At 48.5% G+C, this 55,284-nt stretch carries 34 protein-coding genes (1 of these 34 running past the window's edge); 4 read left to right on the top strand and 30 right to left on the bottom strand.

Annotated features, from left to right (window positions below; genetic code table 11):
* The 14 genes from QP339_RS07325 to pdhA all read right to left on the bottom strand — a co-directional run.
* The coding region (locus QP339_RS07325) for a Rib/alpha-like domain-containing protein (protein WP_284910989.1) at positions 1-3,734 on the bottom strand (3,734 nt) is incomplete at its 3' end.
* Complete coding sequence (locus tag QP339_RS07320; protein WP_284910988.1) at positions 3,676-5,148, bottom strand: Rib/alpha-like domain-containing protein; 1,473 nt, start codon at positions 5,146-5,148, stop codon at positions 3,676-3,678. The genes QP339_RS07320 and QP339_RS07325, both read right to left, overlap by 59 nt.
* 901 nt (positions 5,149-6,049) lie before the next feature.
* Complete coding sequence (locus QP339_RS07315) at positions 6,050-12,598, bottom strand: Ig-like domain-containing protein (RefSeq protein WP_284910987.1); 6,549 nt, start codon at positions 12,596-12,598, stop codon at positions 6,050-6,052.
* Positions 12,599-14,541: 1,943 nt separating this feature from the next.
* A complete protein-coding gene (locus QP339_RS07310) occupies positions 14,542-14,853 on the bottom strand; it encodes a YlbG family protein (RefSeq protein WP_070619257.1) in 312 nt (103 codons plus the stop codon).
* Positions 14,854-14,878: 25 nt separating this feature from the next.
* Positions 14,879-18,313 carry a pyruvate carboxylase gene (locus QP339_RS07305; RefSeq protein WP_284910992.1) on the bottom strand — a complete coding sequence of 1,145 codons (3,435 nt, stop codon included), beginning with the start codon at positions 18,311-18,313 and terminating at the stop codon, positions 14,879-14,881.
* Positions 18,314-18,347: 34 nt separating this feature from the next.
* Positions 18,348-19,589, bottom strand: a complete 1,242-nt coding sequence (locus QP339_RS07300) for an FtsW/RodA/SpoVE family cell cycle protein (protein WP_284910986.1) — start codon at positions 19,587-19,589, stop codon at positions 18,348-18,350.
* Positions 19,567-19,884 carry a DUF1507 family protein gene (locus QP339_RS07295; protein ID WP_284910985.1) on the bottom strand — a complete coding sequence of 106 codons (318 nt, stop codon included), beginning with the start codon at positions 19,882-19,884 and terminating at the stop codon, positions 19,567-19,569. Before QP339_RS07295 ends, QP339_RS07300 begins: the two co-directional genes overlap by 23 nt.
* An 854-nt stretch (positions 19,885-20,738) precedes the next feature.
* Positions 20,739-22,580: a translational GTPase TypA gene (gene typA, locus QP339_RS07290; protein ID WP_284910984.1), complete on the bottom strand. Its 1,842-nt coding sequence runs from the start codon at positions 22,578-22,580 to the stop codon at positions 20,739-20,741.
* A gap of 379 nt (positions 22,581-22,959) precedes the next feature.
* Positions 22,960-23,757 carry an inositol monophosphatase family protein gene (locus tag QP339_RS07285; RefSeq protein WP_284910983.1) on the bottom strand — a complete coding sequence of 266 codons (798 nt, stop codon included), beginning with the start codon at positions 23,755-23,757 and terminating at the stop codon, positions 22,960-22,962.
* 12 nt (positions 23,758-23,769) lie between these two features.
* On the bottom strand, positions 23,770-24,039 hold the full coding sequence (locus QP339_RS07280; RefSeq protein ID WP_284910982.1) for a UPF0223 family protein: 270 nt from the start codon (positions 24,037-24,039) through the stop codon (positions 23,770-23,772).
* A gap of 440 nt (positions 24,040-24,479) precedes the next feature.
* The gene (lpdA, locus tag QP339_RS07275) at positions 24,480-25,892 is read right to left on the bottom strand and encodes a dihydrolipoyl dehydrogenase (protein ID WP_284910981.1); all 1,413 of its coding nucleotides are present in this window, start codon (positions 25,890-25,892) and stop codon (positions 24,480-24,482) included.
* A gap of 11 nt (positions 25,893-25,903) precedes the next feature.
* Complete coding sequence (locus QP339_RS07270) at positions 25,904-27,556, bottom strand: dihydrolipoyllysine-residue acetyltransferase (protein WP_070619240.1); 1,653 nt, start codon at positions 27,554-27,556, stop codon at positions 25,904-25,906.
* Positions 27,557-27,664: 108 nt separating this feature from the next.
* Positions 27,665-28,657 carry an alpha-ketoacid dehydrogenase subunit beta gene (locus QP339_RS07265; protein WP_070619237.1) on the bottom strand — a complete coding sequence of 331 codons (993 nt, stop codon included), beginning with the start codon at positions 28,655-28,657 and terminating at the stop codon, positions 27,665-27,667.
* A gap of 2 nt (positions 28,658-28,659) precedes the next feature.
* Entirely contained in the window at positions 28,660-29,763 is a 1,104-nt protein-coding gene (pdhA, locus tag QP339_RS07260) for a pyruvate dehydrogenase (acetyl-transferring) E1 component subunit alpha (protein ID WP_070619234.1), read from the bottom strand.
* A gap of 507 nt (positions 29,764-30,270) precedes the next feature.
* Here pdhA and def point away from each other — a divergent pair.
* The gene (gene def, locus QP339_RS07255; RefSeq protein ID WP_284910980.1) at positions 30,271-30,843 is read left to right on the top strand and encodes a peptide deformylase; all 573 of its coding nucleotides are present in this window, start codon (positions 30,271-30,273) and stop codon (positions 30,841-30,843) included.
* Positions 30,844-31,385: 542 nt separating this feature from the next.
* Here the strand turns inward: def and QP339_RS07250 are convergent.
* From QP339_RS07250 to ilvB, 6 genes are all read right to left on the bottom strand, one after another.
* The gene (locus tag QP339_RS07250; RefSeq protein ID WP_284910979.1) at positions 31,386-31,817 is read right to left on the bottom strand and encodes a hypothetical protein; all 432 of its coding nucleotides are present in this window, start codon (positions 31,815-31,817) and stop codon (positions 31,386-31,388) included.
* A 27-nt stretch (positions 31,818-31,844) separates the two neighbouring features.
* Positions 31,845-33,050: a bifunctional phosphopantothenoylcysteine decarboxylase/phosphopantothenate--cysteine ligase CoaBC gene (gene coaBC / locus QP339_RS07245; protein WP_284910978.1), complete on the bottom strand. Its 1,206-nt coding sequence runs from the start codon at positions 33,048-33,050 to the stop codon at positions 31,845-31,847.
* An 872-nt stretch (positions 33,051-33,922) separates the two neighbouring features.
* On the bottom strand, positions 33,923-35,182 hold the full coding sequence (gene ilvA / locus QP339_RS07240; RefSeq protein ID WP_284910977.1) for a threonine ammonia-lyase IlvA: 1,260 nt from the start codon (positions 35,180-35,182) through the stop codon (positions 33,923-33,925).
* A gap of 210 nt (positions 35,183-35,392) precedes the next feature.
* On the bottom strand, positions 35,393-36,403 hold the full coding sequence (ilvC, locus tag QP339_RS07235; protein ID WP_502869658.1) for a ketol-acid reductoisomerase: 1,011 nt from the start codon (positions 36,401-36,403) through the stop codon (positions 35,393-35,395).
* 80 nt (positions 36,404-36,483) lie between these two features.
* The gene (locus QP339_RS07230; RefSeq protein WP_284910976.1) at positions 36,484-36,783 is read right to left on the bottom strand and encodes an ACT domain-containing protein; all 300 of its coding nucleotides are present in this window, start codon (positions 36,781-36,783) and stop codon (positions 36,484-36,486) included.
* Positions 36,783-38,492: a biosynthetic-type acetolactate synthase large subunit gene (ilvB, locus tag QP339_RS07225; protein WP_284910975.1), complete on the bottom strand. Its 1,710-nt coding sequence runs from the start codon at positions 38,490-38,492 to the stop codon at positions 36,783-36,785. The genes QP339_RS07230 and ilvB overlap by 1 nt, the downstream gene beginning before the upstream one ends.
* A gap of 344 nt (positions 38,493-38,836) precedes the next feature.
* On the opposite strand from ilvB, the gene QP339_RS07220 reads away from it, so the two are divergent.
* Positions 38,837-39,628 carry an ABC transporter ATP-binding protein gene (locus QP339_RS07220; protein WP_284910974.1) on the top strand — a complete coding sequence of 264 codons (792 nt, stop codon included), beginning with the start codon at positions 38,837-38,839 and terminating at the stop codon, positions 39,626-39,628.
* Between the two features lie 1,023 nt (positions 39,629-40,651).
* Here QP339_RS07220 and QP339_RS07215 read toward each other — a convergent pair.
* Entirely contained in the window at positions 40,652-41,290 is a 639-nt protein-coding gene (locus QP339_RS07215) for a 50S ribosomal protein L25 (protein WP_284910973.1), read from the bottom strand.
* A gap of 212 nt (positions 41,291-41,502) precedes the next feature.
* Here QP339_RS07215 and thrC point away from each other — a divergent pair, with 212 nt between their 5' ends.
* Both thrC and QP339_RS07205 read left to right on the top strand, forming a co-directional pair.
* Complete coding sequence (gene thrC, locus QP339_RS07210; protein ID WP_284910972.1) at positions 41,503-42,984, top strand: threonine synthase; 1,482 nt, start codon at positions 41,503-41,505, stop codon at positions 42,982-42,984.
* Positions 42,985-43,408: 424 nt separating this feature from the next.
* Positions 43,409-44,743 (top strand): hydroxymethylglutaryl-CoA reductase, degradative, encoded by a 1,335-nt coding sequence (locus tag QP339_RS07205; RefSeq protein WP_284910971.1) that lies wholly within the window; start codon positions 43,409-43,411, stop codon positions 44,741-44,743.
* A gap of 58 nt (positions 44,744-44,801) precedes the next feature.
* On the opposite strand, the gene QP339_RS07200 is transcribed toward QP339_RS07205, so the two are convergent.
* The 9 genes from QP339_RS07200 to QP339_RS07160 form a co-directional block, all read right to left on the bottom strand.
* On the bottom strand, positions 44,802-45,974 hold the full coding sequence (locus QP339_RS07200; RefSeq protein WP_284910970.1) for a hydroxymethylglutaryl-CoA synthase: 1,173 nt from the start codon (positions 45,972-45,974) through the stop codon (positions 44,802-44,804).
* A 714-nt stretch (positions 45,975-46,688) separates the two neighbouring features.
* On the bottom strand, positions 46,689-47,423 hold the full coding sequence (locus tag QP339_RS07195; RefSeq protein WP_210382804.1) for an amino acid ABC transporter ATP-binding protein: 735 nt from the start codon (positions 47,421-47,423) through the stop codon (positions 46,689-46,691).
* 501 nt (positions 47,424-47,924) lie between these two features.
* A complete protein-coding gene (gene uxaC, locus QP339_RS07190; RefSeq protein WP_284910969.1) occupies positions 47,925-49,358 on the bottom strand; it encodes a glucuronate isomerase in 1,434 nt (477 codons plus the stop codon).
* A 25-nt stretch (positions 49,359-49,383) separates the two neighbouring features.
* Entirely contained in the window at positions 49,384-50,421 is a 1,038-nt protein-coding gene (locus QP339_RS07185; RefSeq protein ID WP_070619186.1) for a sugar kinase, read from the bottom strand.
* On the bottom strand, positions 50,421-51,071 hold the full coding sequence (locus QP339_RS07180) for a bifunctional 2-keto-4-hydroxyglutarate aldolase/2-keto-3-deoxy-6-phosphogluconate aldolase (RefSeq protein WP_070619183.1): 651 nt from the start codon (positions 51,069-51,071) through the stop codon (positions 50,421-50,423). The genes QP339_RS07185 and QP339_RS07180 overlap by 1 nt, the downstream gene beginning before the upstream one ends.
* Before the next feature lie 18 nt (positions 51,072-51,089).
* Positions 51,090-51,941 carry an HAD family hydrolase gene (locus QP339_RS07175; protein ID WP_070619182.1) on the bottom strand — a complete coding sequence of 284 codons (852 nt, stop codon included), beginning with the start codon at positions 51,939-51,941 and terminating at the stop codon, positions 51,090-51,092.
* Between the two features lie 156 nt (positions 51,942-52,097).
* A complete protein-coding gene (locus QP339_RS07170; protein WP_070619282.1) occupies positions 52,098-52,952 on the bottom strand; it encodes an SDR family oxidoreductase in 855 nt (284 codons plus the stop codon).
* A gap of 29 nt (positions 52,953-52,981) precedes the next feature.
* On the bottom strand, positions 52,982-54,091 hold the full coding sequence (gene uxuA, locus QP339_RS07165) for a mannonate dehydratase (protein WP_070619179.1): 1,110 nt from the start codon (positions 54,089-54,091) through the stop codon (positions 52,982-52,984).
* A gap of 1,002 nt (positions 54,092-55,093) precedes the next feature.
* Positions 55,094-55,284, bottom strand: the 3' end of a protein-coding gene (locus tag QP339_RS07160) for a Sapep family Mn(2+)-dependent dipeptidase (RefSeq protein WP_284910968.1). 1,183 nt of this gene lie beyond the right edge of the window; the window shows 191 of its 1,374 coding nt (coding positions 1,184-1,374); its start codon lies off the right edge, out of view — the gene reads right to left on this strand; it ends in the stop codon at positions 55,094-55,096.

The following is a 55,284-nucleotide window of genomic DNA, read 5'->3' as shown; positions in this document are numbered from 1 at the left end:
TCTTTGACCTTAACATTTACTGGAACTTCATCCGTAGAACCGTCTGGGTAGGTTACAACAACAGTAGCTGGCTTGTCGCCTGGTGTCTTGGTATCGACTGGTTCCTTGTAGGCTACCTTGGTACCTTGTGGAAGGTCTTTCAAGTTCGCGATAGAATCTTCGGCCTTTGGTGTTTCCCCTACTTTGACTGTTTGGTCCTTAGCTTGTGGATTGTTCTTTTCTGCGTCGGTTAAGTCTTTGACCTTAACATTTACTGGAACTTCATCCGTAGAACCGTCTGGGTAGGTTACAACAACAGTAGCTGGCTTGTCACCTGGTGTCTTGGTGTCAACTGGTTCCTTGTAGGCTACCTTAGTCCCTTGTGGAAGGTCTTTCAAGTTCGCGATGGAATCTTCGGCCTTAGGTGTTTCGCCAACTTTGACGGTTTGATCCTTAGCTTGTGGATTATTCTTTTCTGCGTCAGTTAAGTCTTTGACTTGTACCTTAGCAGGAACTTCATCCGTAGAACCATCTGGGTAGGTTACAACAACAGTAGCTGGCTTGTCGCCTGGTGTCTTGGTGTCAACTGGTTCCTTGTAAGCTACCTTGGTACCTTGTGGAAGGTCTTTCAAGTTCGCGATGGAATCTTCGGCCTTTGGTGTTTCGCCAACTTTGACGGTTTGATCCTTAGCTTGTGGATTGTTCTTTTCTGCATCAGTTAAGTCTTTGACTTGTACTTTAGCAGGAACTTCTTCACTTGAACCGTCTGGGTAGGTTACAACAACTGTGGCTGGTTTTTCACCTGGTGTCTTAGTATCGACTGGCTCTTTATAAGCTACCTTAGTCCCTTGTGGAAGGTCTTTCAGGTTCGCAATTGATTCTTCTGCCTTAGGTGTTTCACCGACTTTGACGGTTTGGTCCTTAGCTTGAGGCGTATTCTTCTCTGCATCGGTCTTCTTAGTAGCGTTAGCTACAATAACCTCATCTTTGGTGATTGGGGTATTAGCTGCAACAGACCAGGTGATTGGTTCTTTGTAGTCGTTAGCCTTGGCTGGGTCGATGGTGGCAGCTGGGTACTTGTCGGCTGGAATGCCCTTGCCATCTCTGACATGGAGAACTTTTTCTGGAACTTGGGTGCCTTCGCCAGCCTTGAGGGTTACCTTGTGATAGCCTTGTGGCACTTCTGCGTTTGGATCGGTTGGTTCAATCACATCAGCGCGTTGGCCTACGTTGAAGGTAGCTTCTGCTTGGTCAGTGGTCTTGTCGCCGTAAGTGACAACAACAGGAACTTTAACCGCCTTGCCTTCGTCAGCAGCTGCAGGCGTGTAAGTCACAACCCCTGTCTTAGGATCGATCTTAGCGCCCTTAGGAGCACCCTTGCCTAAAGCGAAAGTTACGCCGGCTGGTGTGTCTACTGCTTTATTGGCGCTATCTTTAAATGTTGGTGCTTTCGAAGCAGCTTCTTGACCAACATTGGCTTCAGTTGGCGCATAGCTTGGTTCTAAGGCATCCTTATCTTGTTGTTTAACCGTGATTGGGGCCTTGGATTCCGCCTTGAGTTCGCCATTCTTACCTGGAACAGTGACTTCAACCTTCTTACCGTCATGGTCTTTCTTGGTTAAAGGTGTTTCTGGGGTGTAGTTTGGTACGTCTTTGAGGCCAAGTTTAATGCCGTACTTGCCGAATTCTTCTGGGCCAACAACTTTTTCCACGCCATTAGCATCGGTTAATTTCACTTGGGTGCCGGCTGGGTCGAGCTTGTTGTCGCCTTCCTTGCCTTCAGTGTAGGCCTTCTTGGTTGGGTCTTGGACGATTTCAACCTTGGCGATTCCAACATTGGCTTCGTTGAAGGCTTTATCTTCGTAAACCGAGTGGTATTCGCGGGTGTCGCCTTTAAGCCCTTGTTCGATTGGGGTATCCTTGGCTAATTCATTGTCAAAGATTGGTTCCCATGATGACCATTTCTTAGCTGGGTTGTCTGCAACTGGGTTAGTCGGTACAACTTGATCGAATTTCTCTTGGATAGCTGGGTCATTGAACTTGGTGCCCTTGAGAACGTCGAAGGCTTTCACCTTAGCGTTGTCCGCAAATTTACCAGTCACTGAACCGTCCTTAGTATCCGCATTGAATTTCAGACGCACATAGCCTTCTGGAACTGGGGCGTTTGGATCAGTCACGTCCTTGATCTTGTCTTGGGCAGCTACATGGATTGGTGCAGTAGTATTATCCTTTGAGCCATCCTTGTAGGTAACAACGACTGGAACATCAACTGTCTTATCAGCGTCGCCGGCCTTAGGTGTGTATTTCACAACCCCTGTGTCAGGATCAATTGTTGCACCTGCTGGAGCGTTTTCGCCTAGAGCAAATTTAGCCCCGGCTGGTTTGGCGGTGTCCTTACCCGCCTTGTCGGTGAATTTAGGTGTTGAAGATGCTTCTTCGCCGACTTTGCCTGGGACTTCGGTGTAGACTGGGTCAACTAAGTCTTTTTCTTCAACTTTGTCGTACTCAGCTACGAAAGTCACAGGTTTACCAGCTTCAAGCGGTGTAGTGTAGTCTGCTAAATCTTTAGCGTAAACTTTAGTATTTTCGTTGTTTGAATTTTCCTTCCAACCCTTGAATGGTTTAGCTGGATCATTTGGCGTCACATTTGGAACGACTAATGGCGCAGCAGAACCCTTAGAGTCTGCAATAGCTTCTTGGATGGTCTTGCCTTCCAAGATGTCATAGTAAACTTCTTGGTTATTGCCATCGAATTTACCACCATTACCTGGCAAGAAGCTGACACGAACGTAGCCTCTCTTCACTTCGTCATCTTTGTTTACTTTCTTAACTGGTGGACGAGCCATGAAGGAATCCGCATAAAGGGCTTCGGTCAACTTATTGGCCTGGTTGTTAGAAGCGAAAATAGCTGATGTATAGATCACATCATCTTCTAAATCATTTGGCACGGTAATTGGAATTGAACCGTATTCACCCTTCTCATCAGTAGTGAATTCTGTTGCAGTTCCGACTGGCTTACCGTTTCTAAACCATCTTTGCTTGTAAGGTTGGCTTGGGTGAAGTCCCTTAGTGGATGATTGAGCAGTGTCACCAGGACGAGCAAATTTCGCATTAGTATCGTAATTTGTTACATCATGAACTGGTTGAGCAGCCAACAGGGCAAATTGAATCCCGCTAATATCAGTCCCCGCATTTAATTGACCCCCGATAGAGTATGATGTTTGGAACATATTGTCTTCATACATCTTCATCCAGGTGTCGCGGTTACCGGATAATGGGTAAACATAAGAGTAGTCGTAGTTGATATGGCGTGCCTTCAAGTTCACGATACCATCCCATGGCCGTGAATCTTTATGGGTCACTTCTTCATCTTTGACAACTGTTCCATATTCCTCATCGCTTACTCTATTGGCAACAGCAGCGATAGGATTTTGACGGTCTCTTGAAACGCCGTAAAGACCCTTGAATGGAATACGGAAGTTCCCGTCTTTATCAACCTTACCAACAACCGTTTCAGCAATGGCTGACCCCTTGCCATATTGTTGTTCGTATTCAGCAATGATTTGTTGTTGGGCTGCCTTGAATTGGTCATGGGTATAACCCTTGTTGGCTGTCTTCCAAGCATCGAATTGGCGGGCAACATGGTCGTTGACATAAGAGCCAACCACTTCCATACCAGTAGCCCAGATGTCTCCGTTACCAGGTTGGCCGAGGTATTCGTTGGTTACCCCCACCGTTTGTTTCGTTAACTTCATACCAAACCTTACCGCGCATTACCCCATAGTTACCGTCTTCTGGCCAGTAACCTTCAGGGGTATTGGCTCTTACCCATTGGGCTTCAGGTTTAGCTAACCAACCTTCAACGTTTGGTTTTCTTTGGTATTGGATAACCCCGTTAACAATCCGGTTGATACCAGCAGTGAAGTCCCAGTTTTCTTGGGTCCGGTCCAAACGAGTTTGGAAACGTGCCCCGTACATATCCCCGGACTTAACTACAGAATAACCTTCCATAGGTGACGCCCAAGTTCTTACCCCGAAGTTCGCATCGCCAGCTAATTTATACTGGGTCACCGAACCATCGGCTAAGATAACTGGACGGGATAAGTCAAAGATAAAGGATCCATCTGGTTTAACTACTGTATAGAAGATAGGGGAAACAACGCCCTTACCATCTTTCCATTGAAGATAAACTGTTTGGCCAGCAGCAGGTACATCGCCCTTATCTTTATCACCAAATGCCGGTTCATTTTCGATCCAGGCTTGACCACGGTAAATTTGGGTAGCTTCTGGATTTTGACCAGTGGCATCAATGGCGTCCGCTTCACTGGTTCCACCACCTGTAATGAGTTCAGTCCCGTTTGCAGCTTCGGCAGGGACATTGTCTGGAGTGTTGATTGGCAAGGTTAAAATATCATAACTCTTATCAGGATAAGTTACTTTCACATGAGCTTCCTTATCCCCTTTTTGAGGTTTTTTAACCCATTCATAAGTGGTTCCTTTAGGCAAGCTTGCCTTGTTAGAAACAGCTTCTTCAGGCTTCTTCTCTTCAATAGCACCAGCTTTTAGGCTAAAAGTTAAATCAGCTGTTGGAGCCGGTTCATTGGTATCTTTGGCTTTTTTATCTTCAGCAGCGAAGAATTTCAATTCGCCAGCTTTTTCGTTTTCGTCTGCGGCATAGTGACCAGCACGAGCTTCAACTTTCTTATCAGCCTTAGTTTCTTTCTCAGCTTTCTTCTCTTCAGCTTTTTCAGCTTTTGGCGCTTCTTCAGCCTTCTTATCAGCTTCTGCTGGTTTTTCAGCTGGGGCTTCTTCGGCCTTCTTCTCAGCTTCAGCAACAGGAGCTGCTGGCTCTGCTGGCGTTTCGGCTACAGGAGCGGCAGTTGTTTCAGCTGGTGCTTCAACTGCTGCTGCTTTTTCAGCTTCGAGGGCTGCGGCTGCAGCGGCAGCTCGGCGCGCTTTTTCCTCTTCTGTTTCTTCCGGTTGTGTGAGGGCACTTGTATTGCCAGTTTCTGCTGCGGCTACTTCAACCACGGCAGCATCACTGGTAAACAGCAAACCAGCTGCGACCGCAACCGAGGCCACCCCGACACTGAGTCGTTTGATGGAATAGCGGTAGAACTTGTCTGCCTGCTTTTCCTTTTTGACCTGATAGTTATTCTTACCTACCATATGTCTCCTCCTTATAAAATAAACACAATGCAATAATGAAATATTTGTTTAAATGGATTATATAGTTCTTAATAAATGAATAAAAATAGCACAAACTTATTTCATGAAATCTATTTCTTGATACATGGACCAAAGGTTGATTATACAGGCTTTCATATCGGTTACAGAAATTGGCTTTTATAATGAATTAATATAAGACCAGTTTTTGTCCTTAATCAGAACACTATTGTACTTTTGTTTGTCATTTATTGCCTTCCTGATTCAATCTTTGAATCACCATTGATCAATAAGCCTTGTCTATCAAGGTTTTCGCTTTCCATCACTGGGGTTCTCTATTAAACAATCGAACATTATTGTGTTTCATTATCACCGGAAGCTATAATAGGCAATATCCGATTAAACCTTCCTCTTCTTCCTAAGCCCAACTAGCACTAGCCCCGATTCGGAATTATCGCTTGCCTTAATGCCGGTGGTCCAAGGGAAACTGCATCTTCTTCCGCGTTAATGCAGTTTCTCTAGCCATTACTCCCTTTTTTTCTAACTTTTAGAATTTTTCATGATTCAAAAACTAAATCCTCACTATTTCACCTGAGAAAGCGACAGATTTTCGTGCTTATGTCGTTATCTTTCTTCCCACTTACCGACAGAGCCCCTACCCTTATGTCAGTTTCTCCTTAAGATACGGACAAAACACTATTTCGCTTGTCCGCACCACTACTCCTCTAGCTATCAGAGTCTCAACAATTGACCAATAAGCTACAAGACGGCCCCAGCCGTCTTGCTCCTCTTAATACACAAGGAAGGGAGGCACGCGCCTCCCCTCAACCCTATCAAAACAAAAAAGCACCCCGCTCCGTGCGAGGTGCTCAATCTGAAGGCTAGTCAGCAATCCCCATTGCGATTAGTCTTCTTTTTTCTTTTTGCCGAGGGCGAGTAAGCTGCCGACTCCGACGAGGGCGAGGGATAGGCCGCTCGTTAAACCTGCGATAGCGCCGGTTTGTGGGAGTTTGCTTTGGGCTTTGGCTGGAGCTTGTTGAGCTTTGCCTTGTTCCTTAGCGGCTGGCTTGAGTGCGACTTGACCTGGTTTAGCTGGGGTCTTGTCTTCTGTCTTACCAGGTTTTTCGACAGGGTCTTGAGCAGGAACTTGCTCGTCCTCGGTTTCATCTTTGCCTTCTGGTTGAGGTTCAGGCGTTGGTCTTGGCGTAGGTGTCACGCCGCCGCCCTTGCCTTCAACCGTCACAGTGACGGTGACGCTTTCGCTTGAACCATCTGGGTAGGTCACGATGATTGATTTCTCAACCTTATCCCCTGGCTTAGCGTCAGCTGGAACTTCGACGATAACAGCGCCAGTTTCAGGGTCAACAGTGATGCCGGTTTCGTCTTGGCCTGGCTTGAACTTGGTGCCGGCTGGTGGGTTCACGACTTTGCCTTCTTCATCCTTGAAAATTGGTTCGCCGACTTCTACCTTGGTGCCTGGTTGACCGGTACCTGGTTTGTATTCAGGCTCGTAGATGTCCTTGTCTTGCTTGGTCGCTGGGGTGTGTCCAGTAACCGTGGTTTCGACAGGGTCGCCGGTCCGAGTTTCTGTTGAGCCATCTGGATTGGTGTAGTCCTTAGATGGGATCACAGAAATCTTGTCGCCGCTGCCTTGGCGAGGAACTTCAATCGTGAAGTCGCCGTTCTCGTCAGAAGTGCCGGTGCCGATGGTCTTGCCGTCCTTGTCTTTGACTTCAACAGTTGAATTAGGAACGGTGGTCTTACCAGTCACAGTGGTCTTGTCTGAACCAGGCTCGTTCTTGGCCCCTGGGTTAGTGATTTGTGGGGTTTCCTTAACGATGGTTTCAGCGCCACCACGCGGATTGCCTTGGTCATCCTTGACAGGTGTGAAGTTGCCCTGGTCATCCTTCTTGCCAGGTATGACAGTCACCTTGTCGCCAGAATTTTGCTTAGGTACGTCGATCTTAACATTACCCTTGTCATCGGAAGTGCCGGTGCCGATGGTATTTCCATCTTTATCCTTAACTTCGACTTCGGTGTTTGGCGTGGTCTTGCCAGTGACGGTAGTGGTGTCTTGGCCTGGGGTATTTTCCGCACCAGGTTCGGTCACACGTGGGAAGCTGTTTTCATCTTTACCGTCCGTCCCACGGTCTTTTTCTTCCTGGTCGGTCCAGCCGTCGTTGTCATCGTCCTTGTCACCTTGGTCGATGCCTGGGACAGTTGGGTTGTTTGGATCTTCAGGCATGCCGGTATCCTTGTCAGGTTGGCCGTCCTTGTCGGTGTCGCGGTAAACAGTGATGGTCGATTCAGCCTTGACTGGGTTACCATCTGCATCGTTGACAGGCTTGCCGTCTTTATCTAGGACAGCAACTTCAACCGTAATGGTCCGGGTTTCTTCCTCTGGAGCCCAGTCGGTGATTTCAGGACGACCGGTCACTTGGCCGGATTCTGGGTCAACGGTCAGACCTGGATAAGTGTCTTGGCCATCGATGGTCACTTTGACGCTGCCGCCTTCTGGAACATTGTCCGCTTGAGGGGTCACTGGGGTAATGTCCTTACCTTCCAGGGCGTTTTGTGATTTTGGTGTGACTTCCACGCCGACAACGACTGGAGCATCTTCACTAACAGTGGTTTCGACAGGGTCACCGGTCCGAGTTTCCACGCTACCATCTGGATTGGTGTAGTCCTTAGATGGGATGATCGAAATCTTGTCGCCGCTGCCTTGGCGAGGAACTTCAATCGTGAAGTCGCCGTTTTCATCAGAAGTGCCGGTGCCGATGGTCTTGCCGTCCTTGTCTTTGACTTCAACAGTTGAATTAGGAACGGTGGTCTTACCAGTCACAGTGGTCTTGTCTGAACCAGGCTCGTTCTTGGCCCCTGGGTTAGTGATTTGTGGGGTTTCCTTAACGATGGTTTCAGCGCCACCACGCGGATTACCTTGGTCGTCCTTGGCAGGTGTAAAGTTGCCTTGGTCATCCTTCTTGCCAGGTATGACAGTCACCTTGTCGCCAGGATTTTGCTTAGGCACATCGATCTTAACATCTCCGTTTTCGTCCGAAGTGCCGGTGCCGATAGTTTTGCCGTCTTTATCTTTGACTTCCACATCGGTGTTTGGCGTGGTCTTGCCAGTGACGGTAGTGGTGTCTTGGCCTGGGGTATTTTCCGCACCAGGTTCGGTCACACGTGGGAAGCTGTTTTCATCTTTACCGTCCGTCCCACGGTCTTTTTCTTCCTGGTCGGTCCAGCCGTCGTTGTCATCGTCCTTGTCACCTTGGTCGATGCCTGGGACGCTTGGATTGTTTGGATCTTGAGGCATGCCCGTATCCTTGTCAGGTTGGCCGTCCTTGTCGGTGTCGCGGTAAACAGTAATAGTTGATTCAGCTTTCACTGGGTTGCCATCTGCGTCACGTACTGGTTGACCATCCTTGTCTTGGACTTCGGCGGTTACCGTAATGGTCCGGGTTTCTTCCTCAGGCGTCCAGTCAGTAATTTCCGGTTGGCCGGTCACTTGGCCGGTTTCTGGATCAACCGTCAGACCTGGATAGTTGTCTTGGCCATCGATGGTCACTTTGACGCTGCCGCCTTCTGGCAAGTTCTTAGCATCTGGCGTCACTGGGGTAATGTCCTTACCTTCCAGGGCGTTTTGTGATTTAGGGGTCACTTCTACGCTGGATTCCGCTGGTGTTTCAGCCGGATTTGGATTCGTTACGGTCACTTTGACGGTTCGTTGGATAGCCTCGTCAGTTGGTTGACCCTGATCATCTTTTTGTCCAGTACCAGTCGAAGTAATTTCAACAGGGATTTCCACAACTTTTTCGGTCTCACCTGGTTGGAAGTCCACGCTCGGTGTGCCGACCAAGTTGCCGTTTTCGTCGACGGATAGGCCGTCCACTGGAGCTGGTGTGGTCACCTTGGCACCTGGTTTGTTTGGTGTGACAACCTTGGTGTCAGCTGGGACTTCTTGGCCGTTAGTGGCTGTGACGTCAGTCGTTTGCGCATCGAGGCCGTCCCATACTTTAGACGCGTCATCGTCGGTGTCTGGGATGCCGTCATTGTCGTCATCTTCGTCGGTCTTATCGGCTTGGCCGTCGCCGTCAGTGTCGCGAAGCACCGTTACATTGATTGGCTCAGTCGCTTCATTGCCTGATGGATCGACTGCCTTGACGGTCGCTGGGAAGTCGCGCGACTCATCTTGGTCGTCTGCCCATTGAACCGTACCCGCTGGAACCGTTCCTTCGATCTGTTTGGTCTCAGGGTTGTAAGTCAAGCCCTCAGGTAGGCCGTCAACTGTCACAGTCGCTTCCGGATCATCGGTCTCTACAGAAACCGGGTCGATTGGCTGACCTTCTGTCGCTTGGATGTCCTTGGCAGAGACGGTGATGGATGGAGCGGTGGTGTCGGCTGGTGTCACAGGCGTCGCAGTCGCCACAAAGTCCTTAGGCGCTGAGATCACTTGACTTGGGTCTTCATTCCATTGAGGATTTTCATAATTTTCCTTAGCTGTTAAGCTTGGAATTTCTTCAGCAGAAAGGCTGGCTTGGTCTTTGACATCATAAGCTTTCTTGCCAAAGTCAGTGACGCCCTCACCTGGTGTTAGGGTGACACGGTGGTAACCTTCCGGAGTTGCTTCATCTTCCTTGCCAGTCCGGTCGATCACATCTGGTGCTGACACCTTAACTGGAGCTGTCACTTGGTCTTGGGACCCATCTTCATAAGTGACAGTAACTGGCACTTCAATCGTTTCCCCAGGTTGCTTAGAAGTTTCTGAAGCTGGAATGGTGATAGCACCGGTATTTGGATCGATGGATGCACCACGGGTTGGTGTAGTGATGGTGAAAGCTGGTTTGGCAGGGTCTTTGGAAAGTGGGACATTGTTGAAGTCAACGTCTGTTTCCTTACCTTCCAGATCAACTTGTTTAAAGTTTGGTTGTTGACCAGTGAAATCCTTACCAAATTCTGCTTCTTCTGATGCGTAGTTTGGTTGATACTTCTCTTGATCTTGACGATCATCTTTAATGGTAATTTCTGCATCTGCTGGTAGGCGTAAACCATTGTCAAAGGCAACTGATACTGGAACAACAATCTTTTGGCCAGGTTTAAGCTTAGCTGTTTCTGATGCTGGAACAGTAACTACACCTGTGTTTGGATCAACTGAAACTTGAATATCTTGTCCATCAACATTAACTGTTTCAAGAGGTTTATATTCTACTTGCACTTGGTCATTTTCATCAGTTGTAACAACACGCTCTACGTATTCATACTTAGGCGCATTTTGCCCTTGATATTTTGGTTCGTATTCTTTACCATCTTTATCCACAAATTTTGGCGTATCAGTTTTTGCTTCTTCGCCAGCTTTTGTTTCAATTGGATGATATTTGACGCCTGGTGTTGCAATAAAGGAGTCAGCAGCCAGTGCTTCACCTAGGTCATCAGCGTTACTATTGCCATAGAATACAGCAGATGAATAGTTGGCAGGAACTGCTAAGTCAGCAGGAACCGTCATAGGTACTGAACCAATGCGTCCAACTTCATTACTATTTACTTCAACTGCTTCACCAATTGCTTTACCATCTTTAAACCATCTTACCTTGTATTGTTGGTTTGGAAGTAAACCTGCAGTTTCATTTTGAACTTCTTGGCCTGGTCGAGCAAAATTGCTTTGGCTATCAAACTCTTTAATATCATGGAGAGGTTGTGCAGCTAGTGCCGCAAAATTTACATTAGAAATATTATCTGCTGCAAGGTTATTTACCCCAACAGGTAAAGTACTATTATTGGTTAGGGCTTCAAACATATTATTCTGTGATGTATTACCCCAAATAGCATAATTATCAATCAATGGAGCAACATACATATAATCTGTGTTAATGTGACGATGTTTTTGCCCAACAGTACCATTCCACTGCATTAAGCTGCTATGGTTAACATCTTCATCACGCACAAGTTGACCATACTCTTCATCCGTAATCGTATGCGACACACTGGCACCAGAGTTTTGTCTGTAAGGACTAATCCCATATAGACCTCTGAATGGTAAGTAGTAGTCGCCATTGCTGTCTACTTTACCAACAACTGTTTCTGCAATATGAGAACCCTTACCATTTTCCGCTTCATATTCACGAATAATAGTTTCCTGAGCTTTTCTCAAGTCTTTAACGCCATGGTTAGGATTCGCTTCTTTCCATGCATCAAAACGACGTGCAATCTCATCGTTCACATAAGAAGCCACAACTTGTGTCCCGGTTGCATTAACGTCCCAGGAGTCCTTCTTCCAACCTTCAGCGATTGACCCCATAGGATCCCCGTTTTCATACCAGACTTTACCTCTTACGGTACCATAATTACCAACATCTGGCCAGATACCGTCTTCATTTGGTGATGTTGTCCATTGATCTTTTGGTTTAACCAACCAATCGTTCATTAAGATTTTTTCTTGAAGGGCAACTTGACCATCGACAATACGGTTAATCCCCGCTGTAAAGTCCCAGGATTCATTCACACGGTTCAAACGTTTATGGAACCCATATTTGTGGTCACCAGGTTTAATAACATTATATTTTTCGGGATCAGGGTTCTGTGCCCAAGTTCGAATAGCGAAATCACCATTACCAGCTAATTGGAAGTGGTGAATGTTACCAAATTGATCAACTTCTGGTTTTTCAAAGTTAAAAGTAAAAGTACCATCTGGCCGTGAAGTTGTCTTATAGACATTAGAAACATAACCATCGGAGTCTACCCATTGTAGGAAGACATTGACGCCACCAATTGTTTCCTTACTTGGATTATTTAATTTATTGTAACGGTAAACATAGGCAGTCCCGGAGTAGGATCGTTTATCCCCTTTTTGACCAGGTGAGTAAATAGCGTTCGCTTCTACTTCTTGTAGGTCAACTGAACGGGTTGAAACATCTGCTTTCTTATTTCCGTTAGATTCTTTAGATGGCTTAGCGTCAGCTGTTTCAACTTCAGGCTGATCTTCAGTAGGAGCCGCGTAAGCTGTCACTTTGCCAGCATGATCTGATTTAGAGTCTTTCTCCACAGTATTTTCTGAAACAGGATTTACTGTTTCGGCTTCTTTATCTGCTGGTGCTTCTGTTAAAGCTTTTTCTTCTACAGGCGCTTCTTCTGTTACTGGAGCTGCTTCAGGAGCAGGTGTTTCTTCGATGGCAGATGTTTCTTCAGACGCAGGGGCTTCATCCGCCACTGGAGTTTCTTCACTCACTGGAACTTCTTCCTCTGCAGGTGCATCTTCTCCAGCAACCGGAGTAACTTCTTCACTTGCATTAGTATCTTCTGCGGCCGCTGCTTCAACAACAACAGCATCCCCTGCAAATAATAGTCCGGCTGCTACCGCTACAGAAGCTACGCCAACACTTAAGCGCTTAATTGAGTAGCGATAAAATTTATTACTTTGCTTCTCCTTTTTCACTTGGTAGTTATTTTTTCCAACCATAGCTTTCCTCCTATTTTTAGTCAAAGCATATAATATCTTGCAATAAAGTTTTTGCTAGAAATAAATAATTGCCACTAGCGAGAGATTGCGTCACTTTAGTTATGAACTCTTAAGGAATATCTATAAAAAACCTTAAATACAAATAGGCTAGAAATAGCATCAGACCCATTCTTCTACATGAATATTAGCTCAATCGTCAGATCTTTCGGCAAACAGACTAATTATTATTTCTAACGCCACTTCACCAAATGTAATCCTTTTGACAAAACTATCGTACAAAAAAAAAAAAAAAAAGGCAATAAAAAACAAGTTTTTTATTGCCAATAGCTAATCATCAAATGCTCAAAAAGGCATAAAATGATGTAAAAAGAGTTAAAAATAGGCTTTTATGCCTATTTTCTCGGTTTTCTCATTATATTTTAACTAAATAATAATACATATTTTGTACATAAAATTCCCTTTAAACTAGTCTGGATCCATCTAGTCGAATACATTATTATCCTAAAAATATATTTTTTCTCCATAGGCATTCATATATTTATAAGTAGGATCAAATCAATTTATTTATGATAATAATAGTTTAAATCTAATCAAATAAAAAACGGTAAAGCAAAATAACTTTACCGCTAGATCTACCGACGCAATGTTAGGAATTAAACAAAACTATTCGTGAGTTTTTGGAGAGTCGGTAGAAGATGTGGCATACGAAAGACCACTGTTAAATTAAATCATACATTTCCCTCTTTGTAAAGCTTTTACCTATCTTTAATATACAAAATTACATGATATTCATTTAACATTCAAAGCACAATTCCAAAAGCTCAATGTCTTAATAAGGCGAAAAAAATACCCCCAGGAGCCACAACTCCCGGGGGTATTGTGTTAGTTATGAACGCCATCATCGCGTTCCACACATTTATTATAACACATAAACTCAAAAGAGGAAGCCATCAAGCTCCTCTTTTTTAATATTAATGTCATTCAGCTTGATGAACAGGAGTTGAGCCTTGGAATTGGGTATCAGCATGGTGTGAGAAAATTTAGGACTTGTTCGCTAGCAATTTGCTTTTGACGGCTCTCTCTGCAAATAGAACATAACAATTTGCATACAGGAGCTCTGAACGCAAATAAGGAGTGGCTATTTGCATGCAGGAAGCTCAAAAGCTAATAGAAGGCAGCAAATTGCACATAGGAACTTTGAACGCAAATTGAAGCCGGCAATTTACTGAAAGTAGTCCACAGCCTACGAATCCAACCCTAATTGAACCTCTAAATATTCAAGGCCCAAACTCAAAACGAAACGGATGCTCATCAGCATCACTCTAATCAAAAGCACAATAAAAACCAGGCACAAATACCTGGTCTTTATCTGAGCAGCAAGCCCATCCATTAGCATTGAGATAGCTAACTCAAATTCAATTGTCATGTGATTTAAATTCATGAGCGAAACGGATGCTCCCTAGCACCATTTACTCATCTTATCTCAGTCAGGCTGAGGCTAGCAAGCCACACTCAGAGGATCCGTTTGTGTGTTGGTTGCTGACAATCCACACTCGGAGTTTCCGCTTGTGGATTAGCTACTAACAAGCCACACTTGGGCTTTCTGTTTGTGTGTCGGCTGCTATCAACCCACACTTGAAGGGTCTGTTTGAGGGTTAGGGAACTGTTCGAACTTAACCGCGCACCCTCACACCCTGTCTAGTCGGGTTCGCAAAGGCAGAAAGGGAGTGACTTCAGCAAAAGGAAACGATCGGCTGAGAGCCGCTCTTATTCCTTTTGCCTCCAGTCATCCCTTTCTAAGCGCCAGCCTTCACACCCTGTCTAGTCGGGTTCGACTTGGCAGGCTTGGCGTGATTTCACAAGTCAGAAACGAGCGAATGCTTCGCTCTTATTCTGACTTGCTCCAATCATCCAAGCCTAAACGCCAAGTCTCACACCCTTTCTTAAAACCGATATTTCAATTCCGGTAGCCCATCATCCTCCGGCATCCGCTCTTTCAATTCATCCAGCACCTGGTCAAATTCGGTGTTGATCTCCTGGCGCGGTGACTCTTCCACCTCGCGGACAAATTTCAGCTTGCGGATCTTTTGGATGGTGTCGTCAATCGATTCGATTGGGCTGTAGACGACAGCGTACTTGAGCTTATAGGAAATATAATAGACATAGCCATATTTCTGTAAGGGGCGGGTGTGCTTGGTGGAATGGAGCCAGACAATGAGTCCCGCCCGGTCTTGCCGTTGTTCATATTCTGCCATTGGCGTCACCTCCCTGCTGACTCGTCTAGGCTTTTTCAATTTCGATCAATAGGTCGTTGGAGTCTACCTGGTCGCCTGCTTGGACGTGGATGGCTTTGATTACCCCGTCGATTGGTGCCTTAACGGTGGTTTCCATCTTCATGGCTTCGGTGACTAGGATGGTTTGACCGACCTTGACGCTGTCCCCTTTTTCGCAGGAAACCTTGACAATGGTCCCTGGCATGGTCGCACCGATGTGGCCGCGGTTGGATGGGTCGGCTTTTGGACGGAGGGCTACGGTGGACTTGATGGTGGTGTCCTTGACCGTGATTTCCCGGCGTTGGCCGTTGAGGTCGAAGTAGACGATGCGCTCACCTAGGTGGTTAGGAGCGCCGACTTGGATGAGCTTAATCCGTAAGACCTTACCCTTTTGGATCTCAACCGAGACGGTTTCACCGGGCTGCATGCCGCGGAAGAAGGTTGGGGTATCAATGTTAGATAGGTCGGAGTAGTTGTCTAGCTTCTTGCAGTAGTCGACGAAGACTTTTGGATACATGAGATAGGCCAGTAAATCTTGGTTCGTGATCTCAATGTCCACTTGTTCGGCTAATTCTTCCCGCACAGCGTCGAAGTTCACAGGGTCTAAGAGGGCACCGGGCCGTTCAGTCGTTGCTGGGGCGCCCTTGAGGATGATGTCTTGGACATCTTTAGGGAAGCCGCCCACGGGTTGGCCCAGGTCACCTTGGAAGAACTTGATGACGGAGTCTGGGAAGTCCAGGCTCTTGCCGCGTTCGAAGAAGTCGTCGATGGAGAGCTTGTTTTGGACCATGAAGAGGGCCATGTCGCCCACCACCTTGGAAGATGGGGTCACTTTGACAATGTCGCCGAAGAGCATGTTGACATCGTGGTACATGACCTTGATTTCTTCCCAGCGGTCTTCCAGGCCGACCCCGATGGCTTGTTGCTGGAGGTTGGTGTATTGGCCACCTGGCATCTCGGTCTTGTAGATCTCGGTTTCTGGCACCTTGAGCCCGGAAGCAAAATTATTGTAGTAGGCCCGGACGCCTGACCAGTAGTGGTTCATCTTCTGGGCATTGCCCACGTTGAGTTCTGGACGGCGGTCGTCGTGTTCTAGGGCATAGTAGAGGGTGGTCATACTTGGCTGGCTGGTGGTGGAGGAGAAGGCGGAAGTGGCCACGTCCACAATGTCGACACCCGCACGTGCCGCTTCAGCATAGGTGATAATCCCATTGCCTGCGGTGTCGTGGGTGTGGAGGTGGATAGGCACGTCCACTGCTGCCTTGAGTTCAGAGATCAGAGCATAAGCGGCTTGGGGTTTCAGGAGCCCAGCCATGTCCTTGATGGCGATGATATCGGCCCCCGCGCTCACCAAGTCCTTAGCGAAGTTGACATAGTAGTCGGTCGAGTACTTCTGCCGGTCGGGGTTGAGGACGTCGCCGGTGTAGCACATGGCCGCTTCGGCGATCTTACCCGTGTCCTTGACGAACTGGAGGGGTTTTTCGATCTGTTTGATCCAGTTCAAGCTGTCGAAGATCCGGAAAACGTCGATGCCAGATTCCGCCGACTGCTTGATAAAGGCTTCCAGCACATTGTCCGGATAGGCCGTGTAACCCACCGCATTGGACCCTCTAAAGAGCATCTGCAGGAGGGTATTTGGCATGGCGGCCCGGAATTTCTCCAAGCGTTCCCAAGGGTCTTCGGTTAAGAAGCGGTAGGCCGTATCGAAGGTGGCTCCGCCCCAGACTTCCATGGAGAAGAAGTTTGGATTGGCTGCTTCCATGGCTTGGGCTGCCTTGACCATGTCGCGGGTCCGCATCCGGGTCGCAATCAGCGACTGGTGGGCATCCCGCATGGTGGTGTCGGTTAAGAGGAGTTCTTTCTTCTCCGTCACGAAATCTTGGACGGCCTTGACCCCGTCCTTATCTAAGATCTGCTTGGCAGTTAGGCCATGGCTGTCGACTGCTTCCAAGCTATTTGGCACCTGGGCCTTGGTGTAGTGGGGTTTTTCCCCACGTTTGAGGCCGGGGAAGCCGTTGATAGTTGTTTCTGCGATATAGCGGAGGATCTTGTTCCCTCTATCCCGGTTCTTTTCTTTAGGGAATTCGAAGAGGGATGGGGTGTTGTCGATGAAGAGGGTCGTCGCTTGGCCAGTCTGGAATTCCTCGTGGCGGACCACGTTCAAGAGGAAGGGAATGTTGTTCTTGACACCGCGGATCCGGTACTCACGCAGGGCCCGGGTCATTTTAGCCACGGTTTCTTCGAAGGTCATAGCATGGGCGATCAGCTTGGTCACCATGGAATCATAGTAAGGTGAGACTTCCGCATTCTGGTAGCCGTTCCCCGCATCCAGACGCAGGCCGAAACCACCTGGTGAACGATAGGTATTAATCTTACCCGTATCTGGGAAGAAGTTGTTGGCTGGGTCTTCGGTCGTGATCCGGCACTGGATGGCATAACCCATCAGCGGCAGGTCTTCTTGCTTAGGCAGGCCAATCGCTTCAAAAGATTCCCCGTCCGCAATCCGGATCTGGGCCTTGACAATATCGACCCCAGTGATCTCTTCGGAAATGGTGTGTTCCACTTGGACCCGAGGATTGACTTCGATGAAGTAGAAGTCGTGGCCATCTAATAGGAATTCTACCGTCCCAGCATTCTGATAGCCGACATGGGACATGAGGCGGACCGCTTCATCGCAGACCTCGTGGCGGACTTCCATGGGCAGACCCACTGTTGGCGCCACTTCAACCACTTTTTGGTGGCGGCGTTGGACGGAGCAGTCACGTTCCCAGAGGTGCATAACATGGCCGTGCTGGTCGCCTAGGATTTGTACTTCGATGTGTTTAGGATTGGCAATGTATTTCTCGGCATACATGACGCCCGAGCCAAACGCCTTGAGCGCTTCGTTGGAGGCTGTTTCGAATTGTTCTTCCAGTTCATCTTCTGAGCGAACCACCCGCATGCCGCGGCCCCCGCCCCCATTGGCTGCCTTGACCATGATCGGATAGCCCGCTTCCTTGGCGAAAGCACGGACTTCTTCGACAGATTCCACTGGACCTGGTGTCCCTGGAATTTCGCGGATACCGGCATCACGGGCGGCAATTTTTGCCTTAACCTTGTCCCCAAACATATCCAGGGTTTCGACTTTCGGTCCGATGAAGATAATGCCTTCTTCCTGGCAGCGGCGGGCAAAGTCCACATTCTCAGACAGGAAGCCGTAGCCAGGGTGGATGGCGTCGGCGCCGGTGTCTTTGGCGATGCGGATAATGTCTTCGATGTCGAGATAGGCTTCAACTGGTTTCTTGCCTTCCCCAACCAGGTAGGATTCGTCCGCCTTGAAGCGGTGGACCGAATTCTCATCTTCCTTGGCAAAGATAGCGACCGTCTCGATGCCTAATTCAAAACAGGCCCGGAAGACACGGATAGCGATTTCGCCACGGTTGGCGACTAGGACTTTTTTAATCATAATTACACTCCCCTTTGATGACATGCAGTGGCTACTTGGATGGTTGACGTTTTTTGAGCTGGCCGAACTGATCGGCTCTTACGGCTGAGAGGGCCAGGCCCACCATGATGGCCGAGGTGAGGATGGAGGACCCGCCGTATGAGATGAAGGGGAAGGTAATCCCCGTGATCGGCAGGAGCCCCGTCACCCCGCCCAGGTTGATCACAGCCTGGATCAGGAAATAAGAGGCCAGCCCAATTAAGAGCATTTGGATATAGACGCTTCGGGCTTTCTGGGCCCGGAAGTAGAGGTAGAGGGTGAGGTAGAAGTAGAGGCCCAGGATAAAGATTAGGCCAACTAGCCCCAACTCCTCGCCCACGATGGCCATGATGAAGTCGTTGTGGGCTTCAGGCAGGTAGCCCAACTTCTGGACCGAATTCCCCAGGCCTCGGCCGAAGAGACCGCCCCCCTTGAGGGCATAGTAGGAATTGACCAATTGGTGGCCGATTCCCTGAGCCTCGGGGAAGGGATTCACGAAGCTGAGCAGGCGCTGGACTTGGTAGTTATCCGAGGACCAGCCCAGATGGTTGGCCAGGCGAGCGCCTAAAACCAAGACGGCATAGCCTGCGACCGCCAGACCGCTCAGCACTTTGACGACCTTAGACGATATCCCCGATCCCAGCACCATGAGACTGGCAATAACAAGCAGCAGGCCGAAGCCCCCGATATCAGGCAGGAGGACGGCAATGCCCAGCCAGAGCAGGATGGCGCCAGGTACTAAGGGATGGCGGCCGAGGACTCGGAAGAAACCCTTCCAGCCCGGGTTCTGGCCGAAGTCTTTTTGGTAGCGGCTGAAATAGTCCGCTAAGAGTAGGATCAAGACCGGCTTGGCGAATTCAATCGGTTGGATGGAGATCACATAGAGGTCGATCCAACCCTTGGCCCCGTTGATCTCTTCTCCAAAGAAGAGCACGAAGACCAAGGCCAGGCTGATGACCGCAATGGCCAGCTTCTTGAAAGCTTGGCTGCGAAAAACCGTCACCCGGAGCCGGTAGATCAGCATGGCGACGACGAAACCGACGCCCATGAAGACCAGCTGGCGGACCACATAGTAGGAGACATCATTGCCCTCCGAGATGGCCCGGTAGGATGAAGCCGTAAAGACCATGATCAAGCCGATAATCGAGAGCACCATATAGGGCAGGAAGATCGATAGATTCATCTCCCGGTAGGCCCTCCTCAGCGCCGAAGCGAGCTTTTGCGTCTTAGACTTAGGAGTCTTTTCTGTTGGCACGGTGGTCCCCCTCTACATGGTAGAACTGCCCCTCTTCGAAGATCTCCGTATAAACCTGGTTCAGGGTATTCTCCAATTCTTGAATAATTTGATGGCCCTTATCTTTCGAAAGTGCACCACTCGCAATCGCATAGGCGACTTGCTTGGAGAAGCCATACATCTGAGTATCCACAATCTCCTCAAAGGCCGGACACTGGGCAAAACATAAGTGTTCCTTTTGACTGAGGATTAAGTGGGAGATGCGTTGGGCTTCATGAAGCAAGATCTCTTCCGCTTGCTTCCGATCGATATCCATTCGCTATCCCCTCCTTCTTTATATTAAGCATATACACATGAAATTATACCATAACTTGATGAGAAGCTTGTTAGTTTTCAGGATTTTATTCGCTTGAGAATAAATGTGACTATCTATTAAGCCAGGATTTGGCTGCTGTGAGCGAGATAAGAACATATCCGGATCGTTTTGGCGCTTGCGAAAGGAGTTACCGACATATCTCAAACGTTTTGGCGCTTGCGAAACGACTTACCGACATATCTCGGACGTTTTGGCGCTTGCGAACTGACTTACCGACATATCTCGGACGTTTTGGCGCTTACGAAACGACTTACTGACATATCTCGGACGTTTTGGCGCTTGCGAAACGACTTACCGACATATCTCGGACGTTTTGGCGCTTGCGAAACGACTTACCGACATATCTCGAGGGTTTTGGCGCTTGCGAACTGAGTTACCGACATATCTCGGACGTTTTGGCGCTTACGGAACGAGATACCGACATATCTCGGACGTATTGGCGCTTACGGAACGACTTACCGACATATCTCAAACGTTTTGGCGCTTACGAAAGGAGATACCGACAAAAGAGCCAGTGATTGTCCGTTATGGGCACCAGGATTGCCGTATCTTGGAGAAATTGCATCTTCTCGCACGACAATGCAGTTTCTCGGCGACTTACTGCATCTTCCTTCGAGACAATGCAGTTTCTAATCCCAGAATTCAGTCCCCCTCTAGTCCCAGAAGCACTAGCCGTCTTGATCCTTCTAAAATTCAAAGATCGAATTCAACAGCGCAGCGCATGCTCACCAGCACAATTCCCAAATAAAAAGCAGGAAGTAGAGCTCATCCCTCCACTTCCTACCGGTTCTTGCTTAATTTTCTGCTTTTTTCTTACGTTTGTTGTAGCGGGCGCGTTCGCTCTTGTTAAGGATGCGTTTGCGGACGCGGACAGTTTCTGGGGTCACTTCACAGAGTTCGTCATCATCCATGAATTCCAGGGATTGTTCCAGGTTCAGGACGCGCGGTTCCTTGATGGTCGCGGTTTGGTCCTTGGTGGCTGAACGCACGTTGGTCAGGTTCTTGGCCCGGACGATGTTGACGTCGATGTCTTCTTCCCGGGCATTTTCCCCGACAACCATGCCTTCATAAACTTCAGTCCCTGGGTGGACAAAAATGGTCCCGCGGTCTTCCACGTTCATGATGCCGTAAGTGGTGGCTTTGCCGGTTTCCGTAGAGACCAGAGAGCCATTGCGGCGGCCGCCGATTTCGGTATTAATCAGGGGTTGGTAGGAATCGAAGCTATGGTTCATGATCCCGTAACCGTGTGTCATGGTCACGAATTGGGTACCGTAGCCGATCATCCCCCGGGCAGGCACCAAGTAGTTCAAGCGCACCGTCCCGCGACCTTCATTCACCATATCTAACATTTGCCCCTTACGTTGGTTCAAGGAATCAATCACGCTCCCTTGGTATTCTTCAGGGGTGTCGATTTGTACCGATTCAAAAGGCTCTTGCTTGATGCCGTCGATCTCACGGATAATGACTTCTGGCCGTGACACTTGGAGTTCGAAACCTTCCCGGCGCATGTTTTCAATCAAGATGGACAGGTGGAGTTCCCCCCGGCCAGAAACGATCCATTGGTCAGGCTCAGGCGTATCTTCCACGCGCAGAGACACGTCGGTATGGAGCTCATACTTCAAGCGTTCTTCGATCTGACGGGCGGTCACAAATTTCCCTTCCCGACCCGCAAAAGGCGAGTTGTTGGTCATGAAGGTCATTTGTAGAGTAGGCTCATCGATCCGTAGTGGCGGGAAGGCTTCCTGTACCTCAGTATCCGTCACGGTTTCACCCACATAGATATCTTCCATCCCGGATACCGCAATCAAGTCGCCCGCTTCGGCATGGTCAATCTCTACCCGGTCTAAACCAAGGAAGCCTAACAATTTCGTGACCCGGAAGTTCTTCTTGGTCCCGTCCAACTTGTTCAAGGTCACTTGGTCGCCCACACTGATGGAGCCGCGGAAGATCCGGCCAATCCCGATACGGCCTACATAGTCGTTATAGTCCAGCATGCAGACTTGGAATTGCAGGGGTTCATCCTTGTTATCTTCAGGGGCTGGCACGTTTTCGATGATGGCGTCAAAGATTGGTGCCATGGTCTTTTCTTGCTTGGCAGGGTCTGCCGAATAGCTGGACGTTCCGTTCATAGCTGAAGCGTAAACCACTGGGAATTCGATTTGGTCTTCATCCGCACCGAGCTCGATGAAGAGGTCAAGAACTTCATCCACCACTTCCATTGGCCGAGCAGCTGGCTTGTCGATCTTGTTCACCACCACAATTGGGGTCTTGCCCGCTTCGAAGGCTTTTTGGAGGACAAAACGAGTCTGTGGCATGGTCCCTTCATAGGCATCCACAACCAGAACAACCCCGTCAACCATGGTCATGATCCGTTCCACTTCACCCCCAAAGTCCGCGTGCCCTGGGGTGTCCATGATATTCACTCGGGTGCCCTTGTAGTTAACCGCAGTGTTCTTAGAGAGGATGGTAATCCCACGTTCCCGTTCCAGGTCATTGGAATCCATGGCCCGTTCATCTAAGTGGGCCCGCTCATCTAAGGTATCTGAATTTTCAAGTAGCTGGTTAACCAAGGTTGTTTTCCCGTGGTCAACGTGGGCTATAATGGCGACATTCCGAATATCTTCGCGTTTTGTCATTGATGTCTTAACTCCTTTTTCTTTTGCTTCTATTATTTAACTGGTCAAAAAATGTTTTATACTTTAATATTAGTGATTTAGGAAACTTTCTATGTAATCTACTCTTGAGCAGTAGTGGAGCGTTGAAATTGGTCGTTAGCCATGAAAAAGCAAGCGATGTGAATTAGGGATAGTAGGCGTTAGCCGTACTAGCCCTTTGAAGCTCGCTAGGTGAGGGACCCTGGCCTGAACCGGTGCCATGGCTTTTTAACGACCAAATTCAGAAGCGTAACGAATGCTCACTTGCACAATCATAATCACAAGTTCATAAAGCTCCAAAAAATCTGCTTTTTCATTTTATCACTATTACTAGGCCTTGCCTAGCGCTTATTGGGGATTTTTACATTTTATCCCAGGCGGCTTCAACAGCTAGGTACTTGATAAATTGTTGGTAGGCGCTGGGGTAACCGATCACACCGGAGCCCTTGTGGAGGAGGTCTAACTTGCTGCCATCGAACTGACTGAAACTAAGCCCTGCCTCGCGGGCAATAACAGACCCGGCGGCCACATCCCAGGGGGCTAGCTTAGGTGAGAAGTAGAGTAAAAGGTCCCCACGCAGAACATAGAGAACCTGCAAGCCGGCCGAGCCGTAGATCCTAAAGCCTAGCGCCTGGTCAATGAAGTCCTGGATGCGGTGGGTATTGTGGAGGGCGTAGCTGCCGTTGCCTGCAATCAGACCCTCGCGCAGGGGCTTGTCGTCAAAAGGCTTGTCAAAAGGCTGGCCATTCCAAGTCACCCCCTGCCCCTTCCAGGCAGACACATAGTCATCCGCCATCACATCGTAGATCACGCCAAACTGGCCTTCCCCATCCACATAACGCCCCAGCATAATGGCGAAGTGGCGGCCCTGGCCATAGAAATTCGCGGTCCCGTCGATGGGGTCAATAATCCACACGGTTCCCTCCAGGCTATCCGACTGCTGGCCCTCCCCCTCTTCGCCAATAATTCGATCATCTGGGAAGTGGGACTGGATCTGCTCGCGCAAGTAGCGCTCCGTCTCCTGGTCCAGGTTAGTCACAATATCCTGGTGGCTGGACTTCTCATTTACTGTCAGCGGCTGGTCCATCGCCTGGCGGATATGGTCAGCCGCCGCCATCACCCAACTGTGAACTAATTCTTCAATTGCTTGTCTATCCATTCAACTTCCTCCTTAAGGCATGGTCACGCGGCCAGACTCCACAGCCCTAGCCTTCTGCATGGTCCGATACACACTATAGGACGACACCTTCTCGAAGGCATTGCCCAGCTGCTTCTCCTCCATCTTCGACGGCACCACTTCCTTGAAAGCCCGGTAAGCCGCCAGCAAGTTTGTGCGGTCAACGCCTCCCTCATAGGCCAATTCCACCGCATGGAAAAATTCCACCACTGCCGTCATCTCCTCCTTCGACCAATTCATATCCAGTGGGTAAGCATAAGCCATCCCAATCGCCTCCTTCAGCGTTCACTTTGCTTCTATTATAGCAGAAAATAGACCCTGGTGGCAGCAAGCGGCTTAGTCTGGGAGGAGAAGAAGGTTTGGAACTTGGCTGGGGATAAAAATATAGTAGGCGCTAGCCGTACTAGCCCAAACCTGCTCCAAAAGTCAACCCTGACTCCACTTCACAAAATCTAGGCGAGCCTTTAGCAAGGCTCTTCTAGATTTTGCTCCAGTGGTTCAGGCTTAACCGACTTTTGTCGCACTCTAATTCTTTGAAGCTTGCTAGGTGAGAGACCTTGGCTCTCACCGCTTCCATGGCTCTTTAACGATCAAACTCAAAACGAAACGCATGCTGACAGTACAACCATAAGCCCCATTAAAAAAGAGCCCGAGATCAGGCTCTTTTTTGTGTATAGAATCAATTTTTTGTCTGCTTAATCGGATTAAGCGTGGATAGCTTGGCCTAAAAGACCTTCTGCGCAGTCCTTGATCGCTTCATTCAAGGTTGGGTGACCGTGAACCGTCAAGGCAATATCTTCAGCTGTCATGCCAGATTCAATGGCTAAGCCAATTTCAGCAGCTGCATCCGATGCGTTAGGTCCAACCACTTGGCCACCAACGATAATGTTGTTGTCCTTAGTAGCGACTAAGCGAACGAAACCATCTGCGTTAGCCATAGATACGGCACGTCCGTTCCCACCGAATGGGAATTTGAAGGAGTGGACTTCCAAGCCTTTTTCTTTAGCGTCAGCTTCGGTTAAGCCGTAGCTAGCTAATTCAGGGTCAGTGTAAGCAATTGAAGGCATTGACTTGTAGTCAACAATTGCATTTTCCCCTGCGATAGCTTCTGCAGCTACGATCCCTTCGTAAGAAGCTTTGTGAGCTAGAGCTAGGCCTGGCACGATGTCACCAATAGCGTAAATGTTCTTCACGCTTGTGCGGCCTTGTTCGTCAACCTTGACTAAGCCGCGGTCGTCCATTTCAACGCCTGCTGCTTGAAGACCGATTTCAGCCGTATTTGGGCGACGACCAACAGATACTAGAACTTTAGAAACGGTAATTTCTTTTTCTTTACCTTTTTCTTCGTATTTAACGGTAACAGAGTCGCCGTTGTCTGTTGCTTCTTTAGCCATGCCATTAGTAATAACGGTCATGCCTTTTTTCTTCATGTCTTTTTGAACCACTTTCACCATGTCTTTTTCAAAACCTGGTAAGAGTTGTGGAGATCCTTCAAGGATGGTGACTTCAGAACCGAGGTTAGCGTAGGCAGAACCTAATTCAGAACCTACCACGCCACCACCGATCACTAAGAGTTTTTCTGGAACTTCTTCGAAGGCTAAAGCGCCTGTTGAGTCAACGATGTTACCGCCAAACTTGAAGCCTGGGATTTCGATTGGTGTTGACCCAGTAGCAACGATCAAGTTGTTGTAAGTGTACAATTGATGTTCGTCGCCTTCACCGGTAACGGTTAATTCTTTATCGTTGTTGATGTAGGCATCGCCCCAGATCACATCGATCTTGTTCTTCTTGAAGAGGAAGCCAATCCCATCAGTCATTTTCTTAACGACTTGGTTGTCTTTCCAATCTTGGGTCTTGGTAAAGTCTAAGTTTGTTCCTTCAGTTGTCACACCGAAAACTTCTGCGCCTTCTAAGGCAGAATGGTAAGCGTGACCTGCTTGGATCAAGGCTTTAGAAGGGATACAGCCGACGTTCAAGCAAACCCCACCGAGGAATTCGCGTTCAATTACTGTAACCTTTTGGCCTTTTTGGGCAGCACGGATTGCTGCCACATAGCCACCAGGGCCTGAACCGATAACGACTGTATCTAATTCAATTGCCATTGCTCCTACTACCATATTTTATCAACCTATCCTTCCATTAATAGCAATTCTGGTTCTGACAATAAGCGAGCGACTTCGTTCAAGCAGCGTTGACCGACAGCCCCATCGACAATACGGTGGTCGAAGGTTAATGACAGTTTCAGAACGCGGCCAACTACTAATTCGCCTTCATCGTTGACAACAGGTTCTTGCTTGATGGCACCGAAACCTAAGATGGCAACTTCTGGGAAGTTAAGGATTGGAGTGAAGAATTCACCACCAGCTGAACCGATGTTAGAAATTGTAATGGTACCGTCGCCCATTTCTTCGTTGGTTAATTCGCCAGCATGAGCTTTGGCAGCTTTTTCGTTGATTTCGTTAGCAATTTCAAACATTGATTTTTGGTTAGCATTCTTAACGTTTGGAACGAATAGGCCATTGTCAGTGTCTGTTGCGATCCCTACGTTATAGTATTTCTTAAGGATATATTCGCGGTTTTCTTCGTCGATTGATGCGTTAAGCATTGGGTATTTCTTAACAGCAGCAACTAAGGCTTTAACCACATATGGTAAGAAGGTTAACTTCACATCACGTTCTGCAGCGATGCCCTTGAATTTCTTACGGTGATCCCAAAGTTTAGACACTTCAACGTCCATGAAGAGGGATACTTGAGGTGCGGTAAACTTAGAAGTGGTCATGGATTCAGAGATGATCCGACGCATTGGTGAAATCTTAACGCGTTCAACTAAGTCTTCGTTAGAAACAGTTGGAGCTGGAGCTGGTGATTTCTTAGCTGCTTTTTCTTCTTGAGCTGGAGCGGCTTCTTGGCCAGCTTCTTGGCTACTTGAAGCTTGAGCGTTTGGATCGAAGTTGTCAATATCATCACGGGTAATTTGACCGTTCTTGCCGCTGCCGTTCACTAAGCTGATGTCAACGCCTTTTTCGCGTGCATATTTACGAACAGAAGGCATGGCTTGGATCACGCGGTTTGGATCAGCTGTAGCTGGTGCTGAAGCTGCGCCACCTGTTGCGTCATCATTACCTTCGTCAGCCTTAGCTTCTTGAGCAGGTTGTGAAGGTGTTGAAGTATCTTCTGCGCCATCATCTTCGCCATTGTGTTCTGGTGAGTCGATTTCAGCTAAAACATCCCCAACATTAGCGATGGTGCCTGCTTCCACTAAGATCTTCTTAACCGTACCAGCAACTGGTGAAGCCACTTCTTCGACAGACTTGTCGTTTTGGATTTCAACGAGGGAGTCTTCTTCAGTGATTTCGTCACCTTCAGAAACTAACCAAGAAACGATTTCGCCTTCTGCCATACCCTCACCAACGTCAGGTAAGCGGAATTTGTAGTAAGAGCCGCCACCATTGCTTGCTGGTGCTGGATCTTCAGCTTTTTCTTCTTGGGCTGGAGACTCAGGTGTTGAAGCAGGTGCTGCTTCAGCTTCGTTGTCTTCTAAGCCTTCCCCTTCGAATGCGATCAATGGTTCACCAACCATTGCCAAGTCGCCTTCTTCATAGTAAAGCTTGGTTACTTTCCCTGTTACAGGAGAGGTAATTTCTTCAACGGATTTATCGTTTTGGATCTCAACGAGTGTATCTTCTTCTTGGACTTCGTCGCCGACTTTGACGTCCCATGCAACGATTTCGCCTTCTGCCATACCTTCGCCGACATCGGGCATATTAAAAATGTAAGCCATAGTTTGAGTTCTTCCCTTCTATCTCTCAATACCTGTCTAAACTATCCTGAAATGATAAAGCTCAGAGCGGTTAAGTTGCCCTAACCGCTACCAAGCGTCCTTAATCAATTAGAATTCAGTTGCTTTCTTCACTGCTTCTTGGATATCTTCAGCATTTGGTAACCAAACGTTTTCAGCTAAACCAAATGGGAAGACAGTATCTGCAGCAGATACGAATTGGATAGGTGCTTCTAAGCTCAAGATATTGCGTTGTGAAATTTCAGCAATCACTTGGTTACCCACGCCAGCTTGACGTTGGGCTTCTTGAACCATTACCACACGGCCTGTCTTGTCAACAGAAGCCCCGATGGTTTCCATATCTAGAGGTTGAACGGTACGTAAGTCGATAACTTCAGCTGAAATACCGTCTTTTTCAAGGGCTTCAGCAGCCTTCAATGCTTCACGCACCATGTAGCCGTAAGCAATGACAGTCACATCATTACCTTCGCGGGCAACATTGGCCTTGTTCAATTCAATTTCATATTGTTCTTCTGGAACTTCTTCACGGAATGACCGGTAAAGTTTCATGTGTTCTAAGAAGACAACTGGGTCATTGTCGCGGATAGAAGCGGTCAAGAGACCTTTTGCTTCGTATGGGCTTGATGGAATAACCACTTTCAAGCCTGGAGATTGGGCCATTAAGCCTTCAAGGGAGTCCGCGTGCATTTCAGGTGTGTGAACGCCCCCGCCGAATGGTGAACGAACGGTAATAGGCATATGGCGGGTGCTACCCATACGGTAACGGGTACGTGCCATTTGACCAGAGATGGAGTCCATAACTTCGAAGACGAAACCGAAGAATTGGATTTCCATAACAGGACGGAAGCCTTGAAGAGCTAAACCAATGGCTAAACCACCAATACCTGATTCGGATAGAGGTGTATCGCTGACACGGTCTTCACCATACTTGTCGTATAAGCCTGTGGTGGCACGGAATACACCGCCGTTTTTACCCACATCTTCACCAAAGATTAAGACTTTTTCATCGCGTGCCATTTCTTGGTCTAACGCTTCTGTAACGGCTTCAACCATTGTTTTGTTGCGGTTGTTCTTTTTAGCCATGCTTATTCACTCTCCTTTGCTTCATATTGTTCGATTTGTTCTTTAATGTTTTGACCAGGGTTTTCGAACATGTTCTTCAAGAAATCAGAAACTTTTTGTTGTGGGGCAGCTTCTGCCTTTTGAATCGCTTCTTTGATTTCTTCTTTCACTTGGTCAACATATTCAGTTTCCATGTCTTCATTCCATAGACCCTTGTCTTCCATGAACTTACGCATACGTAAGAGAGGTTCACGGCCGGTCCATAGTTCGATATCTTCATCAGTCCGGTAAAGTTTAGGGTTGTCACCTGATGTTGAGTGAGCACCTAAACGGTTGGTGATGGTTTCAATCAAGACAGGACCATTACCAGCAGCGGCATATTCACGTGCTTGTTTAGCCACAGCGTAAACAGCCAAGGCGTCGTTACCGTCAACTTGTACCCCTGGGATACCTGCTGCCACAGCTTTTTGAGCTAAGGTCTTAGCAGCGGATTGTTTTTCGCGTGGGGTTGAGATAGCGAAGCCGTTGTTTTGGATGAAGAATACGATTGGTGCTTTGTAGCGGCTTGCATAGTTCCAGCCTTCATAAGAGTCACCTTGGGATGAACCACCGTCACCAGTGTAGACATAAGTCACATTGTCGGAACCATTTAATTTTTGGCCAACAGCATTACCCATAGCTTGGATTAATTGAGCACCGATAATGATTTGTGGTGGCATCGCATGTAGGTCTTCAGGGTAGTCGTTCCCTTCAACGTGTCCACGTGACCAGAGGAAGCCCTTGTAGATAGGCAAGCCTTTAGCGATTAATTGAGGAACGTCACGATAGCCTGGGAATAACCAGTCACCTTCTTCGAAAGCATAAGAGCTCGCCATTTGGGAAGCTTCTTGCCCATAGGTAGGTGCGTAGAAACCTAAACGTCCTTGTTTAGCGAGAGCCATAGAACGTTCGTGAAGCGTCCGAGAGAACACCATCCGTTTCATTAATTCAACTAATTCATCGTCTGATAAATCAGGCATAATCTCTTCATTAACGACTTTCCCTTCTTCGTCTAAGATACGAACCATTGGGAAAAGCTCGTCAATTGCTTCCAACTGCGCAGCATAATCTACTGGTTGTTTAGCCATTTATAATCATTCCTCTCTTATAATTGAAATTCTTTCAGTAATAAATCAAGTGCATTCAATTCTGTATCAATCAAATGCAGCCCTCTGTTATAAAGTATCATTTTAGCGTATAAAAAGCAAGTCTTATAGCTTGTCCAAGCAAAAGTTCTTTTATAGTACAGAAAAATTAATGAAAAGGCTGTCTTTTCTGTACTTTGAGCCTTTTTTCACAAAGTTTGTTCTTATGACAAGCCTATGATCTCAGGCCTTTAAATGCGGTTTTTGTTCTTATTCGTAAATTAAATCATTTAACTGTACCAATCATTTTGGATCATCTGTTATAGTCTCATCTAGGACAAGGAGCAAAGTAGCCTGTTTTAAGCGTTTACACGGCCTAATCCTTTGAAAGCTTTTTCGCGAGCTGTTTTTTTCGTCTTAAATATTAAGCAAAAGCGCTAAACATTTCCCGGCTTTAACGGTATAATGAGGGGAAGACATTTACTAGACTAGAAAGGATGTTATATCAATATGATTACAATGGATGATATTATCCGGGACGGCCACCCCACCCTGCGCAAAACCGCTGAGAAAGTGACCTTCCCTCTGACTGACGAGGACCGCGCCTTCGCCCAAGACTTGATGGACTACCTCCACAACAGCCAAGATGAAGAAATCGCTGAAAAGTACGGCCTCCGTGCAGGCGTAGGCCTGGCTGCTCCCCAAGTCAATGTCTCCAAGCAAATGACCGCCGTCCTGATTCCCGACCTGGAAGACCCAGACGGCAAGATTATAATGGAAGAAGTCGTCTGCAACCCGCGCATCCTCAGCCACTCCCTAGAAAAAGTGGCCCTACCGAGCGGCGAAGGCTGCCTGTCCGTCGACCAAGACGTCCCTGGCTATGTGCCTCGCTATGCGCGCATCACCCTCCGCTACCAAGACTTGGAAGGCAATGAGCACAAAAAACGCTTCAAAGGCTACCCCGCCATCGTCCTCCAACACGAAATCGACCACCTCAACGGCATCCTCTACTACGACCACATCAACCAAGACGAGCCCTTCTCCCTCGACGAGAACTCATTTGTATTGGGAGAAGAGTTTTAAGGATGAAGGATCAACAAGCTAGCCAGACCCTGGCTAGCTTGTTTTCTTTATGGTGAGGGTGTGGGAGCTTGCCTAGTAGAGGTTCAACTTGTTAACGGAGGCTGCGTTCGCAAGTTGCTGACAGCCTACTTGCTAATAGAGGGCCTGTTCGCAAGTTGTCGACAGCCTACTTGCTAATGGAGGGCCTGTTCGCAAGTTCATGCCAGTCAACTTGCTAATGGAGGCCTCGTTTGCAAGTTGTCGGCTTCCTAGTTGCTAACAGAGCCCTCATTCGCAAGTTGCCGGCAAATCACTCGCTAACAGAAGGTAGTTAGTTTTTTTCAAACTTGCTTGATCGCTTTTTGGTATATAGGTGTAAGATATTTCGGATTAAAAATATTTTACAAGAAGTGTCTGCTGCCATCCTCTTCCTCGGGGCTCAGATGTCAAGGTCGACGGCGGCTACACAGCTGTTTAGCGCCTTTGAAAAAATTAACTCATCTAAACACACTAAAAGCCTTCCGCCAATCAAAGTAGAGATTGGTAGAAGGCTTTTTTTGTATCTACAAGGCGCGGTTATGGGGCCAGGCTAGGATCAAAGTCAGGATGAGGACTAGAAAGTAGACCAGGTTCAAGGGCCAGGTCTGCTCTTGGCCAAAAATCGCTAAGAGCCGATCTTCAATACCGAAGCTAGTGAAATACAGGCCTGCCAGGACTAGACTGAGGAGGCCCTGCCGATAGAGGGGCCGGTGCTTGATTTGCTTGCCTCGAAAGAGGAGCCAGGCGGTTAAGGCCAGGCTGGCTAAAGTCCAGATGGCCATAAAGATGCCGGATCCCAGGGCCAAGGCGAAGGCAAGACCAATCCAGCCATCCATGAAGGCTCCCTCTCCAATTATCGAAGCGACAGCTGGTAGGCCAAGAAAAGATAGGCCTAAGAGCCCAAAATAGATGAGCGGTAAGAAGTTGCATATTTTCAAAGCTTTAAGTGTCTTCATACAAAAGAACCTCCTTGTGCTTAGTGCTTATTCTCTTTCCTTGAGGGCTTGGGCTAAGATGTGGGCGGCGATGCCGTACTTGGACTGCTTGGCCACTGCTAGGACGTCCGTCGGGGTCACGATCTGGACCGCATTGTCCTCACTCGCAAAACCAATGCCAGCCTGGCTGACATCGTTGGCAACGATCATTTGGGCCCCCTTCTTCTCAAGTTTCTGCCGGGCATAGTCCACGACACGCTGGGTCTCCGCCGCAAAGCCAATGACATAGGCCTTGTCTTTAGGCAGGCTGGCCAGGATATCTGGGTTTTCTGCCAATTCTAAGCGTAGGCCCTGGTCTTGGTCTTGCTTTTTAATCTTTTGGTCAGCGGCTTGGGCGGCCCGGTAGTCGCTCACAGCCGCTGCCATCACGAGGATATCCGCGCTCTGGATCTCCTCATGCATAGCCGTGTAGAGCTCTTGGGCGGTCGTGACCTGGCGGGTTGTAATGCCAGGCAGGACCGGTAGATTTTGCGCTGAAGGCGTCTGGACCAGGGTCACCTGGGCTCCAGCCAGGAGGGCCACATGGGCGAGGGCCGTTCCCATCTTCCCCGACGAGCGATTGGATAGGTAGCGGACCGGGTCGATCGGTTCCTCCGTTCCCCCGGCGCTGATGACTAGACGTTGGCCAGTCAGGTCCAGGGGCTGGTCGAGATTTTGGCAGGCGAAGAAGGCCTCGATACCCGCATGAATTTCTTCAATCTCCGGCATCCGCCCCTTACCCTCATAACCCTCAGCCAGGAAGCCAAAGCCAGGTTCCAGGACGTAATGCCCATCTGCTCGCAGGCGGGCCACATTTCTTTGGACCGCCGGATTGGCCCACATCTTATGATTCATAGCCGGCACGAAGACGATCGATCCTTGGTTGGCCAGGAGACTGCTCAGCGCCTCATTGTCCGCCAGTCCCTGAGCCACTTTCCCTAGACTGTTGGCGGTCGCGGGCACCACCACGCTCAAGTCCGCCCAGTCCGCCAAGGCAATATGGCCCACCGAATCAGGATAAGCCGCCCCTTCTCTTAAGACCGGATACTTGGTCAGCACTTCCAAGGTCTCCGCCGTCACGAAGCGTTCTGCAGCCGGCGTCAGGGCCACCCGCACCGAAGCCCCTGCCTTGATCAAGGACCGCACCAAGCCCGGTACCTTATAAGCCGCAATCCCCCCGGTCACAACCACTGCAATCTGTTTACCTGTTAACACACAACCCCTCCATCTTCATTGGATAATTTGCTTAAAGTATAGCACAGATCCCTTCCAGCCCCAATAAAAAACGGCGCTGCCCTGCTTGACCTTAGTCTTCCTGTTAGGTGCATATTTTTTGACAAAAAGGACGCTGCTGGCTAGAAACCGGCACTATCTCCTCTGTCAATACCGTTTGGAAACGCGATTCGCTATCATTTCACTTGCTAATGCCGTTTGGAGATGATTAGCCCTCTGGATTGGCTAACTGAAAGCTAGGATACTGCATCTTCTCTTACGATGTTGCAGTTTCTGACTGAGATACTGCATCTTCTCTTACGATGTGGCAGTTTCTGGCCAGGATACTGCATCTTCTCTTGCGATGTGGCAGTTTCTGGCTAGGATACTGCATCTTCTCTTGCGATGTGGCAGTTTCTGGCCAGGATACTGCATCTTCTCTTGCGATGTGGCAGTTTCTGACTGAGATACTGCATCTTCTCTTACGATGTGGCAGTTTCTGGCCAGGATACGGACATACCCTCTGCCCTTTTGTCCGTTACTTTCCACATTAGTTTTATAATTTCATATAAAAAATCCCCCAGCAATAACTGGAGGAGATTTTGATATTCGAAAGCTAAGCGCCAAGCCTCACACCCTACAGTCGGGGTCGACTTGGCAGACTCGGAGTGATTTCACAAGGCAGAAACGAGCGAATCCTTCGCTCTTATTCTGACTTGCTCCAATCATCCGAGTCTATACGCCAAGCCTCACACCCTATCTAGTCGGGGTCGATGATGCAGAAAGGGCTCCTCTTCGCAAAAGGACGTCGAAGGCTTGCAGCCTTCTCTGTCCTTTTACTCCAGAGCTCCCTTTCTCCCGCATCCTCTCACACCCTACACTAAAAATTGATACAGTGTCGAGTTTTCTGAGATGTCGATATAGTTGGGATCGAAGGCGGCCATGCGGTCTTTGAGGGCGTGGATGGAGCCGGCTTCGGCGAGATCGATGCCGATAAGGACGGAGCCGCTGGAGTGGCTCTTGCGCTTGGTGTATTCGAAGACGGAGATGTCGTCGCCGGGTCCGAGGACGTCGGTAACGAATTCTCTCAGGGCACCGGCTCTTTGGGGGAAGTTGACGATGAAGTAGTGCTTGATGCCTTCGTAGATCAGGGCCTTTTCTTCGATTTCGGCCATGCGGTTGATGTCGTTATTGCCGCCTGAGATGAGGCAAACCACGGTCTTACCCTTGATGTCATCGGCTAAAAGCTCGAGTGCGGCAACCGTCAGGGCGCCGGAGGGTTCAGCGACGATGGCTTGTTTGGTATAGAGTTCCAAGATAGCTTGGGCTGCTAAGCCTTCAGGGACCAGGCAGATATCGTCAACCTTGGCCTTGACGTGCTGGAAGGTGAGTTGACCGGCCTCGCCGACTGCTGTCCCGTCGCAGAACTTATCGACCCGCTCCAGAGCGGTGGGCTCACCGGCATCCAAGGCTGCTTTCATGGAAGCTGCGCCGCTGGGTTCCACCCCGATAACCTTGGTATCAGGCATAGCCTCTTTGACATAGGCGGAAACGCCGGAGATCAGACCGCCACCCCCAACTTGGACTAAGAAGTAGTCGGCTTGTTGGCCTTCTGCTACCAGGTCTTGGTGGACTTCCACTGCCAGGGTCCCTTGGCCGCGCATCACGTCTAAGTCGTCATAAGGTTCGATGAAGCTGAGCCCATGTTCCTTGGCATAGGCGTGGGCTGCCCGGTTACTTTCGTCGAAGGTATCGCCTTCAATCTGAATGTCCACAAAGTCGCCCCCAAAGTATTGAACCTGGCTAATCTTTTGATTAGGGGTGGTATTTGGCATAAAGATCACAGCCTGGATGCCTTTTTTCTGGGCGGTATAGGCCACACCCTGGGCATGGTTACCGGCCGAGGCACAAATCACGCCCTTGGCTAGGTCTTCATCTGAGAGTTGGTTGATGGCATAGTAGGCGCCGCGGATCTTGAAGGACCGGACCACTTGCAGGTCTTCGCGCTTCAAGTAAATGCGGGCTTGGTACTTCTCAGATAAATAACTATCATATTGCAGTGGGGTTTGGGGGAGGTCTTGGCGCAAGCTACGATAGGCATCGAGGACCTCTTCTTTGCTGACTAATTCAGACATAAAATACCTTCCTTCCAAATCAAGTGACGGAAAGATAAGAAGGACCGCTTAATAGGCAATCCTTCTCACTTTACGGTCGCTTGAATTAATACTGGAGCCTGGAGTAAAACCCCAGTCTCTTTTTTAACCACGAATTTTTCCAAAAACCTGTTCCAAAAGTCAGTCCTGAAGTGGTTCAGGCCTAACCGACTTTTGTCACACTCTCTTGAATTAATTCTTAGTGTCGACTTTATTCTTCTTAACGAATGGCATCATATCGCGAAGCTCTTCGCCCACTTCTTCGATTTGGTGGCTGGCTTCTTTTTCACGCATCTTGTGGAATTCTGGGAAGCCGTTCTTGTAGTCATTCACGAATTCACGGGCAAAGTCGCCGTCTTGGATGCGTTTGAGGGATTCTTTCATGGCTTCTTTGACTTCTGGGCCGATGACGCGTGGGCCAGTCACATAGTCGCCGTATTCTGCAGTATTTGAGCAGGATTGACGCATGTGGGACATCCCACCTTCATAGATCAAGTCAACGATTAATTTCATTTCGTGGCAAGTTTCGAAGTAAGCAGATTCTGGTTGGTAGCCTGCTTCAACTAAAACTTCGAAGCCTGCTTCGATCAAGTGAGTCACCCCACCCATCAGAACGTTTTGTTCACCGAAGAGGTCGGTTTCCGTTTCTTCCTTGAAGGTTGTTTCAAGAACGCCAACGCGGGTTGCGCCGATGCCGTCTGCCCATGATAAAGCGATGTCGTGGGCCTTGCCTGTTGCGTCTTGAGCGACAGCCACTAAGGCAGGAACGGCAGAACCGTTTTCGAATTCGCGGCGAACTAAGTGGCCTGGGCCTTTAGGAGCCACCATGAAGACATCAATATCTTCTGCTGGTTTAATGGTCCCGAAGTGGATGTTAAAACCATGGGCGAAGGCTAAGGCATTGCCTGCTTCTAAGTTATCTTTGATTTCATTTTCATATACATCAGCTTGGATTTCGTCTGGTAAAAGTACCATCACGATGTCCGCTTGCTTGCTGGCTTCAGCCACTGAGAAAACGTCGAAGCCATCTTCACGGGCACGGTCAGCAGAGCTCCCTTCGCGAAGGCCGATGATGACATCTTGACCAGAGTCGCGTAAGTTCTTAGCGTGCGCGCCCCCTTGGGAACCGTAACCAAGAACGGCAATCTTCTTGCCTTCTAATGCATTGTTTTGTACATCCTTTTCATAATAAATTGTAGCCATAATTATTTCCTCCTAATTTTTTTAGACACCGCGAGGGTTGCCATAGTAATTATTATTTACTCCAAAGAGTAAGTTACTACCTAATAAATGGATTGGTCTTCGCGCTCTTGATCGTTGGGAAGACCGTCTGTGATATCGACCGCATAGATGACATCGATCTGCTTCTCAAGTTGGTTCATCAAGAGCTCAACCGCTGCCTGGTCGGCGAATTTAATGCCTAGGGTAATGATGGAAAATTCAGCACTGGAATCAGCTGAACCCCCGGCATATTGCAAAGTAAGGGTATCGATGTTGTAACCTGGTTTGAGGACCGTTTGGGTAATCCGGTTAAGAACTCCTGGCCGGTTCACCACCCGGGTTTGAATGATACGAGATTCCATTAGCCTAATCCCTCCATTTCATTATTGGGCTTACCTGCTGGAACCATTGGGAGCACCAATTCATCCTTGGCAATTCGAATTTCAAGGACATAAGGCCCATCATAGGCCAGCATGGCGTCGATCGCCGCTTCCATCTCAGCGGGATCGCTCACTCGAGCCGCCTTGACACCCAGGGCTTCCGATAACTTCACGAAGTCTGGATTCTTATCTAAGAATTCAGAATGCGAGTAGCGCTGGCCATAGAACTTATCCTGCCATTGGTGAACCATGCCCAAAACTTCATTATTCAAGATCATGAACTTGGGTTTCACATCATAGACGGACAGGATATTGAGCTCCTGGTTGGTCATCTGGAAACCCCCGTCACCCACAATGGCAACGACATCCTGACCTTCCTTAGCCCCAAAGGCTGCCCCAATCGCTGCGGGGACGCCATAGCCCATGGTCCCCAAACCACCACTGGTCAGGAACTGCTGAGTGTGGCGGACCGGGTAGAATTGCGCCGCCCACATCTGGTGCTGGCCAACATCCGTTACCACCAGGGCTTCGCCATCGGTCTTCTCACCCAGGTAGGCGATGGCCGCTTCGGGTCGGATGGTCGACCGGGCTTCCGGTAGGGCCATGGGGTGCTTGGCTAGGTTGTCCTTGTGGAAGGCCACCCATTCTTCTGAGGACTCATAGTTGGATAGGGCTGAAGCATTGAGGGCTTCCAGCGCTACCTTGGCATCGGCAATCAGTTCGTAGTCGGGTTGGATAACTTTACCGATCTCAGAAGCATCGATATCGATATGGATGATCTTAGCCCCCGGCGCAAAGTTGTCCGGCACGGAAGCCACCCGGTCATCGAAGCGTGACCCGATATTGATCAGGCAGTCGGTAGTCATCAGCGCCATATTAGCTGCATAGGAACCGTGCATCCCGCCCATGCCAAGGAAGTAAGGATCCTTGCTATCGACCGCTCCCAAGCCCAAGAGTGTCGCAACGACTGGGATCTTATGGGTATGGACGAATTCACGCAGGTCTTCCTCCGCACCGGCCTTGGCAATCCCGCCACCCACAAGGAGGAGGGGTTTTTCACTAGCTTGGATAGCTTCCATAATATTCTGAATATGCTCATTATTCGTAATCTTCTGCTGCTTTTCAGGCTGGTAACCGGGCAGGTAGATCTCTGTGTTCAGCTCGGAAACAGCTACCATCTGCTGGCCCACATTCTTTGGAATGTCAACCACCACAACACCCTTCCGCCCTGAATTGGCGATATAGAAGGCTTCTTTAATAATCCGTGGAATATCACGGGCATCACGTACTTGGACACAATACTTAGTAATCGGCGTCATGACACCGATCACGTCCGTTTCCTGGAAGGCATCTTTACCGATTCCTGCCTGGGCCACCTGACCGGAAATAACAACCATGGGTACCGAATCCATCTGGGCTGTTGCCACAGCCGTTACAATATTGGTTGCCCCCGGACCTGAAGTGACCACGCTGACGCCGGTCTTGCCGCTTGCCCGTGCATAGCCGTCCGCCATATGCCCAGCCCCTTGCTCATGCCGGGCCAAGACGTGATTGGTGCCGTTCTTGAAGAATTGGTCATAAAGATCGAGGACCGCTCCTCCTGGGTACCCGAATATGACATCAACCCCTTCTTCATTCAAGGCTTCAACAAGGACTTGCATGCCCTGCTTTGTCTCTTCTTCCTTTGCCATTAAACCACCCATCCTTCTGCTTACTTACACTTTAGTTAAAATAAAAGCATCCCAATGCTTGCATGGGATGCTATGTCCCACTCTACAAAGCCGAATAGGACTCGAAGCTGATCTCAATCAGTCCAGTCCTAGCTGTGTAAAATGACTAAAATATTCACTTGTTTAAAATTCTTAGACATTTTCATGAGTGGGACTCCTTTCTTAATCGATAAATTGATTATACTGAGCCTCGTCTCATTTGTCAATACAATTTATTAGAATATTATCATTTAATTCTTATGAAAGTGGTTTTTATCTTTGATTTCATGCTATCATAAGACTAAGAGTAAAAAGGAGGTAGACCCATGACCCAACATAATGACAGCGTCCTGAGCCTAAAAAATGTCAGTTACTACCGGCAGGGACGCCCTATCCTAAAAAATATCAACTTCGAAATCTGTCCCGGCCAACACTGGGCCCTGCTCGGTCTCAACGGTTCAGGGAAATCCACCCTGATCCATATCCTGAGCGGCTATGACTGGCCTAGCGCCGGCCAAGTGACCGTGCTCGGCGAACGCTTCGGCCAAACCAATATCTCCCGCTTGAAACGGCGGATCGGCCTGGTGTCCTCCTGGCTGGAATACCGCCTACCCGAAAATGACTCGGTCCTAAAGATCGTCCTGAGCGGCCTCTTCGCTAGCTTCGGTCTCTACCAGGCAGTCGGCCCCAAGGAAAAACTGGCCGCCCAAGAGCTTCTGGCCCGCTTCGACTGCCAGGACTTAGCTGACCGCCCCTTTGCCACCCTCTCCCAGGGTGAGAAACAAAAGATCCTCATCCTCCGCGGTCTCATGACCAAGCCGGAACTCCTAATCTTAGACGAACCCTTCAACGCCCTGGACCTCTTCGCCCGCGAACGGCTTTTGGAATTTCTTGGTGAAGTCAGCCAGGAAGAGGGCCTAAGCCTGGTCATGATCAGCCACCGGAGCGAAGACATCAGCCAGCTCTTCCAACACGTCCTCCTGCTCAAGGAAGGGCAAGTCTTCGCCCAAGGCCCACGCCAGGACATGCTCCAAGATGAGCTCCTGACCAACTTCTACGGCCAAGCCGTCGACTGCCTCCCCTACAAGGACCAGCGCGTCTTGGTTGTGCCGCGTTAATAGGGGCTGGGGCTAGACTAGGGAGTAGCGAGACACATTGGGGAAGGCGCAAGTGTGGCTTGAGAGCTGTTAACCCACATTCGGGGGTTGCGAGTGTGGGTTGAGAAGCGTTAACCCACATTCAGACATCGCGAGTGTGGGTTGAGAAGCGTTAACCCACATTCAGACACCGCGAGTGTGGGTTGCTAGGTATCAACCCACAGTCAGACGCTCCGAGTGTGGGTTGCAGTGACGAATCTCCTCAAAAGTCTCCCTGGTCTCTAAAAATTTAGCTATCTGCTTAAAATTATGTTATCAACAGGCATCAAAAAAAAGCTGGAGTAGCTCCAGCTTTTTTAATCGGTCACAAAAGTCAGTACGCTGACTTTTGTCACATTCTTATAATGGGGTTTGAATGAGTCTTCACACCCTGTTTAGTCGGGTTCGGTCGCACAGAAGTGGCTCCTCTTCACAAAAGCCTTTCGAAGGCTCTTAGCCTTCTCTAGTCTTTTGCTCCAGAGTTCCACTTCTACCCGTGCGCCCTCACACCCTGTTTAGTCGGGTTCGAAAGAGCAGCTTTGGAGTGCTTTCGCAAGTTGGAAACGTGCAAGCCTAACTTGCCCTTATTCCAACTTACTCCAAGCATCCAAAGCTAAGCGCTCTTTCTCACACCCTGTTTTAGTCGGGTTCGCAGTTGCAGACTTGAACTGACTTCACCCAAACGGAACGATCGGCTAAAGCCGCTCTTTTCCGTTTGGGCTCCAGTCATTCAAGTCTATACGCAACTGCTCACACCCTGTGTAGTCGGGTTCGAAAAGGCAGAAAGGGAGTGACTTCAGCAAAAGGGAACGATCGGCTATAGCCGCTCTTATCCCTTTTGCCTCCAGTCATCCCTTTCTAAACGCCTTTTCTCACACCCTGTTTAGTCGGGTTCAACTTGGCAGTCTCGGAGTGATTTCACAAGTCAGAAACGAGCGAATGCTTCGCTCTTATTCTGACTTGCTCCAATCATCCGAGTCTAAACGCCAAGTCTCACACCCTGTTTTAGTCGTCTTCTTCTACGATCTTAGCTTCTTTTTCGTTGATAACTTCTGGTTCTGCTTCAACGACTTCTTCGTCAACTTCTGCTTCTTCGGTTGGAACAGCGATGGAAACGATGACTTCTTCTGGGTCGGTGACGATTTCAGCGTTTTCGATGCCTTCGAAGGTCAAGTCGCCAACGGTAATGTTTTCACCGATGTCTAAGCCTTCAACGTCAGCTACGATGTATTCTGGTGCGGTAGCTGGGTCGATTTCAACAGTTACTTCGAAGAAGTTCAAGGCTGCTACGCCGTCTGGGTTAGCCAGTTTGTCTTCGTTTTCGATGTAAACTGGGATATCCATTTCAAGTTTTTCACCCTTCTTGATGGCTTGAAGGTTGACATTATAGATGATTGGCTTCAAGGCTGCGCGTGAGATATCACGTAAGAAGACGGTGCGTGTTTCTCCGCCTTCAACTTCGAGTTCGAAGACAGAGTTGATCCCGAGTTCGCGTTCGATTAATTCCACGTCAGCACGTTCCATGCTGATGTTGATTGGTTCAAGGTCGCTTGCATAAACAACGCCTGGTACTAAGTCTTCTTGACGTAATTTCTTAGATGCGTTTGTCCCTGCAGCTTCACGTTTCTTTGCTACAAATTTCATGTATTTACCTCCTGAAATCGATTCGTTTACCTAAAAATAGATACTTTTTAATCTTATCATAAGCAATAGACTATTTTCAAGTCTTCAAATCATAATCCGATGTATCCTCATTATAGCATAATTTTGCAAGAATACAGTTGCAAATGTCTATAAAATTCAATTATGATATAACTATTAGAATCAAGCTAAATAAATTAAAAAGGAGACCCAGCATGTACTATCAATCTACCCGCAATCCTAAGCAAGTTGTCAGTGCTTCCCAGGCCATTCTCCAGGGCCTGGCACCAGACGGCGGCCTCTATGTTCCTCAATCCTTCCCGCAATTCGAGCTCGATTGGGATCAGCTCAAGGACTACTCCTACCAAGAGATGGCTGAATTCATCCTCGGCCCCTTCCTAGACGACTACAGTCCGGAGGCCCTCCGTGCTTGTATCGAAGCTGCCTATGACGACAAATTCGATGATCCAAAGATCGCACCCCTAGTCAAAGTTGGCGACCGCTATCACTTGGAACTCTTCCACGGGGCAACTATCGCCTTCAAGGACATGGCCCTATCCATCCTGCCCCACCTAATGACCCAGGCGGCGGCAATCAACCACAACGATAAGGAAATTATTATTCTGACTGCGACTTCTGGGGACACCGGAAAAGCTGCCATGGCGGGATTCGCGGATGTGCCTTCAACCAAGATCGCCGTCTTCTATCCAGAAGGCGGCGTGAGCGATATCCAAGAGAAGCAGATGCTCACCCAAAAAGGCGCTAACACCTATGTCTACGCTGTTAAGGGAAACTTTGACGATGCCCAGACCCAGGTCAAAGCTCTCTTCAACGACCCTGCCCTCCGCCAAAAACTGGCTGACCAAGGCGCCCAGTTCTCTTCAGCCAACTCCATGAATATTGGCCGGCTCCTGCCCCAGGTGGTCTACTACTTCTATGCCTATGCCCAATTAGTTAAGGCAGGCACCATCACAGCCGGAGAAGCCATCGACTTCACTGTCCCTACCGGCAACTTCGGCAATATCCTGGCTGCCTACTACGGCCAACGCTGCGGCCTGCCCGTCAATCACTTAATCTGTGCCTCAAACGACAACAAGGTCCTCTATGACTTCTTCCAGACCGGGACCTACAACCGTAAACGTGACTTCAAGCTGACCATCTCCCCTTCCATGGACATCCTGGTTTCTTCCAACTTCGAGCGCATGCTCTACCATGCCCTGGGTGACAATAGCGACCACTTGACCGCCCTCATGTCCCAGCTCGACCAGGACGGCCTCTACCAAGTCACCGCGGAAGAATTCCAAGCCTTCCAAGGCATCAGTGGGGAATTTGCTAGCGAAGACGAAACCAAGGACGAAATCAAGCAAGCCTTCGAAGCCAATGACTATCTCATGGACCCCCATACCGCAGTGGCCTCACGGAGCTACCGCAAGTACCTGGACCAAACAGAAGGCGCCAAGGCCGGTGTCATCGTATCGACCGCTAGCCCCTATAAGTTCCCGGCCACCGTCCTCCAAGCCATCGGTCAAGACGCCGACCAAGCCTCAATCAGCGAACGTCTGGCCAAGCTGCGCGAGCTGAGCGGGGTCCCTTACCCCCAAGCCATCCAGGAACTCGAGTCCGCCGACATCCGCGACAAAAAAATCCTGGCCATCGACCAGATGGAAGCGGAAGTGCTAAAGATTGTAAAGGATTAAAATTAGACAAACAAAAATTCCCCCAGAGCGCTATCGTGAGTCTGCTTTGGGGCATTTTTATTGAAGGGATAAGATTTCTCTGAATTATTATTTTGAAACATAATTGAAGCCACAAGTGTAAGCTCAAATTGTAGCTTGATTAGATCCTATACACAATTGAGAACTTAAAGTGTGGCTTGATAAGTCCCAACACATAATCGGAGACTTAGAGTGTGGCTTCATGAAATCCTACACACACTTGGATCCCTCAAGTGTGGCTTGCCACTTCTCAAGCCCCAATCAAAAGCCCGGACTGGGGCTTAGCCGACTAAATTCAACAGCGCAAGGGATGCTTATCTCTACCATTCAACCTCCCCCAATCTTTTGTCTAAAGACAGGGAATATATTATACTTAAGGCAATGATAATAAAGGAGCGAATCCACCATGAGCAAAAAAATTTGGCGACATTTTCATAAAAAGACCCTGGCCGAGCGCTGGCAGGTCTTAGAAGAAGCAGGCATCCTAGCTGCTGAGACCTGCCAAGCCCTGGCCGAGGGAGAAGGGATGTCCCTGGAGATGGCCGACCAGATGATCGAAAATGTCATCACGACTTATCAGATTCCCATGGGCCTGAGCTTGAACTTGACGGTTAATGGTAAGGCCTATATCGTGCCCATGGTGACCGAGGAACCTAGCGTGGTAGCAGCCAGTAACTTCGCCGGACAAATTGTGAGTGCCGGCTCGGGCTTCCAAGCCCATATCGAATCACGCTTAATGACGGGTCAGGTCTGCCTGACAGGGCCCGATGATTCTAAGCTGAAAGAGGCCTTCACAGGCTGGGTCAGCCGTCACGAAGCCGAGATCCTAGACTGGGCCAAGTCTGCCTATCCCGCCATCCTCAAATACGGCGGCGGCCCACGCGCTGTCCGCTCTGCCTACTATAGCTATCAGGGTCGGGGCTTCTATCTCATCTACCTGGATGTCGATACCCAGGAAGCCATGGGGGCTAATATGATGAACACCATGCTGGAAGCCGTCAAAGAACAAAGCTGCCTGGCCCTCAACCAGGCCCTGGCTGAAGATGGCAAGCCTCTCTTCGATCCCCTCATGGCCATCCTCTCCAACCACGCCGACCAGTGCCTGGTCCAGGTCCAATGTGAAATTCCTGCCCGAAAGCTCAGCCGACCCGGCCTTGCCGGCAGCCTGGTGGCCCAGCGGATCGGCTATGCTAGCGACCTAGCCCAAGTCGACCCTTACCGGGCAGCCACCCACAACAAGGGGATTATGAACGGGATCGATGCGGTCGTCCTCGCCACGGGCAATGACTGGCGGGCCATCGAAGCAGGCGCCCATTCCTATGCTGTGAAGGACGGCGCCTACCGCGGCCTAGCCACTTGGTCTTACGATGAAGATAAAGGGACCCTCCAAGGCCAACTCTGCCTGCCTCTAGCTGTGGGGACTGTGGGCGGGTCTATCGGCATCCATCCCCAGGCCAAGCTGAGCCAGGACTTGCTCGGTCACTTGCCCGCCCAAGAGCTCATGCAGGTCATTGCTGCCATTGGCCTGGCCCAGAACCTCGCCGCCTTGCGCGCCCTAGTCTCTGAAGGCATCCAGTCCGGTCACATGGCCCTCCACGCCCGGTCCGTCGCCATCCAGGTCGGAGCTGAAAGCGAAGAAGTCGCCCAGCTGGCCAGTGCCCTAGCTGACAGCTCCACCATCAACCAGGAAAAGGCCCGTGAACTGTTGGCTGAGCTCCGACAAGATAAGAGCGACCACTAACCTAAGAAACAATGAAAGACCTCTGCCAGGAAATCCTAGCAGAGGTCTTTCATTGTTTTTATTGCTTGCCATAATGGCGTTGGTGGTCGGCCATACCTTGGACATAGTAAGTCTCACTCGGATGGGACGGCGTCAGGTCTAACTGGCTACCATCACTCGGCAGACGGTCATTAAACATTTGCTCGTAGCGGTCTACCGAAACCTCTTCACGTTGGTCTAAGAAGGCTTCGTGGGCTGCCTTATACCGGCCTGCTTGGAAACCATCTGCCAAGACCAGGCTAAAGAACTCACCCACCGAACCCGAACCATAGCTATACATGCCGACCCGGTCCCCCGCTTTGAGGCCCTCTGCCTGGTCCAAAAGACTGATCAAGCTGAGATAGAGCGAGCCCGTGTAGACGTTCCCGATCCGCCGGCTGTACTGTTCGCTAGCTTCAAAATAGGTCCGCAGGCTATCCTTCTTCTCATCGCTGGCCCCCTTCATCAAGCGGCGGAGGCCCTTGAGCCCCATCTTAGTATAAGGCAGGTGGAAGCAGACCGCTTCGAAATCATCCAAGCTCAAACCTGTCTCTGCATGGTACTTGTCCCAGACCCGTTCGAGAACATGGGTGTACTGGCGGAGAGACAACTTGCCGTCCACCATGGCCTTGTCCGTATAGTTAGGCCGCCAGAAGTCCATCACGTCTTCCGTCATGAAGGCAGAGTCTGAGTCGACAACAGCGAGGCGGGGATTGGCTGCGAGGAGGATAGCCACTGCCCCTGCCCCCTGGGTCGCCTCACCGGACGTTTCCAAGCCATAACGGGCAATATCGGAAGCCAGGACAAGGACTTTTCGCTCAGGGTGAGTGCGCACATAGTCTAGGCCCAGGTGGAGGGCAGCGGTCGCGCTATAGCAGGCCTCCTTGAGCTCCACCGACCGGGCGAAGGGCTGGATGCCGAGCAAGTGGTGGATGTAGACAGCGGAAGACTTGGACTGGTCAATCCCGCTCTCCGTCCCCACGAGAACCATATCGATAGCCGCCTTGTCCTCCTCCGTCAAGAAGTCAGCCGCATTGGCTCCCATGGTCACGATATCTTGCGTAATTGGCGGCACAGCCATTTGGTCCTGGCCGATCCCTTCATTAAACTTCTTAGGATCCACCCCGCGCGCTTGGGCTAAGTTCGCCATATCGACAAAATAACCTGGCGCATAAAAATCCATCTTATCAATACCCACTGCTAAATTCTGCATACTATCTTCTCCCATACTTGATTAATTTAAAAGCCTGGGAAAACTCCCAGAGATCGTCATATAGTCAATTGTTATTTTATCATCTTTATCGGCAAATATGTACCAATCTTATTTAAGAACTGGTAAAGAAGAGGGCAGCTTGCGAAACTTGGTCAGGTCTAAAGCACTGGAGCCTCAATGACTGACGGATAAAGTACAAAAGGCTATAATTTAATATTGATCCTCTAAACATTCAAGGCCCAAATTCAACAGTGCAAGGCATGCTCATTAGCACCATTTAGTGAAGAAGCAAAAAAAGCTGGATTTTTACTTCCAGCTTTACTTGTTAGCATTAGTGAATTAAAAATTTAACAGCTTGTAGATAAAAGATATTTAACCGTCTATTTGTGAGCAGGATTGGAGCATTGAAGTTGATCCTTAGCCATTTCAGAATGTAGCTGGGGGGCAATTTGCGCTCAGGAGCTCTGAGAGCAGATAGCAAGTCGCCAATTTGCGCTCGCGAGTCTTGAGAGCAGATAGTAGCTCGCCAATCTGCACTTGAGAGCTCTGAAAGCAGATAGCAGGTCGGCAATTTGCATTCGTAAACCCCGAGAGCAAATAGCAGCTCATCGCACAGTTCCCTCCTCACCGACTCTATAATCAGCAAAGAAAAATCAGCTTGACATCCACTCATGAGCAGAAGCGAAACAGGTGGTCCTGACCAGCATTTTACAACTAGTGGAGCACCTTATCCAAGAAGCTCTTGGTCCGTTCGTTTTCAGGTTGGCTGAAGAGTTTCTCTGGGACATCCTCTTCGACAATATAGCCTCCATCCATGAAGACAACCCGGTCCGACACCTCGCGGGCAAAGCCCATTTCGTGGGTCACGATCACCATGGTCATCCCCTCTTCGGCCAGGTCCTTCATCACTTCCAGCACGTCCCCAACCATTTCTGGGTCCAAGGCGGAAGTCGGTTCATCGAAGAGCATCAAGTCTGGGCTCATCGCCAAGGCGCGCGCAATTGCCACCCGCTGCTGTTGGCCCCCAGAGAGCGAATTAGGATAGGCATCAGCCTTGTCCCTTAAGCCCACCGTTTCTAAGAGTTCTAAGGCTTTTTGGTCCGCCTCAGCCTGGGTCAGTTTATTCAATTCCACCGGTGCCAGGGCAATATTCTCTTGGACCGTCAAGTGTGGGAATAGGTTAAACTGTTGGAAAACCATGCCCACATTTTCCCGGGCCTTGTTAATGTCGATGGAAGGATCGGAAATATTGACCCCGTCGACAATCACTTCCCCAGCGTCAATATCTTCTAAGCGATTCAGACAACGCAGCATGGTCGATTTCCCAGAACCTGAAGGACCAATCACACAAACCACTTCCCCCTCAGCTACCTTAAAGTTAATATCCTTCAAAACCTCATTATCGCCAAAGCTCTTCTTCAGCCCTTTTACGACGACTTTATCCATCATGATCATCCTTTCGCTTTCTCATCATTCTCTTAATTAAAGTAGTCCTATTATAACAAATAACTGGCCAACTGACAGCTATTCTTGACATTTTCCAGTAAAAAACTCAAGCTGCTCTTTCGAAGCGATTAGATAAGGGTGTGAGATATAGGAAGCCCGATATAAAAGACCAGCCACCCAGCTGGTCTTCTTTCTTTATTATCTTTATTATGTAACGCCTAATAGCGAGATACGGCCTTGATTGGCATTGGATCACCTTAACCTTTCTGTTGAAATTGATTGAAAAGCAAGAACAATCCAGTCACTCCTTCCTGCACATAAGAAAAAACTAGCCCAGCATAAACTGGACTAGTTGGATTTGACAATATAAGATTTTGGGCATAAAGAATGGTCGAAATGGGTTACACTTACTAGGCTTTGCTTTGGCTTAGTCATTCGTAAGTGTCCTCCCTTCTGTCATTCTTCAGCTACTTCTATTGTAGCGAATGCTATGAAATTTGCAAGTTATTTGCCAATTTCGACGGTTTTTTCTTCGTCGTAGAAGAAGTTTACCGCATTGTTGTAGCAGACATTGGTGATGAGCTTCTCTAAGAGGGCGTCATCATTAGGGATTTCACCGCGTTCAACCAAGTCGCCAATGTAGTCACAGAAGAGGCGACGGAAGTATTCGTGGCGGGTGTAAGAAGTGAAGCTCCGTGAGTCGGTTAACATGCCGACGAAGTTCATCAAGAGACCAGCCTCAGCATAAGACTTGAATTGTTTCAACATACCGTATTTGGTATCGTTGAACCACCAGCCAGAACCTAATTGGCAACGGCTCTTCTGACCGTCTTCGTTGCCTTGGAAGTTAGCCAAGGTTGTTGCAACGAGGTCGAAGTAGGTTGGGTTCAATGGGTAGATGATGGTCTTAGGTAATTCATCAGTCTTGTCCGCAGCGTCTAAGAGACGGTTGAGGGCTTCTGCCACATTGCCTTGGTCGTTGATTGAGTCCAAACCAGAGTCAAAGCCTGTCTTTTCAAACATGCGGCTTGAGTTATCACGGATGGCACCAAAGTGGATTTGGAATACAAAGTCTTCGCGTTTGTAGATCTTCATCAATTCCACTAAGAGGGCACTTTGGAATTTAGCGTACTCTAATTCCGTTAAAGCTTGGCCCTTAGCAGCTTTTTGGAAGATGTCTTCGACTTCTTCTTCGGTTGAGTCAGCATAAGCCAAGACTTTCAAGCCGTGGTCAGACACGTGAGAACCGTGTTCACCGAAGAATTTAATCCGGTCTTCCAAGGATTCCATTAATTTAGCGAAGGAATCGATGTGGATGCCGTTCGCTTCTTCCATCTTAGCTAAGAAGTCAACGAAGGCTTCTTCCCCTGCCTTGAAGGCCCCATCTGGACGGAAGCCAGGTACCACGTCGACGTCAAAGGAATCATCTTCCGCAATTTGCTTGTGGTATTCCAAGCTATCGAATGGGTTATCGGTGGTACAGATAAAGGTGACATTCGAATCCTTAATCAATTGGCGAGCGGTTAATTTTTCGTCTTGTAATTTAGTATTCACCTTATCATAGATTTCTTTCCAGTTATCTTCTGATAAGATTTCATCAATACCGAAGTAACGTTTCAATTCCAGTGCATTCCAGTGGAAGAGTGGGTTACCGATCGTGTTTGGAACGGTTTCAGCCCATGCCTTGAACTTATCTTCAGCTGAGGCATCCCCAGTGATTAATTCTTCGGGATAGCCCATGGCACGTAAACCACGCCATTTGTAGTGGTCCCCACCGAGGAAGAGTTCGGTAGCGTTTTCGAACTCATGGTCTTCCGCAATTTCTTGTGGGCTCAAGTGGCAGTGGAAGTCATAAATTGGCATATCTTTTGCAAAGTCATGGTAGAGGTGCTTGGCGCTTTCACTCTGTAACATAAAGTCGTCATTAATAAATGGCATAAATGGTTTGCCCCTTTCTATTGCTTTAGCGTTGGACGTCGAAGTTGCTACCTCGGTACATGAGGGATTCGACATCTTTGAGGTTAACAATGGCCATATCGCCTGGAATGGTATGTTTCAAGGCAAAGGTCGCATTGGCGAACTGGATGGCCTCAGCGTCGGTGTACTTGTCGGTATTTAAGGCATAGATCAAGCCTGCTGCAAAGGCATCCCCGCCCCCGATCCGGTCGATGATATCCACATCAAAGACATTGGATGGGTAGAGTTCATTGTCCTTGGCATCGTAGAGATAGGACTGGAGGATGTTGCGGCTAGCATTGATGACCTTGCGCTTGGTCAAAGCGATCTTCTCCAACTTATAGTGGGAAGCGATCTGCTCTAAAATCGGAGAAATGGTATTGAAATCATAAGGCAATTGGATGTTCCGGTTGTCCTTATAGTCATTACCATCCACATCAGGTAGGAAGAGCGGTTCGATCCCAATCAGGAGATCCGCATAAGGTGCCAGTTCAGCCATAGCATGGCGGGCTTCTTCAAAGCCCCAAAGACTAGCCCGGTAGTTCAAGTCCAGACTAACCTTCATCCCCCGGCGTTTGGCTTCAATCATGCACTGTTTGCTGAGCTCAAAGAGTTCAGGTGACAGGGCAGCGGTAATGCCCGAGGTGTGGAACCAATTGGCATCTTCAAAGATCAAGTCAAAGTCATAATCTTCCACCTTGGACTCTACAAAGGAAGAGTACTGGCGGTCATAAACGATCTTCGAAGGCCGGATGGAATGGCCCTTCTCTGCGAAGTAAATCCCTAAACGAGGGCCTTGGTGAAGAATGTAGCCGGTGTGAACCCCATTCTTACGCATAAATTCAACTGCTGCGTCACCAATTTCATTGGCTGGTACAGCTGAAATAAAGCTGGCCCACATGCCGAGATGGGCGATGGTGGCCGCAATATTTGCTTCTGAGCCACCGAATGTTGCTTCAAAGTTTTGGGCTTGTGAGAAACGCTCGCTGCTCTCAGTCGTTAGCCGGAGCAAGAGCTCTCCCAGAGTCACAACTTTTTTGAGCATTATTTATCAGCCAAGATAGCAGCTAGGCGGTCCGCAAATTCCTTAGCGGTTGCTTTAACGCCTTCTGCCCCTTCTGCTTTGTAGTTTTTGGTTAGTGCTGAGCCCACACCAACTGCCCAAGCACCCTTGTCGATCCATTCTTCCATGTTGTCAATGTTCACGCCACCTGAAGGCATTAATTCAACTTGTGGAAGTGGACCATGGATATCTTTTATGAAGCCAGAACCAAGTACGCCACCTGGGAAGACTTTAACAATTTCGCAGCCTAAAGTTAAAGCTTCTTGGATTTCAGTCGCTGACCCACAACCTGGTAGGTAAGGCACCGTATAGAGGTTACAGATCTTAGCCACTTCAGGGTTCCAAGCTGGGGATACGATAAATTCTGCCCCGTTCAAGATTGCAATGCGAGCGGTCACTGGGTCAAGAACGGTACCAGCCCCAACGACCATATCAGTGCCCTTGAATTCTTCAGCCAAGCGCGCCATCACGCGTTCAGCTCCTGGAGTGGAGAAGGTCACTTCGATGTTCTTCACGCCGCCTTCATAGCAGGCTTTAGAGATAATGTAACCGTCTTCTTCGCTTTCCCCACGGATAACAGCGAAGAGATAGTTTTCTTTCATTTGTACAATTGTTTCAGCTTTTTTTGCCATAAGAGCATATCCTCCTAATTATTTGTCGTGTTTGGCTAAGTTATCTTCAAAGTCTTGGATTTTGCTTTCTTGGTATTGACCCGCATAGTCATCATTCAAGAATTTGTCCAAGCCTGTATTTTCTAAACCAGCCCAGCTCTCTTCTTCTTGTCCAAAGATAATAGGGTAGAAGAGAACACCGTTGTCGGTTGCAGCCTTTAAGTCGCCAGGTGCGTCCCCAACCATCAAGATCTTGTGCTTGTCATAGCCGTGTTCTAAGAGGTTAGCAATGGCGTCTTTCTTAGAACCTGCTTCTTGGCCGTAAACTACGTCCACATAGTCCATTAAACCGTGGCGGGTCCATTCAGAGTTGAGGGCTTCTGAGTTAGCCGATGATACGATGGCAAGGTCTGCCTTTTGGCTAATAGCAGCAAGGCCGTCCTTAGCGCCTGGGAAAGGCTTGTCATTGCCAGCTAATTCTTCTTCAATCCCCTTGTTCACCCGTTGTGACCAAGACAGGGCACGTTTGAGGGACTCATCATCTTGGTCTTTCAAGCTATCTTCTAAGGAACCATTAGATAAGGATGAAGTCGTTTCAGTCCATTCCGCTAAGGCATCAATATTGATGATGTCCTCGCCAGCCTCTTTGGCATTGTTCAAGCAGATCACTAAAGCCTTGAAGCGGTTAATCCCCCGTGTAGATGAGAACAGGTTCACCCGGTTCCAGTCTTCTTGGAATTGGTCTTTGTTTTGAATATTGAATTCATCAGCTGCTAAAGGGCCAAAGTATTCAAAGTGCTTGACATTCATGGTGTCCATGGCACAGCCATCAGAATCCACGCAGACTAAATAGTCTCTTTGTTTAGTAAATTGTTCCGGTAAATTCGCCAAGATAATTCCTCCTTAAATTGCTTTTATGTCTTTTAGTGGTTTCCCATTATTATTTTAGCTAATTTATGATTCTTCCACCACTAAGGAAAAGGCTTAAACAAAGTTACTTTCCTGCTTAAGCCTTTCCCATTCATTCATCTAAAACAGCTGCCCAGATTAAACACCTGAGTAAGCAGCGAAACCACCATCGATTGGGATGATAACCCCGTTAACAAAGCTTGCGGATTTTTCATCGGCTAAGAAGAGGGTTGGCCCAACCATTTCATCAGCTTCACCGAAGCGACCCATTGGTGTATTGGTAATGATCTTGTTACCACGTGGTTTCAAGGTTTCATGGTCTTCTTCAAACATTAAATCAATGTTTTGGTGAGACACAAGGAAACCTGGTGCAATGGCATTGCAACGTACGCCAACTTTAGAGAAGTGAACAGCTAACCATTGGGTGAAGTTAGAGATAGCTGCCTTAGCTCCTGAGTAAGCTGGGATCTTGGTTAATGGTGTGAAGGCGTTCATTGAAGAAACGTTAATGATATTTGCCCCTTCACGGCCTACCATGTCTTTAGCGAAAACTTGGGTTGGGAGTAAGGTCCCTTGGAAGTTCAAGCTGAAGACAAAGTTAACGCCTTCTGGATCCAAGTCGAAGAAAGTAGTGGTTTCTTCGTCTAAACCTTCTTCATGGAATTCGTTATCCGTAGTTGCACGTGGGCTGTTACCGCCTGCCCCGTTAACTAAGATATCGCATGGGCCGAAGTCTTTATTCAATTCTTCGCGGACAGCTTCTAAGTTTTCCTTGTCTAAAACATTACACTTGTAACCCTTAGCCTTGCCGCCACCTAAAGCGTTGATCTTTTCAGCCGCTTCGTTAGCTGCATCTTCGTTAAGGTCAAGTAAAGCAACATTAGCGCCAGCTTGAGCAAAACCTTCTGCTAACTTAGAAACAATAACCCCACCTGCACCAGTTAATACAACAGTCTTACCTGAAAAATCATGAACATATGGATTGTTTGCCATTTTTTGCATTCCCTCTCTCTTGTTATTTCTTATTTACGGTTCTTAAGTAATTCTTCGTCGTGTGGATAAACGGATTGACCGAAGTCTGGTTTGCGGTCATACTTGTGGCAGAGCGCTTCGTAGAGGCCATTGATGTAGGCAACCCCTAGGGCACGGTCATAGAGGCCATAGCCTGGTGTTTCCGTTTGGTCGCCCCAGATGCGGCGGCCGTGGTCAGGACGGATTGGGCCTTCCCAGCCGTATTTCACTAAGAGGTCCATCATGCTGTAGAAGTCCACGTCCCCGTTAGCAGATAAGTGGCCAGTTTCCATGAAGCCCCAGTCGCCAGCTTGGACGTTACGGGCATGGACGAAGTTGATTCGGTCGCGTTTCAAGGCATATTCCATAATGGCATCAACATCGTTCTTGCCATCTGAGAAGTAGCAGCCGTGGTCCATAGTGATCCCATTGCTTGGTGAATCCACGATATCTAAGAAGCGCTTCACAGCGTCTAGACCGGTAATGATACGTGGCAAGCCAAAGATAGAATAAGGCGGATCATCAGGGTGGATAGCCATTTTCACGCCAGCTTCCTCAGCCACTGGAATAATTTCTTTAAGGAAATATTCTAAATTTTCCCATAATTGTTCTTCATCGACTTCTGCATAGTCAGCGAAGACTTGGGCCATTTCTTCTTTGGTGTAAGAAGCATCCCAACCTGGTAGGCTAAAGTCCCCATTGATTGGGTCCACTGCTTCAGCTTCATCCTTGAAGAAGGCCAAGCAAGTTGAACCATCAGGAAGAAGGTATTCTAAGTCGGTACGGGTCCAGTCAAAGACCGGCATGAAGTTGTAGCATACCACTGGAATTCCGGCCTTACCCACATTGCGGATAGACTCTTTGTAATTTTCAATCAATTGGTCGCGGTTTGCTTTCCCTAATTTGATGTCTTCATGGACAGGGATTGATTCGATAACCGAAATATGCATCCCTTGTTCCTCAACAGACGCCTTTAATTTTTCGATGTTTTCAAGGGGCCATGCTTCCCCCACTGGCACATCATAAACAGCTGTTACGATACCTTGCATGCCTGGAATGACACGGATATCTTCTAGCTTAACTGGGTCATGATGGCCATACCATCTAAAACTCATTTCCATATTTTATCTTCTCCTTTTCACAAAAAACTTGTGGGACTTTGGTTGCCCAAACTTATCCACAGCGTTCTATATTAATTGTACCTTATAAGCGTTAATTATATCAAGTAGACTTGCTTGAAAAGGCCAGTTTTTTGATAGTTTAAATAAATATAATTAGAGCGCTTTCAGAGCAAAAGGATTAGCCTGATATCAGCTAAGCCTTGATTTGACGCGAAAGCGCTTCATATAAGAACATTTTTGCACATGCTTTGGGCTATGAATTTGATGTCGAATCCCAATAATCATCCAGGGCTTTTTGTGCTCTTTTTGTGCTTATCCTAGGGGTTGCTGGGCTGGAATACCTTGCCAGTCAATTGAAAAAAATTCTTCTCACCTTCTCTTCTTTATTTTAATTGACCGACTAGTCAGTCAAAAGTATATGCGCCCGCTTATCTATAATAGTATAAGCCAGGTAAAGATCAGAGAATATCATGACAAGGTACTTTGGGGAGCGGCTTCACCCTTTTGTAATGGTTTCCAGGGGGTAGGTATGCTATACTAGTTAAGAAAAAAGAGTGAGGTGAATCCTATGGCAACATCCAAAGCACAAAAAAAGCGTAACCGCAAAATTCTCTGGTATGTGATTTTGATTATCTTCACCATTATCCAGAGCATCTACCTCAGCAATAAAGAAGATTAAAATTAGCCAGAAGTGAATGGTGTAGGTGAGCATGTGCTTAACGCCTGCTCATAACAGATATTCTATTTATTGGTGAATCATTTTTAATTCACAGCACTAACAAGGTAAAAAGCAGAAGCTTCTAGATTATAAGAGCTTCTGCTTTTTTGTTTTGAATTTAACGAATAAGCTCAGCTGGATAGACTTGTTAGTGTGATCGAAGCAAGGCCGTATGGTGTTTTGAGATTTGGAGTGTCAGCGGCTTAGTTCTTAAAGTGACAAGCCCCAAATTCAAAAGCGCAACGGATGCTCACTAGCACCGTTTCCTTTAATCGCTATCCACCCTACAATTCCTTAGCCTGGCCAAGCTTAATCAAACTTTCCGTGTACAGTTTGAGAAGCGGGATGAGGCTATCAATTTCCACATACTCATCCGCCTGGTGGGCCACTTCAGGGTCCTGTTGAAAATTGGCGCCGAAGCTGATGCAGTTGCCTACTTTCTTACTATAGGAAACCGCCTTGCCGATCAGGGGCG

It is taken from the genome of Aerococcus sp. UMB7834 (assembly GCF_030215145.1).
Taxonomy (GTDB): domain Bacteria; phylum Bacillota; class Bacilli; order Lactobacillales; family Aerococcaceae; genus Aerococcus.
Note: the sequence above shows the minus strand (reverse complement) of the source record. Positions and strands in the feature narration are given on the sequence as shown.

What these genes read in the sequence shown, in the direction of transcription:
- QP339_RS07320 (WP_284910988.1), bottom strand. Translation starts at nt 5,148, where the DNA reads ATGGTAGGTAAGAATAACTATCAGGTCAAAAAGGAAAAGCAGGCAGAC.
- QP339_RS07315 (WP_284910987.1), bottom strand. Translation starts at nt 12,598, where the DNA reads ATGGTTGGAAAAAATAACTACCAAGTGAAAAAGGAGAAGCAAAGTAAT.
- QP339_RS07310 (WP_070619257.1), bottom strand. Translation starts at nt 14,853, where the DNA reads ATGGCAGAATATGAACAACGGCAAGACCGGGCGGGACTCATTGTCTGG.
- QP339_RS07295 (WP_284910985.1), bottom strand. Translation starts at nt 19,884, where the DNA reads ATGGATATCGATCGGAAGCAAGCGGAAGAGATCTTGCTTCATGAAGCC.
- typA (WP_284910984.1), bottom strand. Translation starts at nt 22,580, where the DNA reads ATGACAAAACGCGAAGATATTCGGAATGTCGCCATTATAGCCCACGTT.
- QP339_RS07285 (WP_284910983.1), bottom strand. Translation starts at nt 23,757, where the DNA reads ATGGATAGACAAGCAATTGAAGAATTAGTTCACAGTTGGGTGATGGCG.
- QP339_RS07280 (WP_284910982.1), bottom strand. Translation starts at nt 24,039, where the DNA reads ATGGCTTATGCTTACCCACTGGATATGAATTGGTCGAAGGAGGAGATG.
- lpdA (WP_284910981.1), bottom strand. Translation starts at nt 25,892, where the DNA reads ATGGTAGTAGGAGCAATGGCAATTGAATTAGATACAGTCGTTATCGGT.
- QP339_RS07270 (WP_070619240.1), bottom strand. Translation starts at nt 27,556, where the DNA reads ATGGCTTACATTTTTAATATGCCCGATGTCGGCGAAGGTATGGCAGAA.
- QP339_RS07265 (WP_070619237.1), bottom strand. Translation starts at nt 28,657, where the DNA reads ATGGCTAAAAAGAACAACCGCAACAAAACAATGGTTGAAGCCGTTACA.
- pdhA (WP_070619234.1), bottom strand. Translation starts at nt 29,763, where the DNA reads ATGGCTAAACAACCAGTAGATTATGCTGCGCAGTTGGAAGCAATTGAC.
- def (WP_284910980.1), top strand. Translation starts at nt 30,271, where the DNA reads ATGATTACAATGGATGATATTATCCGGGACGGCCACCCCACCCTGCGC.
- QP339_RS07250 (WP_284910979.1), bottom strand. Translation starts at nt 31,817, where the DNA reads ATGAAGACACTTAAAGCTTTGAAAATATGCAACTTCTTACCGCTCATC.
- ilvA (WP_284910977.1), bottom strand. Translation starts at nt 35,182, where the DNA reads ATGTCTGAATTAGTCAGCAAAGAAGAGGTCCTCGATGCCTATCGTAGC.
- ilvC (WP_502869658.1), bottom strand. Translation starts at nt 36,403, where the DNA reads ATGGCTACAATTTATTATGAAAAGGATGTACAAAACAATGCATTAGAA.
- QP339_RS07230 (WP_284910976.1), bottom strand. Translation starts at nt 36,783, where the DNA reads ATGGAATCTCGTATCATTCAAACCCGGGTGGTGAACCGGCCAGGAGTT.
- ilvB (WP_284910975.1), bottom strand. Translation starts at nt 38,492, where the DNA reads ATGGCAAAGGAAGAAGAGACAAAGCAGGGCATGCAAGTCCTTGTTGAA.
- QP339_RS07220 (WP_284910974.1), top strand. Translation starts at nt 38,837, where the DNA reads ATGACCCAACATAATGACAGCGTCCTGAGCCTAAAAAATGTCAGTTAC.
- QP339_RS07215 (WP_284910973.1), bottom strand. Translation starts at nt 41,290, where the DNA reads ATGAAATTTGTAGCAAAGAAACGTGAAGCTGCAGGGACAAACGCATCT.
- thrC (WP_284910972.1), top strand. Translation starts at nt 41,503, where the DNA reads ATGTACTATCAATCTACCCGCAATCCTAAGCAAGTTGTCAGTGCTTCC.
- QP339_RS07205 (WP_284910971.1), top strand. Translation starts at nt 43,409, where the DNA reads ATGAGCAAAAAAATTTGGCGACATTTTCATAAAAAGACCCTGGCCGAG.
- QP339_RS07200 (WP_284910970.1), bottom strand. Translation starts at nt 45,974, where the DNA reads ATGCAGAATTTAGCAGTGGGTATTGATAAGATGGATTTTTATGCGCCA.
- QP339_RS07195 (WP_210382804.1), bottom strand. Translation starts at nt 47,423, where the DNA reads ATGATGGATAAAGTCGTCGTAAAAGGGCTGAAGAAGAGCTTTGGCGAT.
- uxaC (WP_284910969.1), bottom strand. Translation starts at nt 49,358, where the DNA reads ATGCCATTTATTAATGACGACTTTATGTTACAGAGTGAAAGCGCCAAG.
- QP339_RS07185 (WP_070619186.1), bottom strand. Translation starts at nt 50,421, where the DNA reads ATGCTCAAAAAAGTTGTGACTCTGGGAGAGCTCTTGCTCCGGCTAACG.
- QP339_RS07180 (WP_070619183.1), bottom strand. Translation starts at nt 51,071, where the DNA reads ATGGCAAAAAAAGCTGAAACAATTGTACAAATGAAAGAAAACTATCTC.
- QP339_RS07170 (WP_070619282.1), bottom strand. Translation starts at nt 52,952, where the DNA reads ATGGCAAACAATCCATATGTTCATGATTTTTCAGGTAAGACTGTTGTA.
- uxuA (WP_070619179.1), bottom strand. Translation starts at nt 54,091, where the DNA reads ATGGAAATGAGTTTTAGATGGTATGGCCATCATGACCCAGTTAAGCTA.